The organism is Exiguobacterium sp. s40, assembly GCF_018617905.1.
GTDB lineage: Bacteria > Bacillota > Bacilli > Exiguobacteriales > Exiguobacteriaceae > Exiguobacterium > Exiguobacterium mexicanum_A.
In genome coordinates this window covers 1-54,581 of sequence record NZ_JACSLC010000011.1, presented here as the reverse complement: position 1 = coordinate 54,581, position 54,581 = coordinate 1, and the positions used below count along the sequence as shown (strand labels likewise).

Sequence of the window (54,581 nt, the reverse complement as noted above, 5' to 3'; positions counted from 1 at the left end):
GAGCACCTTCCGAACGTGCTCGACTATGAGGTCGATGTCGGTCGCGCCCGCCACGAATTGGTCGTGCGCGCCGAGTATCGAGGTCCAGCCACGTTCGAGGAATGCGTCATCGCCGTCACGCTTCCGTTCCGTCTCGGGACATATTTGTATGAACGACCGGTCGATATAGAGTGGACCGTCCTTCCATCGCTCCTGTTGCATCCACCGGTCGGGACGAAGCGGCTAGCGCTTGGGGACCGGCCGCTCTTGGCGTCACCGCTTCGAAATCCGTTGCAACTAATCGGGTCGAAACCGTATGAAGGGGAACCGGTGAAGGAGATTGATTGGTATGCGACGGCCAAACTTGGACGACTGCAGTCAAAAGTATTTCAACAGACGACGCTCGATACGTTCACGTTTGCCTTGGATTTGAATGGTCCGTCCGGTTATACGCTCCATCACGACTTCGAATCGCTCATCAGCCAAACCGCCTTCGTCACATCGCGCCTGTTAAAAGAGGACTGCAAAATCGAGTTGTTCTTGAATCGATTCAATGAGGATGGGACGATGCTCCATGTCCCGTTGCAGGAAGGTGAGCGCGGCATACGATTCATCTTGCTGCAGTTGGCGACCATCCACCCAGGCAACCGGTTCATCTCGACCGACGCTTTTACGCGGATGGTCGAGCGAAAACGATTGAAGCAAAGCCACCTCGTCTCGTTCAATCAACACAATCTGTACGATTGAACAGGGGAATGTCGGATTTTGGCGAACTCTTTACGTATGAAATTGGGTCAAAAGGAGAGAGACATATGCCAAAACGGAAATTTGCCAATCGCCGGGACTGGGAACGCATCTTACAACATCGCTACGCGCAAATGGAGGTACATGATGACCGTTTCTCCGGGACCGTCGCCTTGTTTCAAATCGACGCGGTCCGCGCACCTCAATATAAGATGCATAAAGGAGAAGAGTTCATCGTCGCCGATGCCGGATACGCTTGGCTACAATACTTCCCGGACGACGAGCCGTTCGGTGTGACCGTCATGTTTAATGAGGAAGGGCAAATCGTTCAATGGTACATCGATATCGTCGAAGCAATCGGATATGAGGATGGAATCCCGTATATGGACGACTTGTTGCTCGATATCCTTATCTTCCCGAACGGGGACGTTGTCCGTAAAGACGAGGACGAGTTCGAGGAAGCGACGGAGGCCGGAGAACTGACGCCGGAGCTCGTCGAGCAGGGCTGGCGTGACTTCCATGCGACGCTCGACCGGATTGAACGGAACGACTTCGTCTATTTCGACTTGGCGAACGAGCATTACACCGAATTGAAGCAAAAACTTTGAACGGCCTGTTCCCTTTGGTACAGTGAAAGAAAAAACAAGGGGACGAATCATGAAAATCATCAATATCGAGACGTGGTCGCGCAAGAAGCACTACGAATTCTTCAAGGCGTTCGACGCTCCGCATTTCAACGTGACGGCGAGCGTTGATGTGACGAAGTTACATACGCACGCCAAACGGACCGGCCAGTCGTTCTTTAAACTGTTCTTGTACGGTGCCGTCAAGACGGCGAATGCCATCCCGGAGCTTCGCTACCGCATTCGCGGCGACGAGGTCATCGAGCACGACGTCGTACATCCGTCCTTTACTGTCATGATGGATGATGACGTCTTCAATTTTTGCACGGCAACGTATAAAGACGCGTTTCCGGACTTCATGGAAGAAGTGACGGCCCGGATGAGCGGAGCGAAACGGGAAGTCGTCGTCGGCGACGATGAGCCGGACAGTCTGCTTTACATCACGAGCGTGCCTTGGGTCACGTTCACGAGCATCAGCCACCCGACACACGATCAGCAGCATGATACGGTGCCGCGCATCGCCTGGGGCAAATTCACGGAGACCGGTGACCGGATGACGATGCCGCTCTCGGTCCAAGCGCATCATGCCCTCGTCGATGGCGTCCATGTCGGTCGCTATTACGAATTGTTGCAAGCGTGGCTTGATGACTTGAGTGACTTGGAAATTCAAACCTCAGAGGAGAAGGGGCTCGACGAAGCGATTCGTCTCCGCGAGATCGGAGAGCTCGAACGGGCAAAGCAGCTGTTCCTGATGTTGCTCCGACAAGACGAGAAGAACCCACGCCTGCATGCCCATTGCGCCTGGTGTTATGACTCGCTCGGGGAAGAGCGTCAAGCCGTCCCGCATTATGAACGGGCAATCCGGCTCGGCCTCGCCGGCGAAGAGCTTCGGGAGACGTATATCGGACTCGGCAGCACGTATCGGGCGCTCGGCCGCTATGAGGACGCTGAGGCGTTGTTTGCCAAGGCGATTGAGCAGTTCCCAGACATCGGGGCGCTCAAAGTGTTCCAGGCGATGACCCGCTATAACCTCGGTCGCCATAAGGAAGCGACCGGTACGTTGCTCGAACTGCTCGCAAGCCCGGAGCCGGATGACAGCATCAAACGGTATCGTCGCGCCATTGCGTTTTATGCGCGTAACTTGGACAAGACATATGACTGAAACGACAAGACGAGGCAACTCGTCTTTTTTTTGAGACGAATTGATTGACTCATCAAATTTAGCGTGTTATGTTTATCTCGAATTAAAGATAATGAAATTTAAAGTATTGTTTTCTCTCAGTAGAGGAGGGGAACAGATGAAACAATCCAACACATTAAAAGCCATCACGGTGTTGCTTCGGGCCTCGCAATCGATTCAAGACGTGGTCAAGCATGAAGTCGCCGAGTACGGGCTGAATCCGACCGAGTTCTCGGTCCTGGAATTGCTGTACCATAAAGGCGACCAACCGATTCAAATGATCGGCAAAAAAGTATTATTGACGAGCGGGAGCATGACGTACATCGTCGACCGGCTCGAAGCGAAAGGCTATTTGATCCGCAAAGCGTGTCCGAGCGACCGTCGCGTCACGTATGCGGCACTGACAGAGGAAGGACAGACACTTATGTCATGCATCTTTCCAACCCATGAACGACGAATGGACGAGCTCTTCGACGGACTCGATTTAGCAGACACGATCACTCAATTGAAGACGATCGGCAAACGCGCTGAAGCGTCAAAAAATTTTTAATTAACTATCTCGAAATCAAGATTTTAAAGGAGCGATTTTAATGAACCATGTAAAAGGGATTCACCACGTGACGGCGATTACGAGCAGCGCCGAGAAGAACTATGACTTCTTCACGAACGTCCTTGGGATGCGTCTCGTCAAAAAGACGGTCAACCAAGACGACATTCAGACGTACCACTTATTTTTCGCCGATGACAAAGGCAGCGCTGGAACAGATATGACGTTCTTCGATTTCCCGGGCATCCCGAAAGGCGTGCATGGGACGAATGAAATCGCCAAGACGTCGTTCCGCGTCCCGACCGATGAGGCGCTCACGTATTGGGAACGTCGCTTCATTCGCCTCGGAGTGAAGCATGAAGGCATCGCCAAGCAGTTCGGCAAGAAGACGCTTTCGTTCGTCGATTTCGACGAACAGGCGTACCAGCTCATCTCAGATGAGTTCAACGTTGGCGTCGCGTCAGGCGAACCGTGGCAAAACGGCCCGGTCCCGCTCGAGTACGCCATCACGGGCCTCGGTCCAATCTTCATCCGCATCGCGGACTTTACGTATTTCAAACAAGTGATGGAGCAAGTCATGTTGTTCGAAGAGATCGGACAAGAAGGCGACGCGCATCTCTTTGAAGGAGGTGAGGGTGGAAACGGAGCGCAAGTCGTCGTCATTCATGACGAGACGTCACCAGTCGCGCGCCAAGGGTTCGGAACTGTGCATCACGTCGCTTTCCGTGTCGATGACCGCAGTGTCCTCGATGAATGGACGGCACGATTGCAACAGTTCGGGTTACCGACATCAGGCTATGTCGACCGCTTCTTCTTTGAATCGTCTTACGCACGCGTCGCGCCGCAAATCCTGTTCGAATGGGCAACGGACGGACCAGGGTTCATGGGCGATGAGCCGTATGAGACGGTCGGTGAGAAATTGTCACTCCCGCCGTTCTTAGAGCCGAAGCGGGAACAGATTGAAGCGATGGTTCGACCGATTGATACGGTCAGAAGTACAAAAACGTTTGAGAAAGAATATGAGGGAATGAAATGAGCTTTTTAAATCGTTTGTTCGGTAAACAAGAAGAACCAACCAACTCACAAGGAGGAACTAACATGTTGAAAATTGGAATCGTACTCGGATCTACTCGTGAAGGACGCGTCAGCCCACAAGTCGGAGAATGGGTGAAAGAACTCGCGGACAAACGCGGTGACGCTAACTATGAAATCATCGATATCGCAGACTACAGCCTTCCGCTTCTCGGCGAACCAGGCGGCGACGCATCAGGTGCGGCGGCATGGTCTGAGAAAATCGCAGAGATGGACGGCTTCGTCTTCATCGTCCAAGAATACAACCACTCAATCACAGGCGCGCTCAAAAATGCTCTCGACTACTTACGTAACGAATGGCATAACAAAGCAGCCGGAATCGTCTCGTACGGTTCAGTCGGCGGTGCGCGTGCGACGGAACACTTACGCGGCGTGTTGAGCGAGCTCTTGATCGCCCACGTCCGTGTCCACCCAGCCCTCTCGCTCTTCACGGACTTCGAGAACGGGACACATTTCGCACCGAAAGACGTTCAAGTCCAATCGGTCAACGACATGCTCGACCAGCTCGTGCCATGGACAGAAGCGATGCAGACGGTCCGCACGAAAGCGGCAGAAGCTGCGAACAACTAAGTATTTGGCCAGCCTTTAAACAGGCTGGTTTTTTTGTGCGCTTTTTTTACGGGTCATGTAAAGTTGGAGTAGAAGAAGGGGGGAATGAGCGTGTGGGCTCGGAAAATTGTCGCGGCGTCGCTCACGGCCCCGATTTATGCACTCTTGTTGGCGTGTTGGGTCGTCATCCCGCAACATCCGGACAGCGGTGGGGTGAGCGATACGGTGAATGGGCTATTGATGTTGATGGCCGCCTATCTGGCAGTCAGTTTTCCGGTCATCGTCACGTACGGCGTGTTGACGTCGGTGTTCAGCGATTGGGTGACGCGCCGGATGTCGAAGCGGTTCGGGCCGCTCGTCTCGTTTGAGTTACATATCGGGTTCGGGCTCGTCTTGCTCTGGCTCAGTTTAGGGGCGGCGCTATTATATTGGGCGATTGATCGCTACTTGGCATATAAGGGCTGTCGGTTCGGAACAAGGCAGATATGGTCGAGTCTCGTCCTACCCGTCGGTGTCATAGTGATGGCTGTTGGCATCGTTTATTTGATTGGTGTGATGCAAGACGTGATGCATCGGTTACACGGGTGAAAGTTGGCAGGATAGGGAACAAAGAAAAGACATGTTTGTAGAGTTGAAGGAGGAATCGTGATGAAATGGATGATTTATGGGGCGAACGGCTATACAGGCGAACTGATTGCCCGGCAAGCAGTAAAAGAAGGGATGACACCGGTGCTCGCGGGTCGGCGTGCGGACGCGATCGCAAAGCTCGGGGAAGAGCTCGCGTGTGAGACGCGCGTCTTTAACTTGTCGTTCGATAAGGCGACACGCCAATTGGAAGACATCGACCTCGTGTTACACTGTGCCGGACCGTTCGCCGATACGAGTAGGCCGATGGTCGAGGCATGCCTCGCCACGAAGACACATTACTTGGATATTACCGGGGAAATCGAAGTGTTCGAATACATCCACTCGAAGAAACGGGCTAAGCTCGCGCAAGAAGCGGGCGTGTTACTCTGTTCGGGTGTCGGCTTCGACGTCATCCCGACCGACTGTGTGGCCCGCAAGTTGAAGGAGTTAATGCCGGACGCGACGAATCTAGCACTCGGCTTCTCGGCGGCCGCCGGTATCTCACGCGGGACGCTGAAAACAGCGATCCGTGGACTCGGGTCGAGCAGTGCCGAACGAAAAGATGGCGAATTGACACCATTCCCGCTGGGCGAGAAACGTCGTCACATCGATTTCGGACGCGGCAAGAAAACGGCCATCGCCATTCCATGGGGAGATGTCTCGACCGCCTATTATACGACGGGCATCCCGAACATCACGACGTGGGTCCCGGTCCCGACGGCTTACGCTTACGGGGCGCGTCTCTTATCTTGGTTCGGTCCGATTCTCGGCAGCGACGCGGTGCAAGGGAAACTGCTCCGTTATGTCGATGAGCACGTGAGCGGACCGGACGAGTCGGAGCGGGAACAATCATCGACGTATGTCTGGGGCGAGGCGACGGACGCCTCAGGACGTAAAGTGATCGTTCGCATCAAGACGGCGAGCACGTATGCCTTCACCGTGTACGGCGCACTTGAGGTCGTGAAGCGTCTTGTCGGATCGGGCCGTGTCATCCCAGGTAGCTTTACACCGGCGATGCTGTTCGGGTCGCACTTCATCGAAGAAATCGAAGGATCATCGTCATTTGTCGTCGATGAGGTCCGGCTGTAACGGAATCACAATCTGTTCGCAATCGAAGTGTGGTAAACTCAGGGGAGATTAGTAGGGAGGGAATGAGATGAGACGCTTAGAACTAGCCAGGCGGATCGAACGCATCAAAGCGGAAGGGACGTCTGCCTATATTCGGCATCGTAAACAGACCCCTCCCTATGAAGGTTCGGAATTGATTGTTGAAAACAAGGGCCACGTCTTCCGGATGGGCAATACGAGTTTCGCGGTCGGCTTCGGGTTGAATCGACCGACCAGTTTTTACGATTTGCACCAGATGGAGAAGTGGGTGCGCGGGAAGAACGTGTCCCGCCTACATATCGAGGTCTGTCCACTCGCGGACATGTCGCTCCTTCGGTTGTTGCAAGAACGAAACTATACGCTCGACCACTTTCTCGACGTCTGGTTGCTCGACGTGAATGCGTTCGTGTTCCCATCAGATGAACCGGACGCGGTCGAACGGGTGAACGCCGATAACGTAAACGAATGGGCCCGGGCCATCGCGGCTGGCTTTGCCGAGACGGGAACGATTTTACAAGAGACGATTGATACAGCGAAAGGTTTCTACGCGCTCCCCGAAAACCAAGCATTTCTCGTCCGCGAAGGTGAGACGGCTGTCGCCGGTGGTATTCTTGCCATCCAGGACGGGATGGGCGAACTGTTTTTGACGAGCACAATCCCAGCTTATCGAAACAAAGGTTACCAGACACAGCTCATCTTGGAGCGGATCGCCGCCGCGAAAGCAGCGGGTTGTCAGTACGTGACCGTCACAACGAAAGTCGATACGGCCTCGGGCCGCAATATGGAGCGTTTAGGTTTTATCCCGTTCTATCAGAAAGCGGTCATGAAAAGCCCGATCCTCAAATAAACAGGTCGCCCCGCGGGGCGACCTGTTGTCGTTAAAGCAAAGATTCGGCGCCGTCGACGTACACCTCGGAACCGGTGACGTGGCTCGACATGTTGCTCGCGAAGAACAACACGACGTCCGCGACTTGTTTGGCCGTGCCTGACTTGCCGGCGAGCGGCTGATTCCCTTCCGGGTACTCAATCGGGATGACGACTTCCTCAAGCAAGGCATCGTCTCGGTTCGTTGAGTCATCGATGTTCGTATCGATGGCGCCGGGACAAATCGAGTTGACGCGAATGCCGAACTGGGCGAGCTCGGCTGCAGCCATTTTGGCGAATCCGGTCTGTCCGGCTTTTGTCGTCGCATAGCCGCTGAAACCGAAGTTTTTGAAATAACGGTTCCCGTTGATGGATGACGTGATGATGATGCTGCCGCCTCGTTCCTTTAAGTAAGGGATGGCATGTTTCACCGTCAAGAACGTGCCCGTCAAGTTCGTCTCAACGACACCGTTCCAATCCTCGAGCGACAAATGCTCGATCGGTGTGATTGTCCCGTTACGACCCGCGTTCGCGAAGACAATATCGACACGGCCGAAACGTTCGACTGTCTGTTCGTACGCCCGTTTCATCTCGTTTTCGTTCCCAACGTCGGCACTGATGCCGATGGCCCGTTCTTCTCCGATCAGGCTCGCGAGTTGCTGGGCATCTTCCAATTTTAAGTCGATGATGGCGACTTTCGCCCCCGCCTGGACGAACCGGATGACGGCGGCGCGTCCGATTCCGGATGCCGCGCCTGTGATGAACGCGACTTTCCCCGATAACAATGTATTTGAAATCATTCAATTCGCTCCTTTCAGCTTCCTGTTCTCATATTCCACCGTTCTATGAAAACTATGCTCGTTTTCTGAAAAAAAGCCGTGTCGCTTAATCCGGTGTTACATGGATTGACACGGCAATCTTGAGTTTTGCGTCCCGGTCGAGCTCCACCGTGACGACTTGACCGACCCGAAGTTCTTGCACGTCGTCCGCACTCCCGGTTACTTTGGTCTGATCATTGATTAAAATCGTCTGCAACTTCACCTCACTGCCTGAGACGTCACTCGGACCAATCATCAATTGCGGGATATCGATTTTCTCAATCCGTCCCTCGATTTGATGGTCGTCCCATGTACTAATCCAATACACTGCCACTAAACAAAGACCGATAAACGCGAGGGCAAAGATGAGTCGTGTCCTCATGATGTTCATCCTCTGCGGTATTCCGGTACGATGGTTTCCATTAGTTATTTACCCGGATTACAGGAATTGTATAGGGTTCTTTTGACAGGAATTTGAATCGGTGATGCGGAATAAAACAAGACAATTTGATGAGTGGAAGCGCTGACGATGATGCTAGTCGGGCTGGTTAGTTTAATCATTTCAGGATTGGTGGCGTTCGGATGGTGGACAATCGGTTTCCCGCGGCGACGCATATGGAGCGGACTGATGATGTTAGGTGTCGCGTTCACCTGCTTCCCCTTCCTCCTTGTTTTGAGCGGAGAACGGTTTGGATTCAATGGCATCATCGCGGGATTGGTCGGATTATTTTGTATCGTTGCGGGCGGATTCTTCTTTCTTGTGCTCGGTTGGATTGGTCGCCCGCAGAAAATTCGAAAGGTACGGACACTCTCGGAAGACCCTGATTTGTTTTAGGATAGGTTGTCAGCCGACTCTTGGAACCCGTACAGTGAATGAAACGAACGTGAGGGAGCGATGATGTTGGGGACAAGTAAACAACCGCCGGCGTTACGGGCAGGGGACATAATTGGAATCATCACTCCCTCGTTTCCGGCACCGGTCCGTTTTCCGGAACGGTATGCGCGAGGAATTGAACAGCTAAAGCGGATGGGATTTCTCGTTCGAGAAGGACGGTGCACGCACCGTTCAGAAGGATACAGCTCGGCCTCGATCCGAGAACGGGCCGAGGAGTTCAATGAACTGCTGCGTGATGATGACGTGAAAGCGATCATCAGCACGATTGGGGGAACGAACTCGAACTCACTCTTACCGTATATCGATTACGGGGCGTTGCGACAACATCCGAAAATCATCATGGGGTATAGCGATGTCACAGCACTCCTCCTCGCCTGCTATACGGAGACGGGCGTGACGACGTTCTACGGTCCAGCCATCGTCCCGTCGTTCGGGGAATACGAGACGATGTTTGCGGACGGGGAGCGCTACGTGCGAGAGGTACTCTGTTTGGAGCGGGCGGCGCCTTATACACTCGACGTTCCCCGAGAGTGGACCGAAGAGATGATTGATTGGTCGACGCAGGACCGGGAGAAAAATTTCCGCCCGAATGATGGCTGGCTCACTCTCCGAGAAGGTCAGGCTCGTGGTAAGTTGATTGGTGGGAACATGAACACGATGACCGGCTTCTTGAAGTCGGACTATTTTCCAGGCATGGACGGGGTCATCCTGTTTTTAGAAGACTCGTTCAAGACGATGGCAGACGAGGAACGTTCCCTCAGTATGCTCAAACTGGCCGGAGTGTTCAATCAAATCAATGGACTCATCATCGGGAAACATGAACATTTCGATGCGGCCGGCGCACCGTTCACGTTTGAGGAGCTGTTGCTCGAAGTGCTCGGAGACGTCGACTTCCCGATTTTGACGAACGTCGATATCGGGCATACGTTTCCGTCACACGTATTCCCCATAGGCATCGATGTCGAACTCGATGCGACGTCAGGGACAATCACATTTTTAGAGGATGGAGTGACGCGATAATGGAATTCATCACGGTCGTAGACCACCGGCGGAAGAAAGTCGGGTTGAAGTCACGCGCCGATGTGCACAGGGACGGGGACTGGCATGAGACGTTCCATTGTTGGATGACGGCCCACGAACGTCTCTTCCTGCAACTTCGAAGCGAAAGGAAGGCAGATTTTCCCGGATTGTTCGATATCACGGCAGCTGGGCATTTGGCGGCCGGAGAGACCGTTCGGGACGGGGTGCGGGAGATTCATGAAGAGCTCGGGCTCGACCTGACGTTCGATCAACTGACTCCGCTCGGCGTCTTCGAAGACGTGATCGAGACAGGGACATTTTTGGATCGAGAGTTCGCCCATACATATGTCTACGCGTACGCGGGAGAACCGTTTACATTAGATGAGACGGAAGTGGGCGATGTCGTCACGGTCGATTTTGCGGCGTTCCGGTCGCTTTTGGCCGGGAAGCATGCGGAGGTTGAGTCGATCTCGTCAATCTCAGGGGAGACGCGGACCGTGACGAAGCAAGATCTCGTGCCCCATCCGACAAGCTACTGGGAGCAAGTTTTGACAGGCCTTGAAGAGTTGACTTCAAGCAATCGAGGCGGGTCTCATGATTGATTTTATTTGGCAACTGCTGAACGTATTGCTCGTGCTCGGTTTAGGTAGTCTTTTGGTTTGGTGTTTTCGCAAGTGAAGAGGGGGGAATGACGAGATGAACGTTGAACGTACAGATACACCGCTCCAGATTGAGACCGGACGGTTATACTTGCGGGCACCTCGCACCGGAGAAGATGCCCGTATCGTCAACGAGGCGATTCGGGAGTCGCATGATGAACTGAAGCGCTGGCTTCCGTTCGCGCAAGAAGTGCCGACGTTATCCGAGACGGAAGAAAACTTGAAGCGGGCACAGGAACTCTATGTAACAGGTGAGAGTTTTCGGTATCTCATCTTTTTACGGGAGACGGGGCCGTTCGTCGGGACGGTCAGCCTGTTTGGGATTGACTGGGACGTACGGAAGGCTGCAGTCGGCTATTGGCTTCACACGGAACACACCGGCCACGGTTATATGAGCGAGGCGGTCGAGGCGATCGTCCGTCTCGGATTCGCCCACTTCAGCTTCCAGCGGATTGAAATCCAATGCGAGTCGACCAATGAAGGAAGTCGAATGATTCCGGAACGGCTCGGCTTTCAGTTGGAAGGCACGCTCCGAAACGAGGACTTGTCTGCTGACGGAAAACGCTTGACGGACACGGCCGTCTACAGCATCTTACCCGGCGAACTTATACGTGCAGCGACATGATGCGTTGGGGTCCGACCGGTCCGTCGATCAAGCGGCCGGTGTCGACGAAGCCGACAGTTTGATAGAGCGAGAAGGCCGGCTCATTTTTGAGATTGACTGACAGGACGACCTCGTGTTTATCGGTGAAGTGCTCCCGGACATAACTCGGCAAGAGACGGAGCGCCGCTTTGGCGTGGCCGTTTCCTTGAGCCGGATGATTGATGGAAAACATCGAGAGCAATAACGCATCTCGCACCTCCGTGTAAGAGGCGACCCGTTCCGTGTCGTGGAGCAGAAAAAAGCCAACGGGCTCATCGGTCGTGATGACGACAGGGTACACCCCGTCTGGCAACTGCGAATCGAGATCTGTTGGGAGCGTCGTATATTTCTCTTGGTCGAGCGGTAGGGAAAATGTCTCCAAGACAGGCCAATGGGCGTCACGGAGTGGTTCGAGTTTGATTGACATCCGGATTCCTCCTCGGTGTAAGTTGACTCTTCTAGTATACTGAACTCTAACTCGAAAGGAACTGAGCACGATGGCGAGACCAATCATTTCTTATGTCCAAAATCCACCGTTCGCGGATTTATACCATGCCTTCATGGACGGTTTTTCTGATTATATGATTCACTTTGACATGGATGAGGCTCGATTTGAGGCGGTGTTTCTCGTCCGCGATCAAAACCAGCCATCCCGTTCCGTCGTCGCCTATGCGGACGATCGTCCTGTTGCCGTCATATTGAGCGGCGTGGCGCACCTGGATTCGGGGTGGGTCACTCGTTGCGGTGGCTTGGCGGTCGCCCCTGGCTATCGACACCTCGGCATCGCGAACGAGTTGATGCGCCGCTTCGATGAACAAGCGATGGGCACACGCCTGCTTGAAGTCATCCAAGGGAACGAACCAGCACTCACGCTTTATGAACGGCTCGGCTATGAAACAGTTCGAGAAATTATGTACTTCCGATCTGTACCGACCGAGACGGAGGCGTCGCTCGAACCGGAACCGATCACCGAGCTATTCGAGACGTATTATCCGTCTGCAATCCACCGACCGATTTGGCAAGTCGATGTTCGTACGACCCAACAACAGGCTGAGCTTGTGCGAGTCCGTGAGGGCGAGACGACAGGAGCCCTCCTTTTCCGAGGCGATTTGCTCCTTGATGTGTTTGGTCGGGATGAAGATGCGGAATGGTTGTTGCGAGCGGCAGCAGCGGCCGGTCCGATTAAACTGACGCTCACTTCGGATCGTCCGGCCTTGATCGAGGCAGCCCGCCGACTCGGATTCATGCAGGATGAAATCGCTCAATTCGAGATGGTCAAACCGGGAGGTATCGTGTGATGCATCGTTTCTTGCCCGTCCTGATGGTGCTGCTGATTGTCGGGAATTTGTTCACAATCCTCGGACTGACGACGAACTTGTCATCAGCCAGCACCCGGTTCTTTTTAATCGGTGGCCCGGCCTTGACCGTCTGCGCCGCCCTCGGTATTGTCATAATCGTATTGAAACGAAAGCGATGACCGCGATAGGACGTATGAAGTTTGAGTGAAGTTTGTGGAGGGTCGACTCATCGTTTTGACATGTTCGACATATAAATGAAATGCTTCATATATTGAACTTTTCAAACATGGATGCTATATTCGCACTTGTAGCTTTTTATATAGCTAGCGAATCATCCTATTTGGAGGTTTTTATCAATATATGTGGAAACAACTACTCGTAACCGTCGGTACAGGCGTCCTGATTTTTTCAGGGACTTCAGCCGTATCGGCGGATCAACTTACCCCGCAAGACCTCGTCAAGGCGACGAAATCGCTTCAACAGACCGAACAGCGGCTTCATACCTCGAAACAATCGGTCGCGAAAGCCAAACGCCGCGCTGAAGCGGTTGAAGCAAAAAAGAACGCGATTCAAAAGAAGATTGATCGTGCCAACGCGCAACTCGCGTCATACGAGACGGCGCTGAATCCCGAGACGGATGATCCATCCCTGTTCAAACAAGTGCTATCGACTGTTCTTCCGAGCGCGAAAGCGGAAGCGGCGGCATCTGAAAAGACCGAGGCTGACTTGAAAGAGAAACAAGCGGCGACGACTCGGTCGTTAGAAAAATTAGAGAACGAACAGGCCAAAGTGGGCGCAGAGCACAAGAAGGCCCGCTCGACCCATTCAGCCGCCTACAAGCAATTGAAACATCGGGCCGCCGAGTTGAAAGATTTGAAACGACAAACGGCAGCGTTGGCGCCTGAGAAGTTCATGATGCCGGCGACCGGTCGTCTGTCACAAGGCTATGGCGCTGCGAGCGGACAGTTCGGGTACACGTTCCATAACGGACTCGATATCGCCGCGAACGTCGGCACACCGATTTACGCGGCCGCGGCCGGAACGGTCACCGACGTCAAGTCAGGTGGTCCTTACGGCAAGCACGTCTTCATCGAGCACGAAATCGATGGTCAGAAATGGACCACGGTCTACGCGCACATGCATAAAAGCGAAGTGAAAAAAGGACAGGCGTTGCTCCAAGGCGAAGCCATCGGCCAAATCGGCAACACCGGCAACTCGTCAGGTCCTCACCTCCATTTCGAAGTGCATAAAGGCGAATATGCCTATTCATCCAGTTCGGCCGGAAACACGGTCAACCCGATGGACGTCGCCGAAGTACTCGGTGGCGCGACGCCCATTAAAGCTACTTATTGACGCAACGAAATTTCGTTGCGTCATTTTTTGTGTCATTTCTTCAAGCCTGCTCATCATGTGTCGTTCGCAGTTCGAACAGCTTTTGAAACGCCTCGTCGCGGTCGAACGTGCTGAACCAGCGGAAGTCGTCGTGGTCGAGAATCCGGTAATGTTGACTGACCATATTCTGTTGAATTCGATATTTCCCTTGATGCTCGATCGTCGTCCACCAGACGTGTCCGCCCAACGTCTTCGTCGCCAACGTTGGATCGGTATGCGCGACGAGGCGAATGAACTCGATCGGTTGATCCCCAATCAACGAATGGAGATAAGAGCTTTGATTGAACAAGGCGCAGATGGCGACGGTCGTCGTCCAGTTCGCGTTCAGGCGTCGCTTCTCGATTTGAATCAATGTCTTTTTTGAGATACCGACGAGCGTACAGAGTTCTTCTTGGGATAATCCTTGTTCCGTCCGAATCAGTTTGAGTTTGCTGGAAATCAGCTCAGAAAACGTTTCTTTTGTATGCATAAATTCTCCTAAGATGTATTTTTACACATCGTATCATGTGGCTTGAAAACAGGGAAGATATAGGATGGGGAAAACAGCTGTTTATGGTCATGAAAAAGCGGAAGGAGATGGACTCCTTCCGCTCACGCAATGGCCTACGTTATTCTCGTGTCGGGTCGTGATTGCCTTCGCTATCAGCAATCGTATCCGAACTCCCGAAATCCTCGACTTGGCTGAACGCGTCGGTGCTTTGGCCAGGCTCGTCCGTCCCATCGAGCTGTTTGCGGGCGGCTGTCTCGGACGGGTTGAGCACGTCTTCTTCGACCGGGCGTTCACGGTCGGTCTGATGCTCGTCTTCTTCTTGTTCACGCGCATGCTTGATGCAGAGTGTCGCTTCCGGGATTACCTCTAGGCGGTCCAACTCGATGTCTTCCCCGCACACCTCACACTTTCCATACGTGCCTTTCTCGATGGCGAGCAGTGCCTTGTCCACATCGCTCAAAAAATCTTCATCGAGTTCCGTGAGCGCTTGGTCACGTTCACGCAAAAAGAGCTCTTCCCCGGAATCGGCCGGGTGATTATCATAGTGCGACAGTTCCCCTTCGTCATATACCTCTTCCCGATTTTCCATATATCCTTCGGTCTTCGCTTTTTCTTTTAATAGACGCTCCTTGAACGTATCGATCTGCTTCTGTGTCAACATACGGTTCACTCTCCAGTTCTGTTTTCATTAGTATTAGCATTTCCCATTTTGAGTCGTGACAAACCTTCCCGTCGGCGGGTCCGTTTCTAAACGATTCGGAAAACGGGTATGATGACAGAGAAGGAACGAATTAGCCGAAGGAGGAATTAGGACGATGAGAAAAGTAGAAGTCATCCCATATGACCCGATATGGGCGACGAAATTCGAAGAAGAGGCGGCCAAGCTCCAGCGATTGTTCGAAGATGAGCTCGTCGCGATTCATCACATTGGTAGTACGTCGGTCCCCGGGCTCGACGCGAAGCCGATTATCGATATCATGCCGGTCGTTCGGCAAATCGAGCGAATCGACGACTGGGTCGGTCATATGGAAGCGCTCGGTTATCGGAGTTTTGGTGAACACGGCATCCCGAGACGCCGTTTCTTTGCGAAAGGCGAGGAGGTTCGGACTTTCCACGTCCACATGTTCGAGGACGGGGATGACGGCGTCATCCGGCATCTCGCCTTTCGTGACTACTTGGTCACATTCCCGGACGTGCGGGACGAGTACGCGTCGCTCAAGCAGCAGTTGGCGAGCCAACATCCGGACGATATCGAAAGTTACATCCAAGGGAAACAAGACTGGGTATCGGCGACGGAGCGGGCGGCTACAATATGGTATGGATCCAGAAAACAAATTTGAAACCTTTTTCCATTTCCCCTCGTAAAGAATGGTAATTATTTTAAGGGGGGAACGGAATGAAACAATTTCTTGGCAAGTGTATCGAGTACGCGTTCGTCGCCGTCGTGTTCGTTGGTTTGTTTTTCGGACTGCGTTACGGAGTCAGTCACTTCGTCTTAACAGCCGAGGAGTCTTATTTCTATGTCTTTCTCGGCACCGCGTTTATCCTCTTTCCGGCCTCGCTATTCGTAGGTTATTGGCTGGCCCGTCCCATTCAGCGCCGTTTGAGCGGAAGAGAGACGGTCAGTTCGAACCACACGTTGCGCGGCTATGAAAAACCGCACGGGGTCACTGAGACACGAGATTATGGGAACGAGGGATCGGGGCCGTTATGATGCAGTTGAGACGAACCGACGATGCGGCATTGATTGCGACGTTGAACCGTCCCGTCCATGAACATCATCTTCAACTCGCACCGGCCTTCTTTGCATCTTACGATCACGCGGCGATGGAAGCGGCGTTTTCGGAGATGATGGCGCGAGACGATTATCATTTCTTCACGGCAGAGGTCGACGGGGACACAGTTGGCTACGTCTGTTTTCAAGAGCGGGTAAGTGAGGCGACCGCATTTCGGCAAGCAGTGCGCACGCTGTACGTGCATCAAATCAGTATTAACCCGGAAGCGAAGCGAAAAGGGTATGGACGTTTGGTTATGGAAGAAGTGGAACGCTATGCCATCGCGCACGGATTTCCCTCAATCGAACTGGATTATTGGTCGTTGAACGAAGCGGCTGCGGCTTTTTATGAACAGGTCGGATTCCGACCGAAACGTCAAGTCGTCGTAAAGCAGCTGTAGAACGGAGAGACCGGCCATCCTGTTCCACGGGACATTCGATTTTTTGAGCGCGGGAGATACGGTACCGGACTTTGTGCCAGCCATCTCATCAGCACTCTTGAACGGTCTCGTGCTCGTCTTGGCGCGCCGCTATGATGCGCAATTTTTGAAAGTGGAATGAGGAGGATTTGATGGAGACAGTCATTTTAGTCATCGGTGTCATCGGGACGATTTCGCTCATGTTATTCATGTCGAACCAATGGTCGGGTTATGGCAAAGGCAACATCGTCATGACGCTAGACGAGCATTATACGAATTTGAATGAGTATGTGCCGGCAATCCTGACGAAACTGTATGAAGACGGGAAGTCGGCCCATTATCTCGGCGACCGGAAGTTTGAAGTGGACGGGAAACGCTACGTCCTCGTCGAGCGGACCGTCCCGATTGGTCGGGTTCCGACACAACAGACGGTGCTCATGCCGGACAAACAATAAGCCGCGCCTCAGGCGCGGCTTATTTTATTTGACGGCCGGGGGACCGAACACACCGGCGTGATAGTCGCGGAACGCTTGGCGAATCTCATCCTCGGTGTTCATGACGAACGGGCCGTGAGCGATATAGTCTTCTCGAATCGGTTTGCCTGAATAGACAAGCAGTTTCGTGCGTGACGTTGCTTTTATGCGGAGTCCGCTCTCACCCTCGGCCGTCTCGTCGAACGTGAGCGTCGCTACGTGCGTCTTCTCGAGCGGTGTCGCGGACGTCCCGAGTTCGACCGAACCGGCGAGCATATAGACGAAGGCGTTATGATTCACGGGGATGACGTGCTCATAGACTTCACCTTCCTTTAAGCTGACTTCACTCATTGTGATCGGGACAAGGCTGTCCATCGGGCCGGTCGCACCGGCGACCTCACCCGAATAGACACGGACTTGTCCACCGTCGATTGGCACGACCGGGGCGTCTTCGACGTACACGTTTTGATAAGACGTCGTCGTCGTTTTGAGCGCTTTCGGTAAATTGAGCCATAGTTGCAGCGTATGAATCAAGTCATCAGCAACGGCCTCCTCGGCGTGTCGGGCCGCCCAGCCCGCGTTCATGTACTGGACGTCTCCGGCATCTAAAATCGAATGGCCGCCATGGTTGTCGATATGTTCGAGTCGCCCGTCAATGACGTAGGTGATCGTTTGGAAACCGCGATGCGGGTGGTCCGAGAACGTGCCGCGTTTGAACCAGTCCTCGGCCATCAAGATGAACGGGTCGAACTCGTTTTTTCGCTCAGGGGGCAAGACCCAACCTTGTTGTACGTGTGGATATCCAGGTTGCTTATAAGCGACGGGCCAATGTGTGGCGACGTCGCGCTCGAATCGTTTCGTCATCAAATTCTCTCCTTTGCATCGTTTGCTGTCATTGTCGCATAGCGACCGATGGATGCTTTCTGATTTTGCCTAGAAAACGTGCAAAGACAGACCGGTTCATACCGGTCTGTCTTTAGGAAAGGGGTTAGCCCTGTTGCTTATTGAATAAGTCGTGCCAACGTTCGGCATCGGCGCGGAGCAGTTTGAAGTGTGACCCTGTCAACGTATTCGTCAAAAAGACATCGTCTCCGTTATAGCTGACATCGAACGTCTGCGCAAAAATACCCTCGAAAACGGTCAAATAGGGAGTCGGGGCCGGGGTCCCGGCCGTGGCGACAGCTTTCGAACGATCGATCGCTTGGAACACGAATTGGACGGCCTCGGCATTGGCGTGATGCAAGAACGATGCGTCCTTGGATTCCGTTCCGAGCAGCGCCAAGTCATGTGTCACGACATGCCGGCGGTGGGCAAATTGTTGGCGCATCTTCGTTTTCAACCGATCGCCGCGAAGCAACGTTTCTTCTCGATAGGTGATTGAAACGACTTGTTTATGCGGTTTCCCGTCACGGATGAATGAAAAGCTGAACAAAGGATAGCGCTCATTCGGGATGAGCGTCGTCGGGAGCGTGCTCGCCTGACGAGCGCCAAGCATGCGGTCGAAGCTCGCGTCTTTCGGTCGAAGGGCCTCCCCATATAAGGTTTGATCAGATGACAAATGAAGTCCGTATTGTTTTGTATCTTGAGACACCTCGGTACCTAAGGCGAGGGAGAGGAAAGGTTGGCGCGATGCTTCGTTAATCGGCAACGTGACCGTCTCATATGTTTCCGGGGATTCGAACGTGAATTCGAAAGAGCCATTGAACGGCATCGTCACGTGAACAAGCGTCTGCTCGAGCCCGCTCCGTTTTGGATATGGTTCGTTGCCGACCGGTTTGGTCATTTCCTCTGTGAAATGGATCCGTTCGTGCGGTTGGGCGTTTCGCAGTTTTGACGTCGCTGAAGACGGAACAGCGTGGTCACGATACGCAATGAGACTGTTCGGCAACGTGTCGATTTGTTTCATGTACGTGATCGTCTCGGCTTGGCATTGAACGTAGGCTTGATTGTCCACTTCAAAAAAAGTGGCGGTCGGAAAGACATCGGTCGAGGATGTCGTGATCAGCGGTTGGGTCAATGTGACCGTCCCGATCAAGTGACGTTCTCCGTCAGGAATACGGGATAGCGCGTCCTCTGGATAACAAGCATCGAGGACGTTCGTCCGATCGGACTCGGTCATCTCGATTTGTTGTCCTGATGGCAGGGTAGCGCGACCTTGATAGTACTCTGGAGCTGTATGTAAACGAAAGGCATGTTCTTCTTCACATCCAAAAAGGACGAACAACATGGCGAGCGTACAAAGAATCAAGTACTTTTTCACGGGGGTGCACTCCTTTGATGATTAACTTTCATCATTTTAGCACCATTTTTTTGTGACTTTAGTCTTAAGAAAATTAATGTGTTTTTTTAAAAAAAAATCAAAAAACCCGCTCAACTTGAACTGAGCGGGCTTGTTTTACACTTATGGATATGAAATGGAATTTCACTCTTGTGAACATGTCGATTTTTGACGAATGAACCGTTGAATGGCCACGTTCTTGAAAATGATGAAACTATTTAAAAAATCAAGGATGGAACCAATCAGGGTTTATTTGTTTATTTTTACCTTCAATCGACGTCGCGGCCGCGGGCTGCCTTCAAAATTTCGAACCATTCTTCACGGGTGAGCTCGATATCGAGCGCGCCGACGGCGGTCTTGACTCGGTCAATTTTCCCAGATCCGACGATCGGCATGATCTTGGCAGGGTGTTTCAAAAGCCATGCGTAAACGACTGCATCGATACCGCTCGCTTCGTGGCGGTCACTGATGTCTTCGAGTTTCTCGCGAAGCGGCGCATACTGTGACTCGGTGAACAGTTGACCGCCGGCGAGCGGGCTCCACGCCATGAGCGGCATCCGCTTCTCGTGGCATAGGTCGACAGAACCATCTTCGAAGTGTTTCAGTTGCATCGGTGAAAGTTCGAGCTGATTCGTCACGAGTTGGAACGGTAAGCGTGACTGGAGCAACTGTTGGGTTGCCGGTACGTGGTTCGAGACACCGAACGTCCGGACTTTTCCACTGCGTTGTAACGTAATGAATGCCTCAGCGACTTCGTCCGGGTCCATGAGCGGATCGGGACGATGGATCAACAGCGTGTCAATCTGGTCAATGGCGAGCTCTTTGAGTGAACGCTCGGCTTGACGGATGATATGCTCTTTCGTCGTATCATAATGATTGATTGTTTGGCCTGGGTTGAAAGAACCTGTCAGTTTAATGCCAGTCTTCGTCACGATCTCGATTTGATCGCGAAGTGAAGGATTGAGGCGAAGTGCTTCCCCGAATAGTCCTTCACATGTATAGCCGCCGTATATATCGGCGTGGTCGAACGTCGTGATTCCGAGTTCGATACATTGCTCGATGAACGTGAGACGTTCCTGCGGGCTCATATCCCATTCAGCGAGACGCCACATGCCGTGGATGATCCGTGAGAATGATAAGTCTTCTGTCAGTTCGATACGTTGCATGATTGATTCCTCCTCATTGTCTGTCGCTTTCATTATAGAGATAGTCGGGGGATGCGTCACTTATTGGGCGTATCGGACGGACGCGGACCGAGTCAAATGAAAGTGATTTCAGTTATGATAGGAAAGAGATGAATCGAAAAAGAGGAGTGCTCTATGAATCATTATGAACAATATGCGGGCGTCACGTTTGAGCGACACGGGCAAGACACGCGTGTGACCGCCTATCATCCTGACCTCGAACTGCACGGGATCGGGCGCAGTGCTGCCGTGTTCCGCATAAAATCTACACGACTCGTCATTAAAGTGTTTTTCCCTGGCTATACGCACATCGCGGCCGAGGAAGCCGTGATCTATCGGAAGCTCGAGGGATTGCCACAATTCCCGGGTCTGTACGAAGCGGGTCCGAACTATATCGTCATCGACTATATCGAAGGGAAGACACTGTTTGAATGTTTGATTGAAGGCATTTGGATCGACCCCGCGTACATCAAGCAAGTCGATGAGGCGCTCATAGCGGCCCGGCGACTCGGGTTGACCCCGTCCGATGTCCATTTGCGCAACCTCATCCTCACGCCGGACGGCCGACTCTATTTGATTGACTTGGCGCGATTCCGACAAGGGCAACAAGTCGATCACCAATGGGAAGATTTGAAGCGGATGTATCGGCTCTATCGCCTCCGTTTCATGCCGAAGCGGTATTCGGAGCGCTGGTTGAACGGTGTCGCCTACCTATATCGTACATTCGTGAACGACCCGAGACGTTAGTCGACGATCGTTTTTCTTTTGAAGATTAGGGAACAACAGTAACGTATTGTCGTTGTGTAGTCATTCAAAAGGAGGACGAATACATGGCTCATCGAATTTATGCGAACGAACTGGAAACGTTGCACGATTGCGTGGAGACGTGCAATTACTGTCTTGAATCTTGTCTCGAGGAACATGACGTGAAGATGATGGTCGACTGTATCCGACTCGATCGTGAGTGCGCTGCAATCTGTTCATTCCTCGCCGAGGCGATGACACGGGATTCGGCGTTCGTACCGGAACTGGCCCGGGCTTGTGCGGTCGTCTGTAAGGCGTGTGCCCAAGAGTGTGAGAAACATAAGCACGAACATTGTCAGGAATGTGCGCGCGTCTGTTTCGAGTGCGCATCGATGTGTGACCGTTTGGCAGCCTAAGGTAAAAAAGTCAGTCGAAACGGCTGACTTTTTTTGTGGCAGCAAATCGTTACGTGTATTTTGAAATCGAGATAAGTATAATAAAGAAAACTTATAGAAAGTATGGTGTCCTCATGATTCGCAACTGCCGTCGAGACGACCTTCAAGCCGTTTTACATATTTACAATGACGCAATCGTCAACAGTACAGCTGTTTACCATTACGAGCCGGTGACGCTTCAAAATCGTGTCGCTTGGTACGAAGACAAAAAAGCGTCCGGGCTCCCGATCATCGTGTGGGAGGAAGGCGATGTCGTCATGGGATTTGCCACGTTCGGCCCGTTCCGTCCATGGCCGGCCTATCAGTATACGGTCGAGCACTCGGTGTACGTGCATCCCGGCTATCGGGGGAAAGGGATTGGGAATAAATTGCTCCGTGAAATCATCCGCATCGGTGAAGAACGGGAAGTGAAGACGATGATTGGTGGGATCGATGCCGCCAATATCGCGAGCGTCAAGGCCCATGAAAAATTAGGGTTCGTCCATTCAGGCACGATTAAAAAAGCCGGATACAAGTTTGGCAAATGGCTGGACTTATCGTTTTATCAGCTTGATTTGAAAGGCCCCGAGACTCCGCAAGAAGGCTGACCGCTAGCTGTCGAACTTCTAAAATTGCGGTATACTGGGAACAGTGTATCGAATGGAGGAATCAGTATGACAGAACTACCGAATTGCCCAAAATGTCAGTCGACTTATGTGTATGAGGACGGGAGCTTGCTCGTCTGTCCGGAATGCGCCTACGAGTGGTCGCCGAGCGAGGTAGCCGAAGCGGAAGCAGACGCGCAAATCAAAGACGCGAACGGAAATGTGCTCCAAGACGGAGACACAGTCACGGTCATCAAAGATTTGAAGGTGAAAGGGACGTCGCTCGTCGTCAAACAAGGCACGAAAGTGAAAGGGATCCGTCTCGTCGACGGGGACCATGACATCGACTGCAAGATTGAGGGCTTTGGCGCGATGAAGCTCAAATCGGAATTCGTGAAGAAAATCTAAAAAAAGCGTGTTGGTCCGTTCGCGGACCAACACGCTTTTTGCTGTTTATGAGAAAAATGGTTTGTATTCCCGGCGTTCGTGCATGACGGATACCCACTGGAGCGTCGTGAACTCCTCGAGCACCCACTCGCCGTTGAAGCGGCCAAGACCCGAATCTTTCTCTCCGCCGAACGGCAAGTGCGGCTCGTCGTTCACCGATTGGTCGTTGACGTGAATCATCCCCGTCTCGACTTGGCGGGCGAACTCGGTCGCACGGTAAATCGAACCGTGGACGGCACCGCTTAGTCCGTATGGCAACTCATTAGAGATATGGAGCGCCTCGGCGTCGTCCTTGAACGACAGAATGACGGCGACCGGTCCGAAAATCTCATTTTTCGCGAGTGGCATGTCGTTCGTGACACCGCTCACGACGGTCGGCTCGAGCACGTTCCCGTCAGCGTTGCCGCCGACCTGGAGCGTCGCACCGGCGTCGACCGTCTGCTTGATTTGATCGAGGATGCGGTCGACTTGGTCGTGATCGATGAGTGGACCGACTTGTGTGTCTGATTCGTTCGGGTTGCCGAACTTCAAGGCGCGAACTCGCTCTACAAATTTTTTAAGGAATTCATCATGAATCGACTCGGCGACGAGGATTCGGTTCGTCGACATACAGATTTGCCCTTGGTGATAGAATTTCGAATAGACGGCCGATTCCACGGCACGGTCGATGTCGGCGTCGTCTAAGACGACGAAGACGTTATTCCCGCCGAGTTCGAGCGCTGTCTTTTTCAACAGGCGTCCGGCCTTCTCGGCGATCCCTTTGCCGACCTCGGTCGAACCGGTGAACGAGATGAGTTTTGGCACCGGGTGCTCGACGATGGCGTCCCCAATCTCCGAACCGCGACCGACGACGATGTTCAAGACGCCTTTCGGAAGACCCGCTTCTTCAAATAGCGAGGCGAAGAGGAGACCTCCTGTGACCGGTGTCGCCGTCGCTGGTTTGACGACGACGGTATTCCCCGTCGCGAGGGCGGAGACGATTGAGCGGACCGCGAGGTGGAACGGGAAGTTCCATGGACTGATGACGCCGATGACGCCGAGCGGTTTCCGATAGACCCGGTTCTCTTTGTTCGGGACGATTGAAGGCTTGATGAGCCCGTCCATGCGGAACGGGAACGTCGCCGCTTCCTTGATGATCGCCATCGAGGCTAAAAATTCGCCTTCTGCTTTGATGCGCGTGCTGCCCGACTCTTTGACGAGCCAGTCGATGATGTCATCTTTATGCTGCAACGTCACTTCGGCGAACTTCTCAATCAAGGCCCGGCGATTTTGTGGCAGCATCGTCGCCCATTCGGTTTGTGCTTCTTTCGCAACGGCATAAGCCTTGTCGAGATCAGACTCGTCGGCCGACCGGATGGAGAACAATGTCTCATCCGTGAACGGGTTGGTGTTATCGATCCATTTGTCGCTTGACCCTTCGACCCATTGGCCATCAATGTACATCTTTGTAAAATCGGTATGCATATTCAAACACTCCTTTATCTTTTTGCTTCACCTTAAGAAGTATTCACCTGATTTGAAAAAATAAACCTCTCGATGCGCAACTAACTTGTTTTACAAAGTAGTTGCAATTGGTAGTACCTTCCATTACTATTGTGTATAACAAGTTAGTTTAACGAAAGTGAGGTCACGCCATGGCGATGAGTCAAATGTTAAAAGGATTGCTCGAAGGTTGCCTATTGGCCATCATCGATAAAGGAGAGACGTACGGCTATGAGATGTCGGAGAAGTTGCAGACGTATGGCTTCACGATGGTGAGCGAGGGCAGTATTTACCCGGTCCTGTTACGGATGAAGAAAGAGGGGTGGGTCGAGACGGTCCAAAAGGCGTTGCCATCAGGGGGACCGAAACGAAAATATTACATTTTGACGGAGGCGGGGCACCAAGAGTTGCTGGCCTTCAAACAACGTTGGGCGGAAGTGTCAAGCGGCGTCGACCGCGTACTCGGAGAGGGGAATGAAGATGGAACTTTCAAAAAAGAGTCGTGATTTTTTGGATGATTTAGCGGTATATCTCATGTCGAGCGGGAAATCGGAAGGGGAAGTGCAAGACGTTGTCGCCGAGCTGAAAGACCACCTCGAGGAGGCGGAACGCGCAGGCAAAAGCGTGGACGATGTCGTCGGCCAGAGCCCGAAAGCCTACATGCAGCATCTTGGGCGTGAGATGGCGTTCGATGGAAAAGGGTTTTTCAAAATCATCGCGATGATCATTCCGAACGTGTTCGCCTACATCATCATCGCCAACTTCATTCAAGGCGAGATGACATTCTCGACGGTCCAGTTGATTGGGTTCCCGCTCGTCGCTGTCCTGTTCTTACTCGCCGCTTCACAAGCGTTCCGCAACATGTCGGTCCGCTCGAAAGAAAGTAAATTCAAAAACGGGATGATATACATTGCGCTCGCCGCGATGCCGATGACGTTATTCCTCGGGCTGATGGTGCTCGACATCTTCGTCGAGACCCCAACGATCGTGTTCGGCCCAACCGGTCAACTCGTGTTACTCGGCCTTGCCGTCGTCACGTTGCTCATCGTCTCGGTTTGGACGAAAACATGGATCAATCTGATCATACCGATTCTCTTGTTTGGACCGCAATATGCGTTCGCCCAAACAAGCTTGCCGCTCGAACAACAATTGATTTACTCGATGCTGATTTTGTTCGTCGGGATGGGGATTTTCTTGTTCGTGTGGTGGAAAAAGAACCAAAAGGGGCAAGTTTGATGTTGGCACGCTTCGGATTATTTTTCTTCTTGAGCCTACCTTTGGGCTATCTCATGGCCGCAGCCGACGATCAATGAGACAGGTTGTCCGAAAAAGCACTCACGTCTGCTTAGAGTGTAACGCGGCTGGGAATAGGCAACTGTATGCCTAAAAGAGAAAGAAGGGATTCCCGTTGCCAGTCAATCCGACGATTCAATTTTATTTGAACCAGTTTCAAAATCAAATCTCGACCACATATGACCAATTGGATCCGCTCGAATTAAGACGACAAGAAGACGCAATGATGACCCGGTTTCAACATAAAGAGCACATGCATGACGTCGAAGAGCGTCTGATCGCACTCCCAGGCCGTTCGCTCCCAATCCGCATCTTTCGGTCGGGTCGAACGATTGCGCCAGCACTCGTCTATTTTCATGGTGGCGGATATGTCACGGGCAGTCTCGACACCCATGATGCGATATGTCGGACGATCGCGAACGAGGCCGACTGCACCGTCATCTCGGTCGGCTACCGACTCGCTCCGGAGCATAAATTTCCGACAGCCGTCTACGATAGCTATGGGGCGCTCGTTTGGATTGCGGATCACGCCTCGGAACTTGAAATCGATGCCGAGCGCATCGCCGTCGGCGGAGACAGTGCCGGCGGGACACTCGCCACGGTCAGCGCCTTGATGGCGATTGAACGAGGTCGTCCCCTCGTCATGCATCAGCTGCTGTTTTACCCGGTTACCGGGACCGAGGAGAACTTGCCGCTGTCATTGATTGATTACGCGAACGGTTATTTGCTCGATGAAGGGCTCATCCGGTGGTTCCAGCAACAATATTTCCGTGATGAGTCGGAATTGATGCATCCGTACGCCTCGCCGATTTTTTCGGGCCACTTAGGGGACCTTCCCCCGACGACGTTGTTGACGGCCGAATACGACCCGCTCCGCGACCTCGGACGCGCATACGCCAACAAATTGATTAGCCTCGGTGTCCCGGTGACGTATCACAATTACGGAGGACTCATCCACGGATTCGTCAACTACTACGCATACGTTCCGGAAGCGCGACGAGCCGTCAAAGAAGCGGCGCAGGCGCTCGGACATGCCTTCCATACGCAAAAAACTCGCTCCTGAGGCGAGTTTTTTCAGATTGTAGACAAAGTCACGTTTCAGGCGAACTGAAACGTGACTTTGTCGTTTTCGGGCCTTTAGGCGCTCTGCCCGAGCCCCTTTTCAGGCGGGCTGGGCGTTCTTCCATGCCCAGCCCGCCATCTTCTTGAGATTGAGGGCAGCAAAAGTAAGCATCGCCTGCATTGAAACTTTTTCAAGTCCCCGATAACGGGTCCAACGCATGCCATGCTTCTCTTTTGCGTCCGCGAACACGCGCTCGACCGTCTGTTTACGACGGTCATAGATGTTGCGGTTCAATTCCGTGTGGCGGAGGTCTTCGACCTCGTCCATATAGGGTTGCCAGAGGTGTCGCTCGATTATCCGCTGGTGCTTCTGGCTCTTCGTGCACTGCTCGAGCAGCGGGCAGTTCACTCAAACCGCGGGATTCGAGACGTACTTGCGTTTCCCCTCGCGCATCGTCGTACTGTACGTTAATAACTCGTTGTTTGGGCAGATGTAGACGTCATGGTGCTCGTCGTAGATGAAATCCTTGGTCTTGAAGGCGCCCTTCTTACCCTTCGGGCGAGTGTATGGGAAGACCGGCAGGATCCCACGGTCAATCAGCAGCTTGGCAATGGCCGGATTTTTATAGGCGGAGTCGGCAGCGACGGCGAACGGTTGAATCAGGCGGTCGGAGACCTTGTCGAGCAGATCGGGGAACGCTACACTATCGTGCACGTTACCCGGTGTGACGATAGCACCGAGCACGAACCCATGGGCGTCGCTCGCCGCATGGACAGAGTAAGCGAACTGCTTCTCACGCTCACCTTTTACGTAATATCCACTCTCAGGGTCTGTCGTGCTGACCTTGATTTCCTTCGTCTCCTCCGCCTGATTCTTTTTTGGCCCTAAGGGCTTCTTTCCACTTTCTTCGCGGTCTCGCTCGACCTCGGCATCGAGTTGTTCCTGATAGTGTTTCACCTCTTGCCGGACGGTCTTCTTGACGAGCTTCCGCTTGTTTGCGTTCGCTTTGACGTGTGTCGAGTCTACGAATAGGACGGCGCGATCGATGAACCCTGCGTCCGCAGCCTGTTCAAGGATATGATAGAAGATGTCGTCGAATAAGCTCGTGTACTGAAACCGACGCACATAGTTCTTCCCGAACGTCGAGAAATGTGGCACCTTGTCCGTGAATCCGAACCCGAGAAACCAACGGTATGCGACGTTCGTCTCGATCTCACGAATTGTCTGTCGCATGGATCGGATACCGAACAGGTACTGAAGGAAGGCCATCTTGATCAGGACGACAGGGTCGACGCTTGGCCGGCCACGGTCCTCAGAATATAAGTCCTCCACGAGCGGATAGATGAACTCAAAGTCGATCACCGCCTCGATTTTTCGGACCAGATGGTCCGCTGGCACAAGCTCGTCGAGCGTGACCATCTCCAGTTGTGTCCGATTGGTTTCCGATTCTGTTGATTTCCTGATCATCCGATTCGCCTCCATAATTGTTTCTATATCTCTCATTATAAAAAAGCGACGACGGTACGAAAAGAGAGATTGATGCGTGGGCCGACTGCGGGCACGGCGAGACTTCCAGGGGATTAGCAAGCAAAGGGAGACCCAGCAGCGACAAAGTCGCGATGCGGCTCCCTGCTTGCCCCCAGAAAAGCGAGCTGTGCCCGGTCGGGCAAATAAAAAAGACTGCAGACAATGTTTTGTCTACAGTCTGAAAAAACTCGCCCCTGAGGCGAGTTTTTTTTCATGCTTTCGATAAATAAGGGAAGCGACAACCTTCCGGGAAGAGTTGTCCTTCGTTCATGCGAATCATCCATTGGCCGTCGCGGGACGGACGTTGTTCCACACCGTCCAGATTGGGCGTGAATTTAAAGACGATTTCGGTGATGCCTTCAAAGGAGAGGCGAGCCACGACGTCACGCATATCGACAGGTCGCGGCGACAGCACGGCATACAAGTTTAAGCGCGAGCGCTCAATCATATAAATGACATGGACGTCATCGAAACGATACACGTCCTCGTTCATCCCTTGGTAGTAATGGAACATCCAAATATGCATGTCGTCCGTCGCATAGAGGCGTGGCGAAAACGGGAGCGACTCCAGCTTGAAACGACGCCACTGCTCGGCATCGACATCGACACGTTCGAGTGGGGAAGCCGATCCCGATACTGAAACGAATAGCTCCGGTTCAAGTTGGACGGAGAACCCCTGTTGCTCGTAAAACGGTTCAACCCCTTCGTCACAAGCCAAAAAATAAGGCAAGGCATCGGCGTCATGCTGTTTGAACAGATACTTGAAAATACGGGTGGCGAGCCCTTGTCCTTGTCGATCCTCGTCGGTCATGACCGTCCCAATCTGATACGCTTCGCGCGCGGTTCCGTCAGCCACGATCGTCATCCGGCTCATCCCGACGTTCGAGATGACATTCCGATAAAACGTCAAGGAATAACAGCGATAGCGGTCGGTCCATTCGCCGGCCATGTACCATTCACCAAAATCGATGCCGAACATCTCATCGGCCAAATAGAAAAATGACGCGAATTCTTCCCCTGAATACTCGAGATTGCTGATAGGTCGTTTAGCCATATGACTCACTCCTTGTTTTGAACTTCTCGGTCCGTTCCTGTACATTAGAGGCAGAGAGGGGTAATACAGATTATGAAACGGTATGAAGCGATTTTATTCGATGTCGATGATACGTTGTTAGACTTTAAACAGAGCGAGCACGTCGCCTTGGAGCAGTTGCTCGCGGCACACAACGTTCGGATGACGGATGAATTGAAACAACAGTATGTGACGATCAATAACGGATTATGGCGCGCGTTCGAGCGCGGCGAGGTCGGACGGGAAGACGTCTTGATGGGCCGGCACACGCAACTGTTCGACACGCTCGGCATCACGATCGATGCACATGAAGTCGAACAGCGTTATCGCGACCATTTGCACGCCGGGGTGCACATCATCGATGGGGCACTCGAACTCGTCCGTACGCTCAGTGAACAGTATCCGCTCTATATCGTCACGAACGGGGTGACGGAGACTCAGTTCAAGCGGCTCGAAGCCTCGGGACTGCTCCCTTACTTCCAAGACGTGTTCGTCTCGGACGCGACCGGTTCACAAAAGCCAATGAAACCATTTTTTGACTATGTATTTGACCGGGTTCCGAATGTGGCACCGGAACGCGGGCTCATTGTCGGTGACTCGCTGACGGCGGACATCGCAGGCGGGCGCATGTATGGGCTCGACACGTGCTGGTACAATCCGCACGAGATTGCGGCGACGGTCGAGACGACGTATGAAATTCAAGACTTGCACGAGTTGAAGTCGATTCTATCAAGCTCAGCGATCGATAAAGTGGGGCGGCAGTGATTGCGGCAACGCATAGAGTGTCTCCGGGAAGAGTTTCAAGTCCCGGAGCGCGTCGAGCGGCTGCCAACGATAGATGAGGTGATCGCCTTCCGGTCCGTGGAAGTCTCCATGCCGGAGCGGGAGGTCACCCGATACATAAAAGTACATGCCAATCTCGTGGACCGTGCGTTCCAAATACGTGAAGAAATTTTCGGACACGAAAGCGAACGTCGTTCCCGTCAGTGTCGCTTCGAGTTCTTCTTGCAGTTCACGCGTCAAGGCAAGCTCGGCCTCTTCGCCGATGCCGACACGACCGCCCGGTAACGCCCAAAAGTCATCGTTCACGTTCCGATGAACGAGCAAATGACCGTCCTGGACCCAGATGCCGGCGACGCGATAATTGAACGTGCCGTGCTCGGTCGGAAATACGATATCCATCTTCATCACTCCATTCCTTAAGCTACATCAAGTATACGCCAAGGAGGCAGGTCATGTTTCAATCAAATGAGAGCTATAAAGGTGAGGACTTCCGCGACGAGACGCTCCGTGACATCCAACTCACGCAGACGACGTTCGAGAACTGTCGCTTCACCTATATCGATGCGACCGAGTTCGAGACCGAACAGTGTCGTTTCATCAACTGTGACTTCACCGATTCGAAGTGGAACGCCTCGCGCCACAGCGGCAGCTCATTCCTGAATTGTCAGTTCAACGGGGCGAATCTGTTTTTGAGCGAGTTCGATCAGTGCAAGATGACGGGTTCGTCGTTCGAGTCATGCACGTTTGAAGGGGTCGTCGTGCGTGAAGGAGATTGGTCGTTCGTCAATCTGCGTCACGCCCCGCTCCGGAAAATGGATTGGTCCGGTGTCCGGTTGACCGAGGCCGATTTATACGGTGCGGATTTGAAAGAATCACGCTGGACGAACGCCGTATTGTCCCGCGCCGTGTTGCAACACGCGGATTGCACGGGGGCCGATTTTGTAGGGGCGGAGATGGATGGGGTCGATTTCTCGGACGTCATTCTGAAACAAGCGACGCTTGACGTCATGCAGGCCGTCCAAGTCGCCCGCTCGCTCGGGGCGAACGTCATATGACCAATGAGCAAGTGCTCGAGCACTTGACGGCCACGGCCGCGGAGCGGGAAGACGTCCGCGTCCTCGTCTTGAACGGGTCGCTCGTCAATCCGCACGTAAAACCAGACCGTTTTCAAGACGTCGATGTCACTTGTTTCGTCGAAGACGTGACCGCGTTCATCGAGGACCGCTCGTGGATGGCGCCGCTCGGGGACGTCTTGATTATGCAGACGCCGGACGAGGTGCCGGGAGGCGACGAATATGAGCGTTTCGCGTTTCTCGTCCAGTTTGCAGCCGGTCATCGCGTCGATTTGACCGTCCGTCCTATGCGTGACGTGCAGGAAGCGATTCACGCTGACTCACTTAGTCTCGTCCTCATTGATAAAGACGAGATTGCCGGTCAAACGATCCCATCTGATGACACGTACCGCATCAAACGACCGAGCCGATTCGACTATGAGCAGTGTTGGAACGAGTTTTGGTGGGTGTCGCTTTACGTCGTCAAAGGTATCAAGCGGGGTCAACTGTTATACGCATTCGACCATGTGACGATCATGCGAACGATGCTCCGGCAGATGCTTGCATGGGACGTCGGCTTTGCGACAAACTTTACGGCGAACGGAGGAAAGTCCGGGGATGGGCTTGAGAAGCATCTGGCCCCTGAAGTATGGCAGGCTTATCTTGATACATACACTTTGGTCGAAGTGACAGCGGTGGAAACGGCCCATGCGACGTTGGTGGAACAATTTGAACGTGTCAGTCGCCGCGTGGCCGACCAAGCCGGATATCCGTTTGCGGAGATGGAAGCCCGACGAATTCGTGACGCCTTTTCGACGCTTTGGTGTTCAAACGATTAGTTTTCGGTTGAGTCGGGAAAAGCCCCTCTATAGAAGGGGGAATGACGCTTGAATCCGTATACGACGTTCATCGCGCTCCTAGTGGGGAGTTTACTTTTATTTGTCGGCATCCGGACGAAAAAATGGCCGATTTTAGTCGTGGCCTTATTTCCGCTTGGACTTGTCGCCTTCAACATGTATTTGCTGATTACTGGACGTTAGAAGACTGTTTTCTTCAGTCTTCTTTTTTGTATATCGATTTTACAAAAAATGCTGTCGGCAACAAAATCCCGATGGCCGCTTCGAGCAAGGCGAACAACCGGGCCGGACCGATTGGCAGCAGGTCGCCGAATCCGATAGACAGCAACGTGACCCCGCTGAAGTAAAGCAGATTGCGCCAGTTCGGATCGACCGCGTTCATCGTCTCGAGTGACGTCACCAATATGACGCCGTCGCGTGAGAGCGCGTAGTAAATCAAGGCAAACCCGATCATGACGCCGAATAGGCTGACGAACAAGTGGCTGAACAAGCGCATGTCGAAACCGGTCTGTCTATACGTTTGGCGTCGGAAAAAGGTAAACACGTTCAAGCCGACGAATAATAGGGCAATCGTCAATAAAATGGTATTCACGCCCATTTCTCCCTTCTGTGACAGTCTGTATTATGTTGTTTCCCTGATCGTTCACCGTCAAACGGACCGATTCACACCAAGACGGATTCATTCAACAAGGAGGTGTCCGAGTGCGACGATGTTTAATGGGCGGCTTATTGTTCATCTTCTTTTTAGGAGGATGTACGACGAAAGAGCCGTTTGATTTTGATGAGATCCATTCCTATAAGATTTTTTACAACATGCCGACCGAGGCAATCATTGAAGATATGGCCCGATACGACCTCGTCATCATCGAACCGATTTGGTATACGCCGGAACAGATTGAGACGATCCGCTCGAACGGGACGAAAGTGCTCGGCTATATTAACGTGATGGAAGCAGATACGTGGAATCGTGCGCTCATCGGCCAAATGGACAAAGGCGATTTCTTCTATCGGTACGGGGAACGCATCTATTTCCCGAAATGGGATTCGTATTTGACGGATATCAGCTCGTCCGATTTCCGTAAAATTTTAATCCGTGAAATTCAAAAACAAGTCATCAATAAACATCTGGACGGAATTTTCCTCGACACGGTCGGGGATATCGATGACGTCCACCTCGACTATCCGGACGACTTAGAAGAACAGCTGGCTGGGCTCGAGGCCTTTTTACAAGCGATTGAAAAGGCATATCCGGGCGTCCCCGTCGTCCAAAACTGGGGCATCGAGACGCTTGAACGAACGAGTGCGCCTTATGTGGAAGGGTTCATGTGGGAAGGTTTTAACTACACGGAAATCACGTCCGACTCTTGGTCGATGGAGATGCTCGATCGAATGAACGCGATTCAAGACGAATACGGAATCGCTGTCCTCACCGTCTCAGACCAAGAAGAGGCGACAAGTCGGGATATGGCCGAAGCGAACGGATTCATCCATTATCACGAACCGACTTATTACAATACGTGGGATTTTTAGGGGGTAATTAGGGGAAAGGAAGATAAGGGACTATGTATACCTGTCCGAGGGCAGGGGATCATCCCGCATTAAAACTGAAGAGACATTATCCATGAGGAGGGGATTATCATTCTGTACGCTCAAGACCGTCCATGGCTCAAATGGGTCGAGATTCTTGTCGTGTTCGCACTATTGATCGGAATCGATTTATTCTTCAGCCTAGGCACGATTCAAAATGAACTGAACTTGTTTTACGTGGCCGCCATCCTGTTCGCGCTCAGGTATGGAACGATTTTCGGCTTAATCAGTTTCGGCATTTTGCTCCTCTATAAAGTGTTATACACCGGCTTAATGGGAGGAGACATCTTCCTGTTGTTCTACGATACAAACTCACTTCTTACACTGTTTTACTACTTCGCCATCACTGTCATCGTCGGGTTGTTCAGCACCTCATTTCGAGAGCGTTACGAAATCAGCCAGTTCCGCAACGAAGAACTGAAAGATGAAAACACGTATTTGAAAGAGACCGTCGATTTACTCAACACTTCGCAAACCACACTTCGTCAAAAACTACTTCAATCCGAGTACAGCTTGAACCAATTGTATGAACTTGCCGTATCGCTCGATTTGCCGCATCCAGAATTGATTCGGAGCGAGACGATTCGCCTGTTGAAAAAAACGTTCCTCGCGAGTGACGTCGCCATCTACCACGTCGACCGTTCCCAGAAGTCGATGCGCCTCTTGATTCGCCAAACGGACAAGAAAGAGTTTCCACAAACGATTTTTCTCGATGAGGCGTCGAGTATGTTCAAACGGTTCTTCCAAGTGCAAGAGACGACGCTCCGTCAACTCGACGACGAGGACACGGACCCGATGTTGCTCGCACCGATCATCGTGGACGGGACGACCCGAGAAGTCGTCGTCATCAAACGGTTGCCGCTTCGGAAATTGACGACCGATGACTTGCACGTTCTCAACATCCTCTTCTCGTGGATTGGCACACGCATTCAAAATGCCGAGAACCTGATTCGTAAAGAGCAGCACGAGAAGATGCATAAAGGCACCTCGTTTTATAAGAAAACAGCGTTCACAGAACTCGTCGCCATCCAAGAACGAAAGAAGATTCACCATGGACAGCCGTATATCGTCCTCGAATATCCGCTCGGGTATGAGCCTGTCTCACTCGAGAGTATCGAGGCCATCGTCCATTCGTATTTACGGGAGATCGATGTCGTCGGGTATGACCCGGATGAGAACAAGCTGTTGCTCTTACTCTCAGGAACGAGTGAAGAACACCGTCAACGGATCTATGACCGGATCGAAGGGATTTTGATCCAGAAGGGAGTGTGACGGGATGGAGTCTACCATTCGTCTCGTATTGATCGGGATTTATGTCGTTCATGCACTGCTCGCCTTCGGATTATTGATCGTGTTGAAACGAAGAATGAAAGCGCCGGATTATGGCGTCGCGGTGGCGGCGCTCAGCTTCGGTCTGTTCTTACCGTTTCTGGCCGAACTTGCCGTCTATGCGGTGTATCGGCTTGCTGAACGGTTCGGTCGGAGCGGTCTGATTGAAGACTATGACGACTATATCGACTTCAAGGTCGTCAACTATGAACAAATTCGTCATGAAGCGAGCAGCAGCAGTCATCTGTTACCGCTCACCGACGCCATCAACTCGAAAGATCCGGCTATCCGCAAACACTCGATTTTGACGCACGTCAACCAGTCGATTGACCAGCAAGGCAAGTATTTGCAGATGGGACTTGAGAGCACGGACAGCGAGACTGTCCACTACGCCGCGGCGACAATGAACATCTTGATCGATCAATATGAACAAGAATTGAAACACGCCAAACGCGAATACGACTTAGGTAACCCAGACACGATTCGACGGCTTGCGACGATTTATAAACGCATGATCCATAGTGAGCTCATCACCGAGGTCATGTTGAAGGACAAGCGAGTTGCATGGCTGGAGGAATTATTGAAAGCGAAGACGCTCTATCCGCCTTCGCCCTGGATTTACGAAGACTTGAACGAGATTTATCTCACGTTAGAGCGCCCCAAAGAGCAATTGAACATTTTAAAAGAGTACGTCCATCATTTCCCGGAACGCATCGAGGCTCATCTGATGCTGATCAATTACTATTATGAGCGCGAACGTTGGAACGAAGTGAAGGCGGTCATGTTTATGATGCAGACCCAATTCTCACTGGAGGACGTACCGTATGAGTACCGACTGTTGTTTGAAGAATGGAGTGACACGACATCATGGAAAAACGAACTGTAATCTCCTTCTCGCTCTTCATCGTCTTATTTTTAGTCGTCGTCGGTGCGATTCAATACTTACGGATCCACTCGCTACACACGTTGTTGCCAAACGTCGCCGAGCAACAGATGAACATCGACCAGTTGAAGAGTGATGCCTCGGCAAAAGCGGGTGAGCATCAGCTTCAAGTTTATCTCGTCCGGGATGAAGGTGATTTGGCGGTCGAAACGGCGGACAACCTGCTGTACGGTCTGCAGTATGCGAAACTTGATGTTCGCGAAGTGAACCCAGGCGCCGTCGGATCGATTGCGCCATCTCCATACACCATCATCATTTTCACGGGTGAAGATACGACAAGATGGCCGTTCGTGGAAATGAAACGTTATGTCGAACAAGGCGGGAACCTCGTCTTTGCGAATCGGTTTAAAGATCCGGCATGGAACGCGTTGACCGGCATCGAAGAAATCGGTGAGTACGTACCGGACGTGTATGGTCTAAATTTTGAAGAGACGATTTTCCCTGGGTATGTTGACTTGAACCCACCGGACGACTTATTTGTCCATAGCGCCATCGATTTTGCGATTGCAGACGAGGCCAACGTCATGTTGTCGGCCGAAGGATTCCCGATTCTTTGGGAATACAGCGTCGGCGAAGGGAATGTCCTTTATTGGAATACGACGATCACCAACCAAAAGATGATCCGCGGTCTGTTCGTGCAGACGCTCGGCACGATGCCGCCGGCGTTCGTCACGGCACAAGCAGCGATCAAGCTCATGTACATCGATGATTTTCCGGCACCGGTCATGGACGGAAAAATGAAAGACGTGTCCGCGACCCCGCTCGATAAATCGGTCAAAGATTTCTTCGCCGAGGATTGGTGGGAAGATATGGTCGATTTGGCGAAAGACGACGATTTGATTTACACGGGTGCCATGATTGGGACGTATGAAGAGGAGATGGAGCTCGTCGATGAACAGTTGATCAAACGGGGTGAGTTCCCAATGCTCTACTTCGGTCGCAAATTGATCGCCCACGGTGGGGAAATCGGACTCCATGGCTATAACCACCAGTCGCTCGTCACGGCCGATGAACCGATTGACCCGACGTACGGGTACATCCCCTGGCAAGATAAAGACGAGATGAAACAGTCATTGCTTCAAGCCGAGTCCGTGTTTGAGAATTATTTCCCGGCTGAAACGCTCAAGTCATATGTCCCGCCGTCGAACGCGCTCAACCGGACTGGGGTCGATGCGATCGCCGAAGCGTTGCCAGAACTGCGCACGATTGCTTCGCTCTACACCGGGGAGCCGGAGAGCGGGGACTTCGTCCAAGAGTTCGAATTTGATGCGACGCATCCGAACTTGTACCATTTCCCGCGTGTGACAAGCGATTACGGGGAAGAGCGCGGATCGATTTTCCAAATGGTCGATGCAATCGCCAACTTCGGTGTGTTTTCCCACTTCATTCACCCGGATGATGTCATCGACCCCGACCGGGCCTTCGGTCGGGATTGGGATACGATGTTCGCGAGTCTTCGCAAAATCGTCCACGACGTGAAGGATCAATATCCGCACCTCGAGGCATATACGCAACACTATGCGACCGAAAAGATGATCACATACCAACAAGCTGATTTGAACGTCACGTTTGATGAGTCGACCGTCTATTTGGCCGGGGAAGGTCTCGTCAACCCCTCTCATTTCACGATTCGCCTCAAACCAGGCCAATCACTTGAGACGGGAGAGTTTGACTTTGGGACGGTCGAACAATGGGAAGCCGACCGTCCGCTCTACCTCGTCGAACTGACATCGGCGAACGCTGAAATCGCCATCAAGGGGGAAGCGCAATGAGAATCGGACTCGTATTAGAGGGCAGTTATCCATACGTGAGCGGAGGCGTCTCAAGTTGGACGCAGACGTTGATTGAGGCGATGCCCGAAGTGTCGTTTGAAATCATTTCGATTCAACCGACAGAGAAGCGTCCGGAAGACATGAAATATGTGTTCCCGCCGAACGTTTCAGGGATCACCCACTTGTATTTGAGCGACTTGGGTGAGCGGGCGAAAGGGCGATTAAAGTGGGGCGCTGAGGACGAACAGAACGTATCGGACTGGCTCATGTTGAAAAGTCCGAACCGGCAAGCGCTTCGTTTGCTTGGGAAAGAAGTGCCTTCAAGTCAGGCGTTTTTCGCAAGCGAGTTCTTTTGGAAAAATGTCAAGGCGGCCTACGCCGAGGAAATGAACGGAGGTTCGTTCATCGACTATTTCTGGATGTGGCAGAGTATGTACACTCCGATTTTACGGGTGCTCCATCAACCGCTCCCGAAAGTCGACCTCGTTCATTCCGTGTCAACGGGTTATGCCGGTGTGGTCGCGTCCTACATGAAAGAGACGCAAGGGATTCCGTTCATCTTGACGGAGCACGGCATCTACTCGCGGGAACGCGAAGAGGAGATTCTACAGTCGTATTGGATTCCAGCGCCGTATAAGCCGAGGTGGGTCCGTTTCTTTCACCATTTGTCGCGTGAGGCCTATAACGCGGCCGATGAGATCATCACCTTGTTCGAACGAAATCGCGAATATCAAGAATGGATCGGCGCCCCGAGTGAGAAGACGAAAATCATCGCCAACGGCATCGCCGATCGACAAATCCAGGCGACGGTCAATCGCCCTGAGCACGATCTCTTTCAAATCGGGGCCATCGTCCGCTTGGTGCCAATCAAAGATTTGAAGACGATGATTTACGCCGCCAAGATTTTGCAGGAGCGGCATCGTCTGTTCAAGCTGACGATCATGGGACCGCTCGATGAGGATGAGGAATATGCGGAAGAGTGTCGGTTGCTCATCGAACAGAGCGGGCTGACCGATTATGTCGAGCTCGCTGGAAAGGTTGATGTCCAAGCCTATTTGCCGAAGTTTGATTTACTTCTGTTGACGAGTATCTCGGAAGGTCAACCGCTCGCGATTCTTGAAGGCATGGCAGCCGGCATCCCGTGGATCGCGACCGATGTCGGGGCTTGTTCCGAGCTCCTGTATGGACGAGAAGACGACCCGTTCGGTCCAGCCGGGTTTATCGTGCCCCCGGTTCATCCGGAAGCGGTCGCGGACAAGGTCGAGTGGATGATGGATTATCCGCAGGAGCGGATGCGTTTCGGTAAGAACGGGCGGGAGCGGGTCCGCCAATACTATCGTCTCCAACAAGTCGTGGACCGCTACAAAGCCATCTATGAAACGAGGAGGGAACAGTATGGCGGGCATCGGGTTTAAGCTGCAGAAGTTGTTCCAAGAAGACTACTATTCGTCCAGGTTGAAGGCGTACACGTTCTCGGGCCTCGTCACATCCGGACCGTGGTTGATCGTCATCTTGGTCGTCGGGACGATTCAATGGTTGGCGTTCCAAATGCCGACGTTATCGCTCGCCGAACGGACGCTTTTCATGATCTCGGTCTCGTACGCGTTCATCTTCTCGCAAATCTTGTTCAGCTTCCAACAGCTCGTTGTGACACGATATGTGGCGGACTTGTTTTACGAGAAGAAAGCCCATGAGATTTTCCCAGTCTTCACCGGGATGCTCAAAGTGACGATGCTCGCCGCGACGATTCTGTACAGTATCTTTTGGCTATTGTCGCCGCTCGATTTTCTGTACAAACTGACGTTGTTCGTTTTATTCATGACGATCAATGTCATCTGGGTCATGTTCTTGTTCTTGAGTGCCGCCAAGTATTATCAAGCGGTGGCCTATAGCTTCTTGCTCGGCGGACTCATCTCGGTCGGGAGCGTCTATGCGATTAGCCGTCTCATGGTCAATCCGTCGAGTCTCGAGCTGTTGCTCGGTTTCACGGTCGGGATGATTGTGACGTTGTTCGGGTTGTTCTTCGCGATGCTCCGGACGTTCCCGCTCCGTTACGCGGTGAAAGAGTTCTCGTACTTCAAGTACTTCGACCGCTATCCAGACTTGTTCGCCATCGGCGTGTTGTACGTGCTCGGGATTTGGGTCACGAATTTCATCATCTGGTTCGGTGAAGGACGTGTGATCATCGCGGACTCGTTCTTGTTCAACCCGTATTATGACACGGCCATCTTTTGGTCCTACTTGACGATCATCCCGACGCAGCTCTTGTTCATCGTCGCCGTCGAGACCCGGTTTTATGAGCGCTATCGCACGTTTTATGGATTGATCAACTACGGCGGGGCGCTCCATCAAATCGAGAAGGCGAAACAGACGATGACGTCGGTGCTGAAAAATGAGTTGATTCGACTCGCGCGCAGCCAAGGCGTCGTGACGTTGTTCGCCATCCTCATGGCAGGCGTGTTCGTCGGTTGGATCGGCGTCCCGGATGAGATCGGTCAAATCTTTCGGATGACGACGCTCGCGGCGTTCGCGAACGCGATGATTCTCATCTTGACGTTGTTGTTGCTCTATTTCGAGGATCGACGCGGGGCATTGTTCGTCAACATCTCGTTCTTCACGTTGAATGCGTTGTTCACGCTCTTGCTCTTGCCGCGCGGCATCGATTGGTACGGCGTCGGCTTTGCCGTCAGCACGACAATCACGTTCTTCTTGGCCGGCCTGCGTTTGATCTATTACATGGGCAAAGTCGATTATTACGTGTTCGCGGCCTCGAATCGACGCAAGCTTGGTACCGAACGGTTCTCCCAAATGGGGACGTTGTTGAACCGTCACTTCTCGCGATAAAGGGTTTTCAACAAAGATAAAGACTGATATGATGTGGTCGTAGACGACCGAATTTCATAATGTTTACCACTAGGGGAGTCGCGTGACGCGGCTGAGATGGACGAGGTCCAGACCCTTTGAACCTGATCTAGTTCACGCTAGCGTAGGGAAGTGGGCGAACCGATTGTTCTCGTACACTTTGTGTAAATCCGACGCCGCTTCCGTTATGGGAGGCGGCGTCTTTTTTTATCACAAAGGAGGAGACATGAATGACATTCACCGCACATCTTCGACAAGAGGCCGATGCCTTGTTTCAAGCCAGCTTTGACCATCCGTTCGTCCGCGAGCTCGGAACGGGTGAACTCGACGAGGCGAAATTTCGGCATTACGTCATGCAAGACTCATATTATTTGAACCAGTTCTCCAAAGTGCAGGCGAAAGGCGCGACCCTCGCCCCGAACATGGAAGTAGCGAGCCGCTTTTTGACGCACGCGCTTCATACGATTGAAGCGGAGCATGCGTTGCACCGTGAGTTTTTCACCTTGCTCGACGTGACGGAGGCAGAGTGGGCAACGTTTGAGCCCGCTCCAACGGCTTACGCCTATGCGCTCCATATGCAACAGGCCGGTCCGACGCTCGGCGACGTGCTCGCGTCGATTTTGCCGTGCTACTGGGTCTATTATGAGATTGGGGAACGAATGAAAGATGCGACACCCGATCATCCGATCTATGCGACGTGGATTGCGACGTACGGTTCGGAATGGTTCCGCGATCTCGTCGAGGAACAGATTGAACGGCTCGACGTGCTCGCCGGACAAGCTACAGCGGAAGAACGGGTCCGGTATCAACAGCTGTTCTTGAAGAGTTGTTATTATGAACATGCGTTTTGGGAAATGGCGTGGACGCTCGAGTCGTGGGATTTACCGGCGGGGGTGACACGATGAAGCGCGACTTATGGGACAAAGTCAGAGCCGAACGGCCACTCATCCATAACATTACGAATATCGTCGTCGCTAACTTTTCGGCGAACGGGTTGCTCGCCATCGGCGCTGCGCCGGTGATGGCGTCAGCCGTCGAAGAAGTCGCGGACATGGCGTCTGCGAGCGATGCGCTCGTACTCAATATCGGCACACTCGATGCGACGACGGAACGTACGATGATTCGAGCCGGACAGGCGGCGAATGAATCGAGCCGGCCGGTCGTCTTCGATCCGGTCGGTGTCGGGGCGACCGCGTTTCGACGTGACGTCGCTACATCCATTTTGCAACACGTCCGCGTGACGGTCATCCGAGGCAATGCCGGAGAAATCGCGACATTGATTGGTCTCGACGCGGCGGCGCGCGGCGTGGACGCTGGGGAAACGCGGGTTGATTTGAATCACATCGCGCGCGCGGCGGCACGACGCTACAACTGTGTCGTTGCCGTGACCGGAGAGACGGATGTCGTCAGCGACGGGGACGCGACGATTGAAATCAAAGGCGGCACCGCAGCAATGGCCCGGACGACAGGGACCGGTTGTTTACTCAGTGCGGTCGTCGGTGCGTTCCTTGCGGTCGAACGGGATGCGGTTACGGCAACGGCGACAGCGCTCGCCGGATATGCCCGGTGCGGCGAACTGGCTACCACTTTGGCGGACGGACCGGGCGACTTCCCCGTTCATTTCTTGAATGAACTCGGCAAGATGACGGCCGTCGAGTTGCCGAGCGACCGTATTGAGGTGGTGTTATGATGCGGCCGCAAGTATTGACGATTGCGGGTTCGGACTCTGGCGGGGGAGCGGGAATCCAAGCTGATTTGAAGACGTTTCAAGAGCTCGGCGTGTTCGGGACGAGCGTTCTGACGGCCGTCACCGCTCAAAACACTCGTGGGGTGCATGGGGTCGAAGCAGTGTCGCCGGAACTTATCACGCAACAACTCGATGCAATCGGTTCGGACTTTTCGATTGCAGCATGTAAGACCGGAATGTTATTTGATGCGTCGCGCATCGAGGCGGTCGCTACCGGGGTGAAACGTCATGTCTTCAACCGACTCGTCGTCGACCCGGTCATGATTGCGAAAGGAGGGGCTCCGCTTTTACAGGACACGGCGGTCGATGCGCTCAAGACCTCCTTGTTGCCACTCGCGACAGTCGTCACGCCGAACGTGCCGGAAGCGGAAGTGCTGACCGGTTTGACGATTCGATCGTTTAATGATCGTCTCGAGGCGGCTCGGCGGATGTTAGCGTACGGTGTGCGCGCGGTTATTTTAAAAGGCGGGCATCTCGAAGGTGAAACTGCCGAAGACTTGATCATGACGGAGTCAGAAGTGTTCCTCCTCTCGGCCCCGCGCATCCAGACGAGCGATACACACGGAACAGGTTGTACATTTTCGGCGGCGCTTACAGCGGAACTTGCCAAAGGTCGTTCCATCATGGAGGCGGCGGTGACGGCGAAGCGGTTCATTCAAAGCGCCATCACCCATGGCCTCGAGATCGGCGCCGGACACGGACCGACGAACCATTGGGCATATGTGGCGTATGGAGAGGAGGGCGTGACGATTGAATCCATCAAGGCGGGCACTCGCTGAACAGTTACGGCTTTACTTCGTTTGCGGGACACCGAACACGAAAGACATACTCCAGACGGTCGAAACGGCGCTCCGATGTGGCGTGACATGTTTCCAATTTCGCGAAAAAGGTAAAGAGGCACTGTATGGGGATAAAAAAGAAGCGATGGCGAGAGCGTTGCAAACACTTTGCCGCTCGTACAACGTCCCGTTCATCATCAATGACGACGTCGACTTGGCAGAGCGCATCAATGCGGATGGCGTGCATATCGGGCAAGACGACGCCGATGCCGCAATCGTTCGGGAGCGGATTGGTCCAGATAAGTGGCTCGGTGTCTCGGTCCACACGCTCGAAGAAGCGGCTGCGGCGATCGACTATGCGGATTACGTCGGCATCGGTCCGGTCTACCCGACGAACTCGAAAGCAGACGCCGGGGCAGTCAATGGGACGGTGCTCATTCGCCAAGTTCGAGCCATGTATCGAGAGCTGCCAATCGTGGGGATTGGTGGCATTTTACCGGAATACGTCCCGATGATTCGGCAAGACGGGGCGGACGGCGTCGCCGTCATATCGGCCATCGCTTCTGCACCGGATGTGGCCATGGCCACACGGCGTTTCGCTTGTCTCTGAATTCAAATCGAGGAGGAAGACAGATGAACGTATTTGTAATAGGCGCGAATGGACAGATTGGGAAACAGCTCGTCGAACGATTGCACGAGGAAGGGAAACACCAAGTCACGGCGATGGTGCGGAAACAAGACCAACTCGACGACTTTACATCGAAAGGCTATCAGGCCGTCCTAGGCGACCTCGAAGGTGACGTCTCGTCACTTGAACAAGCAATGTCTGGCATGGACGTGATCGTGTTCGCGGCCGGTTCGGGTGGTAGCACTGGAGCCGACAAGACGTTGTTGATCGACCTGGACGGCGCGGCGAAAAGTATCGAGGCTGCCAAGAACGGGAATGTTAAACAGTTCGTCATGGTGAGCGCCTTGAAAGCAGAAGATCGTTCGGCATGGCCGGAAGAGATGAAACCATATTATGTGGCGAAGCACCATGCGGATCGTCTGCTCGAGGAGAGCGGACTGACGTATACGATCGTCCGTCCGGGCGCTCTCACAGATGACGCCGGTACCGGCAAAGTGAAGACGGGCGACGTCTCAACGGGTGAGATTCCGCGTGCAGACGTGGCGGCCTTCTTGGCCCACCTCATCGGTCATGACGCGGCCTACAATCAAGCGATTGACCTCGTCAAAGGCGACACGGCAATCGAAGACACGTTATGAAAAGAGATGACGACTGCGAGCGGACTTGGTTCCGCTCGCTTTTTGTATGGATGTGTCCGCGCACTCGAGAAAGGATTCGCTTCGACCGATAGAGAAAGTAAGAGATGGATTTGTTTGAAGAAAGGGGTCTATCCGTGACCACACTATTTCTCTATATGGCCGTTTACTTGCTTCCGGCTTTCTTATTGAGCCACTTTGCCCTTGATGTTTTGCTCCGGAACCCTCGCCAAGTCGAGCAGCGACTGCTCAGCCTGTTCGTATTTGGCTACGCGATGTTGTTCTTGGGCGAGTTTGGACGACATCTGTCCCCAATTGAAGCCAGTCCCGCCTTCGTGACGTATTGGTTCGGCAACGCTGGCATTTTGATTTTTGTGTGTTCCGTCCACTTCATTGTCAAAGTGACGGGCGTCGGGGCGAAGTTACCGAGATGGATTTATCCGTATGCCATTTATTTGCCGCTCGTCCCGGTCGCCTTGACGTTCATCCGTCAAGAGAACATCTTGAACAGTCAGCGTTTCGACCAAGTCGGTGTCTGAATTTATCCTGAGTTCAACGCGTCTTATTTGACGACGATGACCGTCGGTAACGTGTTTCATTTTCTTGTGATCCTATTATTGATGTATGCCCTTAAGCGGTCCGAGCGCTTCGAGCATCATCGTGTCCTGCGCTTGTCGTCATCGACCTCGACGGCTTTAAAGGAATCAACGACACGTACGGCCACCAAGTCGGCGATGATTTTCTCATTCATCTCGGTGAGTTGCTTGAGATGGCGACGCCGGAAGCGGGACTAGCCTCGCGCGTCGGCGGGGATGAGTTCTATATTTATGTGCCGAACGTCGATGCAGATGACATCGTTGCGTTCGTCGAGCGCTTGCAGTTGCTGCTGACGGAGCGGCCGTTCCTGCTCGGACGGGAGACGATTCCGATTCGAGCGAGCATCGGGGTCAGTGTCGCACCGGATCAAGGGGCGGACTTGGACACGCTCATTCATAAAGCTGATCAGGCGATGTATCAAATCAAGCAACACGGTAAAAACGACTATGCGATTTATGACGAAGTGTTACATGGACCGAAATAACGGGAACGAGAATGAAGATGGCAACTTGATAGAGGAGGAGACAATATGACTGAAAAACCGTTAGTGACGATGCGAGCCGAAGGGGAAGCGACGAGTGTGAAGACGACGGTGCATGTGCGTGACCTCGAACCGTTCGTCGTCGATGAACCGGAACGTCTCGGCGGGACGGACGCCGGTCCGAACCCGCTCGAATATTTGCTCGGGGCATTGTCGTCGTGTACGACAATCATGATTGCCTACGTGGCGCAAGACCAAGATTTCAACTATGACGGGGTGACGTTCGTGACCGAAGGAACGCTCGACCCGCGCGGCTTCCAAGGCGTTGAAGGAGTACGGACGTATTTTGAGAAAGTACACGTCAACATCGTCCTCGATACGACCGAATCGGATGAACGGATTGCGGCGCTCCAGAAAGGCGTCGAAGCTCGTTGTCCGATCCATAATTTGATGCATGCGGCCGACGTCGACATCACGGCGACGTGGACACGGAAGTGAGGATGGGGCGACCCATCCTTTTTTTGATGTAGACAGGAATGTTTGCCGACGAGCACGAACAAAAAGAGACGTGAGAAAGGAGGTTGTCATGGATATTCGCCCGATGACACAGCAAGACGCCCGCGCGATTCAAGCGTGGACGTACGAGGCACCGTATGATTTCTATAACCAAGAAGCTTCAGCGGAAGGGCTGGATGAACTGATGGCGTATCAGGCCGTCCATGACGAGGCGTTGATCGGTTTCTATTGTCTCGGCACGTATGCACAAGTGCCGAACGATACATACGTCTACGATGACACATGCGTCGACCTCGGGCTCGGCATGCATCCGGATCGAACGGGACGGGGGCACGGGCGTACGTTCGTCCGGTTGGTGATGCAAGAAGCGGCGCACGAAGGCAAACCGCTCCGGTTGACGGTGGCCGCGTTCAATGAGCGGGCCATCCATCTCTATGAGCAGCTCGGGTTTCGACAGGTCACTTCGTTTGAAAAAGGGGCGACCCGTTTTCTCGTCATGACCCGATAATCAGCCGTACTGTTTCTGATGGGCTTTCTTTCGCTTCAAATAGTCTTCATCTGCCCGAAGCTGGTCCCATCGCTCTTTGAAGATGCGGGCCGATTCCGCTTTCTCCTCGTCGATTTGTCGGTCGTGGAGATCGCCGTCGTCCTTATATTTTCGTCCGCCTTTATAGTTGGCGTAACGTCTCGCCCGGGTATAGCCCATCTGGATAAATTTGCGGGCCATATCCATTCCGACGAAATCATCGTTGGCCCGGTATTTTTCGAACAGCTCCATGATCTCATCGGCGGACTGTTTGGCGATGTCTGGCGTCTTGAAGCGCCAATGGGGGAGAATCTCACTTTTATATGGTTCGACGAGCAGGACGCCTTGTTCGCCGCGTCCGACTCGATACAGCTCGGGGTGTTCGCGGAAATCAATCGTTTCAAAATCTAAATCATAATCAAATGGCATCGTCATCCCTCCTCATGGATTCATTCCCGGAACGAATCCGAGGGAAACGACAGAAAGGAAGAACAAGATGATTCAACTTGATACAGACCGGCTCCGGTTGCGGGCGTTTCAGCTCGAGGACGCTGAACAGATGTTTCACTATGCGCAAGACGAGCGGGTCGGTCCGAAAGCGGGTTGGGCGCCGCACCAGTCGGTCGAGGAGACGCGTGACGTCATCCAACTGTTCCAACAAGACCAAGACGTCTGGGCCATCACACTGAAAAAGACAGGTGAGGTGATCGGCAGCCTCGGGTTGCACGACCGCCGACCGGACCCTGAGATTCAGCATGACCGGCAGCGCGAGATCGGGTATGTCCTCAGCCCGGACCGTTGGGGGCAAGGGTACATCCCGGAAGCCGTCCATGAAGTGATGCGGCACGGTTTTGACGACCTCGGACTCGAACGCATCTGGTGCGGTCATTTCGACTTCAACGACCAGTCGCGTCGCGTCGTCGAAAAGACAGGCTTCACGTACGCGTTCACAACGTCTCAGCAGTTGACGCGCTTGGATGGGCGCACTGTGCAGAGCCTCATTTACGTCGTGACGAAAGAGGAGTACGAACGTGTTAAAGCGTGAATAAAAGCCAGCGCGTCGCAAATCGACACGCTGGCTTTTATTTATGCGTGCTCGACAGGTTGGAGCGCTTGAACGACTTCGTCTTTGATCGTGACGCCGTTCGCTTCAAGTTCAGCGATTTTATCGGCGAACTGCGGCAAGTAATCTTTATGGGCGATGAGCAGTTCATCGAGCACCCGTTTCGCGGTCTCGCCGCTCGGGATAAGCGGATTGATGATGAACGCTTGAAGGGCGAGCCCATAGTCACCGGTCACGGCCGCTTCTTCGACGCACAGCTCCATGTTCTTCATAACTTGGAGCCATCCTTTTTCAGCGGGGGCGAGCGCGCCGAACGCGATTGGTTTCGCACCGGTCGCGCCGATATAGGCCGATACTTCGACGACATCGTCCGCGGCGAGATCAGGGACGGCCCCGTTGTTCTTCGTCGAGACGACGATATGTGTGTTCTTATTGGCGTAAATCGAGGCGATCGTCTCACACGCCGCGTCCGAATAGTGGGCGCCACCGCGTTTAGATAGTTGCTCCGGTTTATGGTCGAGGTTCGGGTCTTTGTACAGCTCGAATAGCTCCGCTTCCGTCTGCTTCACTTGCTCGGCCCGCGTGCCGACGGCCGGGTCCCGATATTCCTCGAGCATGTGGACGAGCATTTCCTCGGCACGATAGTAATACCGGTGATAGCCGCAAGGGATCATGTTCATCTGTTGCAGTTGTTCTTGGAAGAACGGCATGTCGTGAATATTGGCGGGAATCCCCGAATCGCCGTCATACATCTTGTCGATGATGTCGCGTGTCACGTCTTGTCCGCTCACGTCGTGGACGCGGTGCCAGTGGAAATGGTTCAATCCGGCGAACGAGTAAATCAACTCTTCCGGTTTCTTGCCGATCAGTTCTGGTTCTGCCATCATCGCATTGACGGGCACGTTGCACAGTCCGATGACTTTGTCCCATTTGCCGTACCGGATGACCGCGTCGGTCACCATTCCGCTCGGGTTCGTGAAGTTGACGAGCCAGGCGTCCGGACAGAGCTGTTTCATGTCTTCGACGATGTCGAGGATGACAGGAATGGTACGGAACGCCTTCAAGATACCGCCGGCCCCGTTCGTCTCTTGACCGACCATACCGTACGAGAGCGGAATCCGTTCGTCTTTGATGCGGGCGTCGAGCAAACCGACACGGAACTGTGTCGTGACAAAGTCGGCATCTTGTAACGCTTCTCGACGGTCGAGCGTCAGATGTACTTTGACGTCATACGGAGAAGCGTCCCACATCCGCTGCGCCATCTGTCCGACGATGTCGAGTTTGTCTTGGCCGGCCTCGATATCGACGAGCCAAATCTCACGAATCGGTAACTCTTCGTAACGCTTGATGAACCCTTCCATCAATTCTGGTGTGTAGCTGCTGCCGCCCCCGATGGTGACGAGCTTGATTCCCGTTGTCATTCCAATCTCCTCCTCGTTTGTTCACAAAATAGTCTCAGATGTGTAAATGAATATCAGCGCTGAATGTATCTTCTCATTTCTCATTCAGTATAAAATATAGAAAAATGAACACAATAGATTTACAGGCAACTCCGAAAGCGTTTACAAAAAAGAAACATATAGACATTTATTTTTGTGAATTCAATTCACGAGAGGAGACCGGACATGCTATTGACCGAGAAAATGAAGCAAGACCTGTTCTCGAAATCAGAACGGGCCGTCATCGACTATTTGTTCGTCGAGCGGGAGCGGATCCACGATAAGACGATGAAACAAATCGCCGAGGCAACATATACGCACCCGTCGATGTTAAGTCGCATCGCCACGAAACTGGAGTTTGCGGGTTGGCTCGAGTTGAAGGAACAGTTTTTGGAGGAAATCGAGTATTTGAATCGTCACTTCTCGGATATCGATGCCAATAAGCCATTCTCGGCTAAGGATAACTTGATGGTTGTGGCGAACAAGCTGGCGGCCCTCAAACAGATGACGATCGAGGACACGCTGTCGTTGCTCGATCACGAGGCATACGAGCAGGCCGTAAAGATGTTGAGTGAAGCGCGGCACATCAAAGTCTTTTCTGTCATCCATAATTTGTTGCTTTGTCACGACTTCAAGTCAAAGATGAACCGGATCGGCAAGCAAGTCAGCCTCTGTGAATTCGATGCCGAATTCGAGGCGGCCAACTCGGACGAAACGACGTGTGCGCTCCTGATCTCCTATACGGGAGAAAGTGATTATACGGTCGGACTTATTCCTTACTTAAAAAAACAACGTGTGCCGGTGCTCGCCTTGACGAGTCTAGGGGAGAATGCCATCTCGAACCAGGCGGATTGTACGCTCCGTTTGACGACCCGTGAGCGCCTCTATTCGAAAATCGGAAGCTTCACGACGAACGATTCGATTCATTGTCTGCTCGACCTGTTGTACGCTGGTGTGTTCTCGACAGACTATGAGGCGAACATGGCTTACAAAGTGCAAATCTCGAAACGGTTCGACCATCGTAAAAGTTCGAGTGAGGTCATGCAGGAAGACTGAAAACACCCCTTCGAGCGAAGGGGTGTTTGTTTAATCGAGCGAACGCAAGAGCGCGCGCACCGGACTGCCGTCTCCTTTGACGATCGGGAGCGGCACGGCGTTCAATTCGTAATCACCAGGGGCGATATGGTCGAGGACGAGTCCTTCGAGAATGTGGACCCCGTTGCGGGCGAGTGCATGATGCGCCGCCATCTCTTTACTGTCGATCGCGTCGACCGACGGCAAATCGAGACCGATCAAGTAAATCCCAAGTTCGCCGAGACGATCAGCAAGTGACGGCGTGAGTTCAGGGATGTGGCTCGGGAACTCCTGCTTGTTCGGCCAGCCGTCCGTCTTTAAAATCAATCGTTCGACGCCGGTCAAGTCAAAGCCGTCCAAGTCTGTCGCTTCGATCCGTTCGCGGGCAGGGAGATGAATGACTCGGGCCGGACCGATATAGAGCCCGGGATCAAGGTCGATGACGCGCTGTCCGGCGTCGTCGAAATGGAACGGGGCATCGATATGCGTCCCGGTATGCAGGCTCATCGTCACTTTCCCGACGTTGACCGAACCGCTGGCGGCCATCGGCCAAGCGATCTCGTAACGGAATGCCGTGTCGCCCGGCCATGTCGTGATGGAATCTTCGAGCGGTTGCGAAACATCAATCCATGTCATCGTGTTCGTCCTCCTCACAGTTTTGTCCGGACGGTCCAAAGTTCAGGGAAGAAACGGTGGTCGAGGACGCGGCGCAAGTAATTGACGCCTGACGATCCGCCCGTTCCCATCTTTTGACCGATAATCCGTTCGACGGTGCTCATATGGTTGAAGCGCCACATCTGCTGTTGGCTGCCGATATCGAGCAGTTTCTCGCCGAGCTCATACAAGTCCCAATACTTGTCCACGTCCCGGTACACCTCGGCCCAAGCCGCTTCGACGCTCTCGTTCCATTCCCAGTCTTTCGTGACGTCCCGGTTGAGCACGGTGTCATCGATGGCAAGGCCACGGCGGTGCATTTCGCGAACGGTCATGTCATAGATGCTCGGTGCCTGAAGCGACGCCTCGAGAAGCGGATACAGTTTCTCGTCATGGGCGTAGACGCTAAGCGTGCGTGCGTTTTTAAAGCCGAGGGCGAACTCGATTTGGCGGTTCTGGTACGATTGAAATCCAGAAGACGAACCGAGTTTGTCGCGGAACTCCAAATACTCGGCCGGAGTCAACGTCGCGAGGACGCTCCACGACTGGATGAGCTGTTGTTGAATTTTCGAGACACGGGCGAGCATCTTGAACGAACGCTCGAGCTCTCCCGTCTCGATGGCGGTCACGGCCGCCGTCAGTTCATGCAAAATCAATTTCATTCCCAGCTCACTCGTCTGATGGATGATGATGAACAACATCTCGTCATGATGGTCCGATAAGCGGTGTTGACTCGATAAAATCGGGTCGAGTTGCAAATAGTCACCGTAAGACATGTCTTTCGAAAAGTCTGTCTGAATCGATTGCTCGACTTTGTGTTCAATCCGTTCACTCATATTGTTTCTCCTTAGGCCACGACTTCGCGGACGTTCTCGAACGCCTCGTATTCTTTGTTTTCCATAATTGTCTGTAACGTCATCACGACATCATACACATCGGTGAACGTGTTGTAGAGCGCGACCGGTGCGAGTCGGATGATGTTCGGGGCCCGGAAGTCCGGGATGACGCGATGCTGTTTGAGCGCTTTACAAATGCGGGCCGCCTCAGGGTGTTCGAGACTCAAATGGGCACCACGCTGTATCTCGTTGCGCGGGCTGCCGATAACGAAGCCGTATGGTGCGAGCACTTCGTCAATCAGTGCGGTCATATACGTCGTCAAAGCGAGCGATTTTTCGCGGATGGCGTCCATCCCAATCTCATTGAACATCTCGAGGGCACCAAGTTGCGGAGCCAGGCTCAAGACGTGCGGCGTCCCGATTTGGAACGCACCGGCGTCATCGGCCGGCGTCATCGTATGATCCATGTCGAACTGTTTATCTTTGCGTGAACCGAACCAACCGGCCAGGCCAGGCGTCGTCCCGAAGTGACGCTCGTGAACGAATAGACCGCCGACGCTGCCAGGTCCGCCATTCAAATGCTTATAGTTGCACCAGTAGGCGAAGTCGACACCCCAGTCGTGGAATGCGTGTGGGATGGCGCCGACCGAATGACAAGCGTCCAAGCCGATCAAGATGTCTCGCTCGTGTGCCGCCTTGGCGAGACGGGCCATATCGAGGATTTGTCCGCTGCGATAGAGGACGGTCGGCAAGACGATCAAGGCGATGTCGTCCGTCATCGCTGCGATGATGTCTTCTTCCTTCAAATAGCGTCCGTCCGGGCTCGAGACTTGGACCAAATGTTCGCTCGGGTCGAGTCCGCGGAGCTCGAGTTGACTCTTCAAGGCGTAGATGTCAGATGGGAAGGTGAGTGTGTCGGCTAAAATCTTCGTCCGCTTGCCTTCCGGTTTAAAGAATGAGGCGACGAGTTGGTGCAAGTTGACCGTCGTCGACCCGGTGACCATCACTTCCTCGGCTCTGGCTCCGACGAGCGGGGCGTTGAGTGCGGCCAATTGTTCCGATAAGTTGAACCATGGGTGGCGTCCCGACATCCAGCCATCAATCCCGAGCTCTTTCCAATCGCTCAGTGAATCGAGTAACGTCCGTTCGGCCCGTTTCGATAGCAGGCCGAGCGAGTTACCGTCCATATAAATGCCGTCTTGCGGCAAATAAAATTCTCCCCGGTATGGTGCGAGCGAGTCGCTGGCGTCGCGTGTTTCCGCGTACGCCCGTGTGAAATCTTGAGCCATATCGTTTCCCCCTTTGACTTGCGTGTCATGCTGACAAAAGCGTAGCAATCGCCTTTGCACGTGTCAATATGGAGGGACGCATCCCCAAAAGAAAAGGCCGCCTTTGAGGCGACCCCAATTCCTATTTGATTTTACGGACATTTTCTTTGCGTAATAGACTGAACAGCGTGTACACCATCAGAATCAAGATGACGGTGAACGGGAGGGCAGAGATGAGTGAAGCGGTCTGCAATCCCTCGAGCCCGCTCGCGATCAATAGAACGGCGGCGATTCCGCCGAGCAAAATGCCCCAAACGATTCGGACAGTGAGCGGTGGATGCAAACTACCATTCGTCGTCATACTGCTGATGATGTACGTCGCCGAATCGGCTGACGTGATCAAGAAAGTAAGAATCAACAGAATCGACAAGACGGATAAAATAAAGCTGAACGGCAATTCGGCGAACGTGACGAATAAGGCACTCGTCACATCGGCATCGACCGCTTGCGCAATCGATGTTCCTTCGAATAAGTCGAGGTGAAGGGCCGTTCCGCCGAACACGGCAATCCATAAGAGCGCGATGAACGGTGGCACGATGAGCACCCCGACGATAAACTCACGAATCGTTCGGCCACGTGAGACGCGGGCGACGAATGCACCGACGAACGGCGACCAAGAGATGGCCCATGCCCAGTAGAAGATGGTCCAATCACGCACCCACGTCCCTTGCTGGTACGGCTGCAAACGAAGACTGTAGCGGATAAAGTTCTGTAAGTAATCCCCTAACCCGAGCGTGAACGTCTCTAAAATAAAGATGGTCGGGCCGGCAAAGAACACGAATACCATCAACACGAGCGCGGTCCCGAGGTTGATATTACTGAGCCATTTGATGCCGCGGTCGAGACCGGTCGTCGTCGAAGTCAAAAACAAGACGGTCAAAACAACGATAATCAACACTTGGACGAGCGCTGTGTTCGGCAACCCGAAGACACTGTTCAAACCACCGTTGATTTGGAGCACACCGAGACCGAGTGACGTGGCGACACCCATGACGGTCGCGATGACGGCTAAAATATCAATCGTTTGATTGAGCGGCTGTTTATAAGCCCGGTCTTTAATGAGCGGAGACAGACTCGTCGAAATAAGGCCGTCCGCATTTCGGCGGAACTGAAAATACGCGATAATCAAGCCGACGATGGCGAAGACGGACCATTGGCTGACGCCCCAATGGAAGAAGGAATATGCCATGGCCAATCGAGCTCCTTCGACGGTCAGCTCGGTCGTATCCGCATACGGAGGGGTGATGAAATGGCTCATCGGTTCGGCAACGCCCCAAAAGACGAGTCCGACCCCGAAACCAGCGGAGAACAGCATCCCGATCCAAGTAAAGAACGGGTATTGCGGACGGTCCTGGTCCGTCCCGAGCCGAATCTTCCCGTATTTACTGAACGCGAGGAAGACGAGGAAGACGACGAACAAGAAGACGGCGAGTAAGTAAAACCAACCGAACGAGCGGGTCGTGAAGTTGAAGATGTTCCCGGCAATCGTCGCGAACAACGTCGGACGAATCGCGCCAAACAGGACGAGGAGAGCGATGAGACTCGCCGAAATGTAGAACACGCGATTCAAGCGTGGCTTTTCAGGTGAAGTGTTCATGAGGACTCCTTTCCAAACGCACAAATTATTATTTAAGACTAATAAATATTTCCCTATTTGTGTGAAAGGAAAACGCCTATATGCCAGGAGGGCACTGAAAAACCCCCGCTCTATCCGAGCGTGAGAACGTGAAAAAGGCGATTGGCCCGACTTGTGTCGGGACGATCGCCTTTT

General features: G+C 53.1%; 66 protein-coding genes, 1 pseudogene and 1 riboswitch (1 of these 68 running past the window's edge). Of the genes and pseudogenes, 48 read left to right on the top strand and 19 right to left on the bottom strand.

The window, feature by feature from the left end; all coding sequences use genetic code 11:
* From KNP02_RS10585 to KNP02_RS10545, 9 genes are all read left to right on the top strand, one after another.
* On the top strand, positions 1 to 726 hold the 3' portion of the coding sequence (locus KNP02_RS10585; protein ID WP_214751517.1) for a DUF58 domain-containing protein. 327 nt of this gene lie to the left of the window's left edge; the window shows 726 of its 1,053 coding nt (coding positions 328-1,053); its start codon lies off the left edge, out of view; the stop codon is at positions 724 to 726.
* Positions 727 to 791: 65 nt separating this feature from the next.
* Positions 792 to 1,331, top strand: a complete 540-nt coding sequence (locus tag KNP02_RS10580) for a ribonuclease FAU-1 family protein (RefSeq protein ID WP_214709138.1) — start codon at positions 792 to 794, stop codon at positions 1,329 to 1,331.
* 49 nt (positions 1,332 to 1,380) lie between these two features.
* Complete coding sequence (locus tag KNP02_RS10575; RefSeq protein WP_214709140.1) at positions 1,381 to 2,508, top strand: tetratricopeptide repeat protein; 1,128 nt, start codon at positions 1,381 to 1,383, stop codon at positions 2,506 to 2,508.
* 136 nt (positions 2,509 to 2,644) lie between these two features.
* Positions 2,645 to 3,076 carry a MarR family winged helix-turn-helix transcriptional regulator gene (locus KNP02_RS10570; protein WP_214709142.1) on the top strand — a complete coding sequence of 144 codons (432 nt, stop codon included), beginning with the start codon at positions 2,645 to 2,647 and terminating at the stop codon, positions 3,074 to 3,076.
* Between the two features lie 40 nt (positions 3,077 to 3,116).
* Entirely contained in the window at positions 3,117 to 4,109 is a 993-nt protein-coding gene (locus KNP02_RS10565; protein WP_214709144.1) for a ring-cleaving dioxygenase, read from the top strand.
* Complete coding sequence (locus KNP02_RS10560) at positions 4,106 to 4,735, top strand: NADPH-dependent FMN reductase (RefSeq protein ID WP_214709146.1); 630 nt, start codon at positions 4,106 to 4,108, stop codon at positions 4,733 to 4,735. The genes KNP02_RS10565 and KNP02_RS10560 overlap by 4 nt, the downstream gene beginning before the upstream one ends.
* 90 nt (positions 4,736 to 4,825) lie before the next feature.
* Entirely contained in the window at positions 4,826 to 5,302 is a 477-nt protein-coding gene (locus KNP02_RS10555) for a hypothetical protein (RefSeq protein WP_214709148.1), read from the top strand.
* A gap of 60 nt (positions 5,303 to 5,362) precedes the next feature.
* Positions 5,363 to 6,430 carry a saccharopine dehydrogenase family protein gene (locus tag KNP02_RS10550; protein WP_214709150.1) on the top strand — a complete coding sequence of 356 codons (1,068 nt, stop codon included), beginning with the start codon at positions 5,363 to 5,365 and terminating at the stop codon, positions 6,428 to 6,430.
* Between the two features lie 67 nt (positions 6,431 to 6,497).
* Complete coding sequence (locus KNP02_RS10545; RefSeq protein WP_138858599.1) at positions 6,498 to 7,295, top strand: GNAT family N-acetyltransferase; 798 nt, start codon at positions 6,498 to 6,500, stop codon at positions 7,293 to 7,295.
* A 31-nt stretch (positions 7,296 to 7,326) separates the two neighbouring features.
* Here the strand turns inward: KNP02_RS10545 and KNP02_RS10540 are convergent, their stop codons facing one another.
* Positions 7,327 to 8,112, bottom strand: coding sequence for an SDR family oxidoreductase (locus tag KNP02_RS10540; protein ID WP_034779695.1), 786 nt, complete (start codon positions 8,110 to 8,112; stop codon positions 7,327 to 7,329).
* Between the two features lie 85 nt (positions 8,113 to 8,197).
* The gene (locus KNP02_RS10535; RefSeq protein ID WP_214709152.1) at positions 8,198 to 8,512 is read right to left on the bottom strand and encodes a hypothetical protein; all 315 of its coding nucleotides are present in this window, start codon (positions 8,510 to 8,512) and stop codon (positions 8,198 to 8,200) included.
* Between the two features lie 147 nt (positions 8,513 to 8,659).
* Here KNP02_RS10535 and KNP02_RS10530 point away from each other — a divergent pair, with 147 nt between their 5' ends.
* From KNP02_RS10530 to KNP02_RS10515, 4 genes are all read left to right on the top strand, one after another.
* Positions 8,660 to 8,965 carry a hypothetical protein gene (locus KNP02_RS10530; RefSeq protein ID WP_214709154.1) on the top strand — a complete coding sequence of 102 codons (306 nt, stop codon included), beginning with the start codon at positions 8,660 to 8,662 and terminating at the stop codon, positions 8,963 to 8,965.
* Between the two features lie 66 nt (positions 8,966 to 9,031).
* On the top strand, positions 9,032 to 10,045 hold the full coding sequence (locus KNP02_RS10525; protein ID WP_251129281.1) for a S66 family peptidase: 1,014 nt from the start codon (positions 9,032 to 9,034) through the stop codon (positions 10,043 to 10,045).
* Entirely contained in the window at positions 10,045 to 10,647 is a 603-nt protein-coding gene (locus KNP02_RS10520) for an NUDIX hydrolase (RefSeq protein WP_214709158.1), read from the top strand. The genes KNP02_RS10525 and KNP02_RS10520 overlap by 1 nt, the downstream gene beginning before the upstream one ends.
* A 94-nt stretch (positions 10,648 to 10,741) precedes the next feature.
* Positions 10,742 to 11,329: a GNAT family N-acetyltransferase gene (locus KNP02_RS10515; RefSeq protein WP_214709160.1), complete on the top strand. Its 588-nt coding sequence runs from the start codon at positions 10,742 to 10,744 to the stop codon at positions 11,327 to 11,329.
* Here KNP02_RS10515 and KNP02_RS10510 read toward each other — a convergent pair.
* Positions 11,310 to 11,774, bottom strand: a complete 465-nt coding sequence (locus KNP02_RS10510; RefSeq protein WP_214709162.1) for a GNAT family N-acetyltransferase — start codon at positions 11,772 to 11,774, stop codon at positions 11,310 to 11,312. The two genes, KNP02_RS10515 and KNP02_RS10510, sit on opposite strands and share 20 nt — an antisense overlap.
* Before the next feature lie 70 nt (positions 11,775 to 11,844).
* Here KNP02_RS10510 and KNP02_RS10505 point away from each other — a divergent pair, with 70 nt between their 5' ends.
* The 3 genes from KNP02_RS10505 (at position 11,845) to KNP02_RS10495 (ending at position 13,998) form a co-directional block, all read left to right on the top strand.
* Positions 11,845 to 12,645 (top strand): GNAT family N-acetyltransferase, encoded by an 801-nt coding sequence (locus tag KNP02_RS10505; RefSeq protein WP_214709164.1) that lies wholly within the window; start codon positions 11,845 to 11,847, stop codon positions 12,643 to 12,645.
* Positions 12,642 to 12,824: a hypothetical protein gene (locus KNP02_RS10500; protein ID WP_214709166.1), complete on the top strand. Its 183-nt coding sequence runs from the start codon at positions 12,642 to 12,644 to the stop codon at positions 12,822 to 12,824. The genes KNP02_RS10505 and KNP02_RS10500 overlap by 4 nt, the downstream gene beginning before the upstream one ends.
* A 181-nt stretch (positions 12,825 to 13,005) precedes the next feature.
* Positions 13,006 to 13,998: a M23 family metallopeptidase gene (locus KNP02_RS10495; protein ID WP_214709168.1), complete on the top strand. Its 993-nt coding sequence runs from the start codon at positions 13,006 to 13,008 to the stop codon at positions 13,996 to 13,998.
* A gap of 40 nt (positions 13,999 to 14,038) precedes the next feature.
* Here the strand turns inward: KNP02_RS10495 and KNP02_RS10490 are convergent, their stop codons facing one another.
* Both KNP02_RS10490 and KNP02_RS10485 read right to left on the bottom strand, forming a co-directional pair.
* Positions 14,039 to 14,506, bottom strand: coding sequence for a helix-turn-helix transcriptional regulator (locus tag KNP02_RS10490; RefSeq protein WP_214709170.1), 468 nt, complete (start codon positions 14,504 to 14,506; stop codon positions 14,039 to 14,041).
* Positions 14,507 to 14,645: 139 nt separating this feature from the next.
* On the bottom strand, positions 14,646 to 15,188 hold the full coding sequence (locus tag KNP02_RS10485; RefSeq protein WP_034779670.1) for a TraR/DksA C4-type zinc finger protein: 543 nt from the start codon (positions 15,186 to 15,188) through the stop codon (positions 14,646 to 14,648).
* Between the two features lie 154 nt (positions 15,189 to 15,342).
* On the opposite strand from KNP02_RS10485, the gene KNP02_RS10480 reads away from it, so the two are divergent.
* From KNP02_RS10480 to KNP02_RS10465, 4 genes are all read left to right on the top strand, one after another.
* Complete coding sequence (locus KNP02_RS10480) at positions 15,343 to 15,867, top strand: GrpB family protein (protein WP_214709172.1); 525 nt, start codon at positions 15,343 to 15,345, stop codon at positions 15,865 to 15,867.
* 56 nt (positions 15,868 to 15,923) lie between these two features.
* Positions 15,924 to 16,241, top strand: coding sequence for a hypothetical protein (locus KNP02_RS10475; protein ID WP_214709174.1), 318 nt, complete (start codon positions 15,924 to 15,926; stop codon positions 16,239 to 16,241).
* Positions 16,238 to 16,702, top strand: a complete 465-nt coding sequence (locus tag KNP02_RS10470; protein WP_214751514.1) for a GNAT family N-acetyltransferase — start codon at positions 16,238 to 16,240, stop codon at positions 16,700 to 16,702. Before KNP02_RS10475 ends, KNP02_RS10470 begins: the two co-directional genes overlap by 4 nt.
* A 170-nt stretch (positions 16,703 to 16,872) precedes the next feature.
* Positions 16,873 to 17,175: a hypothetical protein gene (locus KNP02_RS10465; protein WP_214709178.1), complete on the top strand. Its 303-nt coding sequence runs from the start codon at positions 16,873 to 16,875 to the stop codon at positions 17,173 to 17,175.
* Positions 17,176 to 17,199: 24 nt separating this feature from the next.
* Here the strand turns inward: KNP02_RS10465 and KNP02_RS10460 are convergent, their stop codons facing one another.
* The 3 genes from KNP02_RS10460 to KNP02_RS10450 form a co-directional block, all read right to left on the bottom strand.
* Complete coding sequence (locus tag KNP02_RS10460) at positions 17,200 to 18,057, bottom strand: pirin family protein (protein ID WP_214709180.1); 858 nt, start codon at positions 18,055 to 18,057, stop codon at positions 17,200 to 17,202.
* A 124-nt stretch (positions 18,058 to 18,181) separates the two neighbouring features.
* Positions 18,182 to 19,453, bottom strand: a complete 1,272-nt coding sequence (locus tag KNP02_RS10455; protein WP_353047351.1) for a hypothetical protein — start codon at positions 19,451 to 19,453, stop codon at positions 18,182 to 18,184.
* 287 nt (positions 19,454 to 19,740) lie between these two features.
* Complete coding sequence (locus KNP02_RS10450; RefSeq protein WP_034779659.1) at positions 19,741 to 20,637, bottom strand: aldo/keto reductase; 897 nt, start codon at positions 20,635 to 20,637, stop codon at positions 19,741 to 19,743.
* Between the two features lie 153 nt (positions 20,638 to 20,790).
* Here KNP02_RS10450 and KNP02_RS10445 point away from each other — a divergent pair, with 153 nt between their 5' ends.
* The 4 genes from KNP02_RS10445 (at position 20,791) to KNP02_RS10430 (ending at position 22,846) form a co-directional block, all read left to right on the top strand.
* Positions 20,791 to 21,402: a serine/threonine protein kinase gene (locus tag KNP02_RS10445; RefSeq protein WP_034779656.1), complete on the top strand. Its 612-nt coding sequence runs from the start codon at positions 20,791 to 20,793 to the stop codon at positions 21,400 to 21,402.
* Between the two features lie 83 nt (positions 21,403 to 21,485).
* Positions 21,486 to 21,815, top strand: coding sequence for a four-helix bundle copper-binding protein (locus tag KNP02_RS10440; protein ID WP_034779654.1), 330 nt, complete (start codon positions 21,486 to 21,488; stop codon positions 21,813 to 21,815).
* A 113-nt stretch (positions 21,816 to 21,928) separates the two neighbouring features.
* Positions 21,929 to 22,441 (top strand): GNAT family N-acetyltransferase, encoded by a 513-nt coding sequence (locus tag KNP02_RS10435; protein ID WP_034779652.1) that lies wholly within the window; start codon positions 21,929 to 21,931, stop codon positions 22,439 to 22,441.
* Positions 22,442 to 22,507: 66 nt separating this feature from the next.
* Positions 22,508 to 22,846: a zinc ribbon domain-containing protein YjdM gene (locus tag KNP02_RS10430; RefSeq protein WP_114165343.1), complete on the top strand. Its 339-nt coding sequence runs from the start codon at positions 22,508 to 22,510 to the stop codon at positions 22,844 to 22,846.
* A 45-nt stretch (positions 22,847 to 22,891) separates the two neighbouring features.
* Here the strand turns inward: KNP02_RS10430 and KNP02_RS10425 are convergent, their stop codons facing one another.
* On the bottom strand, positions 22,892 to 24,349 hold the full coding sequence (locus KNP02_RS10425) for an aldehyde dehydrogenase family protein (protein WP_214709182.1): 1,458 nt from the start codon (positions 24,347 to 24,349) through the stop codon (positions 22,892 to 22,894).
* 170 nt (positions 24,350 to 24,519) lie between these two features.
* Between KNP02_RS10425 and KNP02_RS10420 the strand changes: the two genes are divergently transcribed.
* The 3 genes from KNP02_RS10420 (at position 24,520) to KNP02_RS10410 (ending at position 26,723) form a co-directional block, all read left to right on the top strand.
* On the top strand, positions 24,520 to 24,873 hold the full coding sequence (locus tag KNP02_RS10420; protein WP_214709184.1) for a PadR family transcriptional regulator: 354 nt from the start codon (positions 24,520 to 24,522) through the stop codon (positions 24,871 to 24,873).
* The gene (locus KNP02_RS10415; RefSeq protein ID WP_214709186.1) at positions 24,848 to 25,603 is read left to right on the top strand and encodes an HAAS domain-containing protein; all 756 of its coding nucleotides are present in this window, start codon (positions 24,848 to 24,850) and stop codon (positions 25,601 to 25,603) included. Before KNP02_RS10420 ends, KNP02_RS10415 begins: the two co-directional genes overlap by 26 nt.
* Before the next feature lie 172 nt (positions 25,604 to 25,775).
* Entirely contained in the window at positions 25,776 to 26,723 is a 948-nt protein-coding gene (locus KNP02_RS10410) for an alpha/beta hydrolase (RefSeq protein ID WP_214709188.1), read from the top strand.
* Between the two features lie 99 nt (positions 26,724 to 26,822).
* Here KNP02_RS10410 and KNP02_RS10405 read toward each other — a convergent pair.
* A pseudogene (locus KNP02_RS10405) lies at positions 26,823 to 28,190 on the bottom strand (IS1182 family transposase).
* Positions 28,191 to 28,461: 271 nt separating this feature from the next.
* On the bottom strand, positions 28,462 to 29,304 hold the full coding sequence (locus KNP02_RS10400) for a GNAT family N-acetyltransferase (RefSeq protein ID WP_167491724.1): 843 nt from the start codon (positions 29,302 to 29,304) through the stop codon (positions 28,462 to 28,464).
* A 72-nt stretch (positions 29,305 to 29,376) separates the two neighbouring features.
* Here KNP02_RS10400 and KNP02_RS10395 point away from each other — a divergent pair, with 72 nt between their 5' ends.
* Complete coding sequence (locus tag KNP02_RS10395; RefSeq protein ID WP_214709190.1) at positions 29,377 to 30,087, top strand: YjjG family noncanonical pyrimidine nucleotidase; 711 nt, start codon at positions 29,377 to 29,379, stop codon at positions 30,085 to 30,087.
* Here the strand turns inward: KNP02_RS10395 and KNP02_RS10390 are convergent.
* Positions 30,058 to 30,504, bottom strand: coding sequence for an NUDIX hydrolase (locus KNP02_RS10390; RefSeq protein WP_021065918.1), 447 nt, complete (start codon positions 30,502 to 30,504; stop codon positions 30,058 to 30,060). The genes KNP02_RS10395 and KNP02_RS10390 overlap by 30 nt on opposite strands.
* A gap of 53 nt (positions 30,505 to 30,557) precedes the next feature.
* Here KNP02_RS10390 and KNP02_RS10385 point away from each other — a divergent pair, with 53 nt between their 5' ends.
* From KNP02_RS10385 to KNP02_RS10375, 3 genes are read left to right on the top strand one after another with little or no spacing between them, the layout of a single operon-like run.
* Positions 30,558 to 31,160, top strand: coding sequence for a pentapeptide repeat-containing protein (locus KNP02_RS10385; RefSeq protein WP_029594498.1), 603 nt, complete (start codon positions 30,558 to 30,560; stop codon positions 31,158 to 31,160).
* On the top strand, positions 31,157 to 31,996 hold the full coding sequence (locus tag KNP02_RS10380; RefSeq protein ID WP_214709192.1) for an aminoglycoside 6-adenylyltransferase: 840 nt from the start codon (positions 31,157 to 31,159) through the stop codon (positions 31,994 to 31,996). Before KNP02_RS10385 ends, KNP02_RS10380 begins: the two co-directional genes overlap by 4 nt.
* 48 nt (positions 31,997 to 32,044) lie before the next feature.
* The gene (locus KNP02_RS10375; RefSeq protein WP_034779628.1) at positions 32,045 to 32,197 is read left to right on the top strand and encodes a hypothetical protein; all 153 of its coding nucleotides are present in this window, start codon (positions 32,045 to 32,047) and stop codon (positions 32,195 to 32,197) included.
* A 13-nt stretch (positions 32,198 to 32,210) separates the two neighbouring features.
* Here the strand turns inward: KNP02_RS10375 and KNP02_RS10370 are convergent, their stop codons facing one another.
* Entirely contained in the window at positions 32,211 to 32,612 is a 402-nt protein-coding gene (locus tag KNP02_RS10370; protein WP_233004872.1) for an ion channel, read from the bottom strand.
* Between the two features lie 104 nt (positions 32,613 to 32,716).
* Here KNP02_RS10370 and KNP02_RS10365 point away from each other — a divergent pair, with 104 nt between their 5' ends.
* From KNP02_RS10365 to KNP02_RS10300, 15 genes are all read left to right on the top strand, one after another.
* On the top strand, positions 32,717 to 33,544 hold the full coding sequence (locus KNP02_RS10365; protein ID WP_353047352.1) for a glycoside hydrolase family 191 protein: 828 nt from the start codon (positions 32,717 to 32,719) through the stop codon (positions 33,542 to 33,544).
* A 159-nt stretch (positions 33,545 to 33,703) separates the two neighbouring features.
* Positions 33,704 to 34,873 (top strand): GAF domain-containing protein, encoded by a 1,170-nt coding sequence (locus tag KNP02_RS10360; RefSeq protein ID WP_214709196.1) that lies wholly within the window; start codon positions 33,704 to 33,706, stop codon positions 34,871 to 34,873.
* A gap of 4 nt (positions 34,874 to 34,877) precedes the next feature.
* Positions 34,878 to 35,816 (top strand): tetratricopeptide repeat protein, encoded by a 939-nt coding sequence (locus tag KNP02_RS10355; RefSeq protein WP_214709198.1) that lies wholly within the window; start codon positions 34,878 to 34,880, stop codon positions 35,814 to 35,816.
* Positions 35,798 to 37,645, top strand: coding sequence for a DUF2194 domain-containing protein (locus KNP02_RS10350; RefSeq protein WP_214709200.1), 1,848 nt, complete (start codon positions 35,798 to 35,800; stop codon positions 37,643 to 37,645). The genes KNP02_RS10355 and KNP02_RS10350 overlap by 19 nt, the downstream gene beginning before the upstream one ends.
* The gene (gene pelF, locus KNP02_RS10345) at positions 37,642 to 39,060 is read left to right on the top strand and encodes a GT4 family glycosyltransferase PelF (RefSeq protein WP_214709202.1); all 1,419 of its coding nucleotides are present in this window, start codon (positions 37,642 to 37,644) and stop codon (positions 39,058 to 39,060) included. Before KNP02_RS10350 ends, pelF begins: the two co-directional genes overlap by 4 nt.
* Positions 39,041 to 40,489, top strand: coding sequence for an exopolysaccharide Pel transporter PelG (pelG, locus tag KNP02_RS10340; RefSeq protein ID WP_214709204.1), 1,449 nt, complete (start codon positions 39,041 to 39,043; stop codon positions 40,487 to 40,489). Before pelF ends, pelG begins: the two co-directional genes overlap by 20 nt.
* 61 nt (positions 40,490 to 40,550) lie before the next feature.
* A riboswitch (TPP riboswitch) is annotated at positions 40,551 to 40,655 on the top strand.
* Positions 40,656 to 40,737: 82 nt separating this feature from the next.
* Positions 40,738 to 41,412, top strand: coding sequence for a thiaminase II (tenA, locus tag KNP02_RS10335; RefSeq protein ID WP_214709206.1), 675 nt, complete (start codon positions 40,738 to 40,740; stop codon positions 41,410 to 41,412).
* Positions 41,409 to 42,197 (top strand): hydroxyethylthiazole kinase, encoded by a 789-nt coding sequence (gene thiM / locus KNP02_RS10330; RefSeq protein ID WP_138858634.1) that lies wholly within the window; start codon positions 41,409 to 41,411, stop codon positions 42,195 to 42,197. Before tenA ends, thiM begins: the two co-directional genes overlap by 4 nt.
* Entirely contained in the window at positions 42,197 to 43,033 is an 837-nt protein-coding gene (gene thiD, locus KNP02_RS10325) for a bifunctional hydroxymethylpyrimidine kinase/phosphomethylpyrimidine kinase (protein ID WP_214709208.1), read from the top strand. The genes thiM and thiD overlap by 1 nt, the downstream gene beginning before the upstream one ends.
* Entirely contained in the window at positions 43,005 to 43,643 is a 639-nt protein-coding gene (gene thiE, locus KNP02_RS10320; RefSeq protein WP_214709210.1) for a thiamine phosphate synthase, read from the top strand. The genes thiD and thiE overlap by 29 nt, the downstream gene beginning before the upstream one ends.
* 23 nt (positions 43,644 to 43,666) lie before the next feature.
* Positions 43,667 to 44,299, top strand: a complete 633-nt coding sequence (locus KNP02_RS10315; protein WP_214709212.1) for an SDR family oxidoreductase — start codon at positions 43,667 to 43,669, stop codon at positions 44,297 to 44,299.
* Positions 44,300 to 44,433: 134 nt separating this feature from the next.
* Positions 44,434 to 44,835 (top strand): hypothetical protein, encoded by a 402-nt coding sequence (locus tag KNP02_RS14925; RefSeq protein ID WP_251129282.1) that lies wholly within the window; start codon positions 44,434 to 44,436, stop codon positions 44,833 to 44,835.
* Positions 44,836 to 44,975: 140 nt separating this feature from the next.
* Complete coding sequence (locus tag KNP02_RS14920; protein ID WP_371819534.1) at positions 44,976 to 45,377, top strand: GGDEF domain-containing protein; 402 nt, start codon at positions 44,976 to 44,978, stop codon at positions 45,375 to 45,377.
* 45 nt (positions 45,378 to 45,422) lie between these two features.
* Positions 45,423 to 45,872 (top strand): OsmC family protein, encoded by a 450-nt coding sequence (locus tag KNP02_RS10305; protein ID WP_021065934.1) that lies wholly within the window; start codon positions 45,423 to 45,425, stop codon positions 45,870 to 45,872.
* 88 nt (positions 45,873 to 45,960) lie between these two features.
* On the top strand, positions 45,961 to 46,398 hold the full coding sequence (locus KNP02_RS10300; RefSeq protein WP_052090194.1) for a GNAT family N-acetyltransferase: 438 nt from the start codon (positions 45,961 to 45,963) through the stop codon (positions 46,396 to 46,398).
* Here the strand turns inward: KNP02_RS10300 and KNP02_RS10295 are convergent, their stop codons facing one another.
* Positions 46,399 to 46,845 (bottom strand): DUF4385 domain-containing protein, encoded by a 447-nt coding sequence (locus KNP02_RS10295; RefSeq protein ID WP_138858638.1) that lies wholly within the window; start codon positions 46,843 to 46,845, stop codon positions 46,399 to 46,401.
* 67 nt (positions 46,846 to 46,912) lie between these two features.
* Here KNP02_RS10295 and KNP02_RS10290 point away from each other — a divergent pair, with 67 nt between their 5' ends.
* On the top strand, positions 46,913 to 47,461 hold the full coding sequence (locus tag KNP02_RS10290; protein WP_214709214.1) for a GNAT family N-acetyltransferase: 549 nt from the start codon (positions 46,913 to 46,915) through the stop codon (positions 47,459 to 47,461).
* Positions 47,462 to 47,502: 41 nt separating this feature from the next.
* Here the strand turns inward: KNP02_RS10290 and KNP02_RS10285 are convergent, their stop codons facing one another.
* The gene (locus KNP02_RS10285; protein ID WP_214709216.1) at positions 47,503 to 48,900 is read right to left on the bottom strand and encodes a 6-phospho-beta-glucosidase; all 1,398 of its coding nucleotides are present in this window, start codon (positions 48,898 to 48,900) and stop codon (positions 47,503 to 47,505) included.
* A gap of 204 nt (positions 48,901 to 49,104) precedes the next feature.
* Here KNP02_RS10285 and KNP02_RS10280 point away from each other — a divergent pair, with 204 nt between their 5' ends.
* Positions 49,105 to 49,974, top strand: a complete 870-nt coding sequence (locus KNP02_RS10280) for a MurR/RpiR family transcriptional regulator (RefSeq protein WP_214709218.1) — start codon at positions 49,105 to 49,107, stop codon at positions 49,972 to 49,974.
* A 30-nt stretch (positions 49,975 to 50,004) separates the two neighbouring features.
* Here KNP02_RS10280 and kynB read toward each other — a convergent pair whose 3' ends face one another.
* The 4 genes from kynB to KNP02_RS10260 all read right to left on the bottom strand — a co-directional run bounded on the left by kynB (position 50,005) and on the right by KNP02_RS10260 (position 54,407).
* Positions 50,005 to 50,628 carry an arylformamidase gene (gene kynB, locus KNP02_RS10275; protein WP_034779581.1) on the bottom strand — a complete coding sequence of 208 codons (624 nt, stop codon included), beginning with the start codon at positions 50,626 to 50,628 and terminating at the stop codon, positions 50,005 to 50,007.
* A gap of 14 nt (positions 50,629 to 50,642) precedes the next feature.
* Positions 50,643 to 51,482, bottom strand: coding sequence for a tryptophan 2,3-dioxygenase (gene kynA / locus KNP02_RS10270; RefSeq protein ID WP_214709220.1), 840 nt, complete (start codon positions 51,480 to 51,482; stop codon positions 50,643 to 50,645).
* Between the two features lie 11 nt (positions 51,483 to 51,493).
* Positions 51,494 to 52,771: a kynureninase gene (gene kynU, locus KNP02_RS10265; RefSeq protein WP_214709222.1), complete on the bottom strand. Its 1,278-nt coding sequence runs from the start codon at positions 52,769 to 52,771 to the stop codon at positions 51,494 to 51,496.
* Positions 52,772 to 52,892: 121 nt separating this feature from the next.
* Positions 52,893 to 54,407 carry a BCCT family transporter gene (locus tag KNP02_RS10260; RefSeq protein ID WP_214709224.1) on the bottom strand — a complete coding sequence of 505 codons (1,515 nt, stop codon included), beginning with the start codon at positions 54,405 to 54,407 and terminating at the stop codon, positions 52,893 to 52,895.
* Positions 54,408 to 54,581: the final 174 nt, after the last annotated feature.

Coding starts and splice junctions, on each gene's coding strand:
- KNP02_RS10580 (WP_214709138.1), top strand. CDS start 792: ATGCCAAAACGGAAATTTGCCAATCGCCGGGACTGGGAACGCATCTTA.
- KNP02_RS10575 (WP_214709140.1), top strand. CDS start 1,381: ATGAAAATCATCAATATCGAGACGTGGTCGCGCAAGAAGCACTACGAA.
- KNP02_RS10570 (WP_214709142.1), top strand. CDS start 2,645: ATGAAACAATCCAACACATTAAAAGCCATCACGGTGTTGCTTCGGGCC.
- KNP02_RS10565 (WP_214709144.1), top strand. CDS start 3,117: ATGAACCATGTAAAAGGGATTCACCACGTGACGGCGATTACGAGCAGC.
- KNP02_RS10560 (WP_214709146.1), top strand. CDS start 4,106: ATGAGCTTTTTAAATCGTTTGTTCGGTAAACAAGAAGAACCAACCAAC.
- KNP02_RS10550 (WP_214709150.1), top strand. CDS start 5,363: ATGAAATGGATGATTTATGGGGCGAACGGCTATACAGGCGAACTGATT.
- KNP02_RS10545 (WP_138858599.1), top strand. CDS start 6,498: ATGAGACGCTTAGAACTAGCCAGGCGGATCGAACGCATCAAAGCGGAA.
- KNP02_RS10540 (WP_034779695.1), bottom strand. CDS start 8,112: ATGATTTCAAATACATTGTTATCGGGGAAAGTCGCGTTCATCACAGGC.
- KNP02_RS10535 (WP_214709152.1), bottom strand. CDS start 8,512: ATGAGGACACGACTCATCTTTGCCCTCGCGTTTATCGGTCTTTGTTTA.
- KNP02_RS10530 (WP_214709154.1), top strand. CDS start 8,660: ATGATGCTAGTCGGGCTGGTTAGTTTAATCATTTCAGGATTGGTGGCG.
- KNP02_RS10520 (WP_214709158.1), top strand. CDS start 10,045: ATGGAATTCATCACGGTCGTAGACCACCGGCGGAAGAAAGTCGGGTTG.
- KNP02_RS10515 (WP_214709160.1), top strand. CDS start 10,742: ATGAACGTTGAACGTACAGATACACCGCTCCAGATTGAGACCGGACGG.
- KNP02_RS10510 (WP_214709162.1), bottom strand. CDS start 11,774: ATGTCAATCAAACTCGAACCACTCCGTGACGCCCATTGGCCTGTCTTG.
- KNP02_RS10505 (WP_214709164.1), top strand. CDS start 11,845: ATGGCGAGACCAATCATTTCTTATGTCCAAAATCCACCGTTCGCGGAT.
- KNP02_RS10495 (WP_214709168.1), top strand. CDS start 13,006: ATGTGGAAACAACTACTCGTAACCGTCGGTACAGGCGTCCTGATTTTT.
- KNP02_RS10490 (WP_214709170.1), bottom strand. CDS start 14,506: ATGCATACAAAAGAAACGTTTTCTGAGCTGATTTCCAGCAAACTCAAA.
- KNP02_RS10485 (WP_034779670.1), bottom strand. CDS start 15,188: ATGTTGACACAGAAGCAGATCGATACGTTCAAGGAGCGTCTATTAAAA.
- KNP02_RS10480 (WP_214709172.1), top strand. CDS start 15,343: ATGAGAAAAGTAGAAGTCATCCCATATGACCCGATATGGGCGACGAAA.
- KNP02_RS10475 (WP_214709174.1), top strand. CDS start 15,924: ATGAAACAATTTCTTGGCAAGTGTATCGAGTACGCGTTCGTCGCCGTC.
- KNP02_RS10470 (WP_214751514.1), top strand. CDS start 16,238: ATGATGCAGTTGAGACGAACCGACGATGCGGCATTGATTGCGACGTTG.
- KNP02_RS10465 (WP_214709178.1), top strand. CDS start 16,873: ATGGAGACAGTCATTTTAGTCATCGGTGTCATCGGGACGATTTCGCTC.
- KNP02_RS10460 (WP_214709180.1), bottom strand. CDS start 18,057: ATGACGAAACGATTCGAGCGCGACGTCGCCACACATTGGCCCGTCGCT.
- KNP02_RS10450 (WP_034779659.1), bottom strand. CDS start 20,637: ATGCAACGTATCGAACTGACAGAAGACTTATCATTCTCACGGATCATC.
- KNP02_RS10445 (WP_034779656.1), top strand. CDS start 20,791: ATGAATCATTATGAACAATATGCGGGCGTCACGTTTGAGCGACACGGG.
- KNP02_RS10440 (WP_034779654.1), top strand. CDS start 21,486: ATGGCTCATCGAATTTATGCGAACGAACTGGAAACGTTGCACGATTGC.
- KNP02_RS10435 (WP_034779652.1), top strand. CDS start 21,929: ATGATTCGCAACTGCCGTCGAGACGACCTTCAAGCCGTTTTACATATT.
- KNP02_RS10430 (WP_114165343.1), top strand. CDS start 22,508: ATGACAGAACTACCGAATTGCCCAAAATGTCAGTCGACTTATGTGTAT.
- KNP02_RS10425 (WP_214709182.1), bottom strand. CDS start 24,349: ATGCATACCGATTTTACAAAGATGTACATTGATGGCCAATGGGTCGAA.
- KNP02_RS10420 (WP_214709184.1), top strand. CDS start 24,520: ATGGCGATGAGTCAAATGTTAAAAGGATTGCTCGAAGGTTGCCTATTG.
- KNP02_RS10415 (WP_214709186.1), top strand. CDS start 24,848: ATGGAACTTTCAAAAAAGAGTCGTGATTTTTTGGATGATTTAGCGGTA.
- KNP02_RS10400 (WP_167491724.1), bottom strand. CDS start 29,304: ATGGCTAAACGACCTATCAGCAATCTCGAGTATTCAGGGGAAGAATTC.
- KNP02_RS10395 (WP_214709190.1), top strand. CDS start 29,377: ATGAAACGGTATGAAGCGATTTTATTCGATGTCGATGATACGTTGTTA.
- KNP02_RS10390 (WP_021065918.1), bottom strand. CDS start 30,504: ATGGATATCGTATTTCCGACCGAGCACGGCACGTTCAATTATCGCGTC.
- KNP02_RS10385 (WP_029594498.1), top strand. CDS start 30,558: ATGTTTCAATCAAATGAGAGCTATAAAGGTGAGGACTTCCGCGACGAG.
- KNP02_RS10380 (WP_214709192.1), top strand. CDS start 31,157: ATGACCAATGAGCAAGTGCTCGAGCACTTGACGGCCACGGCCGCGGAG.
- KNP02_RS10370 (WP_233004872.1), bottom strand. CDS start 32,612: ATGGGCGTGAATACCATTTTATTGACGATTGCCCTATTATTCGTCGGC.
- KNP02_RS10355 (WP_214709198.1), top strand. CDS start 34,878: ATGGAGTCTACCATTCGTCTCGTATTGATCGGGATTTATGTCGTTCAT.
- KNP02_RS10350 (WP_214709200.1), top strand. CDS start 35,798: ATGGAAAAACGAACTGTAATCTCCTTCTCGCTCTTCATCGTCTTATTT.
- pelF (WP_214709202.1), top strand. CDS start 37,642: ATGAGAATCGGACTCGTATTAGAGGGCAGTTATCCATACGTGAGCGGA.
- pelG (WP_214709204.1), top strand. CDS start 39,041: ATGGCGGGCATCGGGTTTAAGCTGCAGAAGTTGTTCCAAGAAGACTAC.
- tenA (WP_214709206.1), top strand. CDS start 40,738: ATGACATTCACCGCACATCTTCGACAAGAGGCCGATGCCTTGTTTCAA.
- thiM (WP_138858634.1), top strand. CDS start 41,409: ATGAAGCGCGACTTATGGGACAAAGTCAGAGCCGAACGGCCACTCATC.
- thiD (WP_214709208.1), top strand. CDS start 42,197: ATGCGGCCGCAAGTATTGACGATTGCGGGTTCGGACTCTGGCGGGGGA.
- KNP02_RS10315 (WP_214709212.1), top strand. CDS start 43,667: ATGAACGTATTTGTAATAGGCGCGAATGGACAGATTGGGAAACAGCTC.
- KNP02_RS10305 (WP_021065934.1), top strand. CDS start 45,423: ATGACTGAAAAACCGTTAGTGACGATGCGAGCCGAAGGGGAAGCGACG.
- KNP02_RS10300 (WP_052090194.1), top strand. CDS start 45,961: ATGGATATTCGCCCGATGACACAGCAAGACGCCCGCGCGATTCAAGCG.
- KNP02_RS10295 (WP_138858638.1), bottom strand. CDS start 46,845: ATGCCATTTGATTATGATTTAGATTTTGAAACGATTGATTTCCGCGAA.
- KNP02_RS10290 (WP_214709214.1), top strand. CDS start 46,913: ATGATTCAACTTGATACAGACCGGCTCCGGTTGCGGGCGTTTCAGCTC.
- KNP02_RS10285 (WP_214709216.1), bottom strand. CDS start 48,900: ATGACAACGGGAATCAAGCTCGTCACCATCGGGGGCGGCAGCAGCTAC.
- KNP02_RS10280 (WP_214709218.1), top strand. CDS start 49,105: ATGCTATTGACCGAGAAAATGAAGCAAGACCTGTTCTCGAAATCAGAA.
- kynB (WP_034779581.1), bottom strand. CDS start 50,628: ATGACATGGATTGATGTTTCGCAACCGCTCGAAGATTCCATCACGACA.
- kynA (WP_214709220.1), bottom strand. CDS start 51,482: ATGAGTGAACGGATTGAACACAAAGTCGAGCAATCGATTCAGACAGAC.
- kynU (WP_214709222.1), bottom strand. CDS start 52,771: ATGGCTCAAGATTTCACACGGGCGTACGCGGAAACACGCGACGCCAGC.
- KNP02_RS10260 (WP_214709224.1), bottom strand. CDS start 54,407: ATGAACACTTCACCTGAAAAGCCACGCTTGAATCGCGTGTTCTACATT.